Below are 57,671 nucleotides of genomic sequence, written 5' to 3'. Positions count from 1 at the left end.
AGCGTTCACACAAATCGATGGACTCAGATTTTCAGAAAATTCCCGGTTTTTCAAGCGGAAGTTTTGGTGGTCCAGCCGCGGCTCGTCTCGGTTCGCCTGCCGGGGGGTCGGGCGCGGACCGGTGAGATGACAGGGCAGCGAGTGCTGAAGCTCCGCTGTGGATCAGATCGCGGGCGGTGCCGTGCTCTGCCGGACCGTGAGGGTCGTGGCCAGCTCCAGCCCGAGCTGTGGCGTCCGCTCCCCGCGACCCAGCGCGAGCGCCAACTCGGTGGCGATGACTGCCATCTCGACGAGGGGCTGATGGACAGTGGTCAGCGGCGGATCGACCAGAGCAGCCAGTGGCAGATCGTCGAAGCCCGCCACGCTCACATCCGTCGGGATCCGCAGCCCCAATCGCCGTGCCGCCTGGTAGACGCCGAACGCCTGCAGGTCGTTGGCTGCGAAGATCGCAGTCGGACGATCCGGACGACTCAACAGCTCCAGCGCTGCCGCCTCGCCGCCCTCCAGGGTCAGTGCGGCACGGACGACGAGGTCGGGCCCCGCGGCCAGGCCGGCGGCATCGCACGCGGAGCGATAGCCATCCAGCCGGGCCCGGCAACACAGGATCCGTTCGGGGGCGGCGATCATCGCGATACGTCGGTGGCCCAGTTCGATCAGGTGCCGGGCCGCCGACCGGCCGCCGGCCCAGTTCGTCGCCCCGACGAAGGGGACATCATCCGGCAACTCGACGGTGGGGTCGAAGACCACGAACGGGATGCCCCGGGCACGTAGCTGGTTGCGTTGCTCCTCGTCCAACTGAGCCACTGTCACGAGGCAGTCCGGGCGACGGGAGAGGGTGTCGTCGATCCAGTAACGGATAGCGTTTCGCTGCGGGCCGAACTCCGTCAGGACAACTCCGACGCCTTGTTTCCGGGCCACCCGCTCGACACCGCGAATGATCTGCAGGCCCCACATGTCCTCGATCTCGTCGAAGACGAGTTCCAGCATGTTTGACCGGGTGACCGGCGACGACCTGCGGTAGCCGTACTGGTTGATCACCGCCTCGACGCGGGCCCGGGTCTCCGCCGCCACGCCCGACCGTCCATTTATGACCTTGGAGACGGTCGGTACCGACACCCCGGCGGACTCGGCGATGGCGGCGATCGTCACCGGTCTCGACGGATCACCGAGCTGTGGTGCCAGCTCGACGACCGGCTCGCTCGACTCGGCGCGCGTCAACCTGGCCCCCTTCTCCCCCGATCCCTCGTGCCCGCACGGCCCGTCGGCGCGACGTCGCTCAGGGCGCAAGGATAACTGCTCCGCACGGTACCGATAGCCCGCTGACGCCAAGCCTCCGGCAACGTCGCTGGACGGCACCAGCCCCCGGAGTGCATTGACGTGGATCGAAGATAGCTATAACGTCTCGCCCGGAAACTTTCTGTGCGGAGATTAGGAAAGTTTCCAAGCGGGAGCCCTTACAGCTCGTCGCGGAAGCCCGGGCAGCGTCCGCGTACCCCTCACCTTTCGTATGCGCGCGGCCAGACAGGCGTCCAGACGCCTTCGTGTGACCGCCGCGCATCCTCGTCGTGACGGACGCTGGAGGCCCCATGTCTTCGTTCGCCAAACCCCCCAATGCAAGCCCGAGTTCGCAGCACACCCGGAGAACCCCCTGGCGCGTCGGCGTGGTCGCCGGCGGGATAGCCGCGCTGATGGTGGCGGGAACGATGGTGACCGCCAACGCCCAGGCAGCCGCCGGCTGCCGGGTGACGTACGCGGTTCCGTCCCAGTGGCCGGGCGGCTTCACCGCCAATGTGAACGTGACCAACCTCGGCGACCCGATAAACGGCTGGAACCTGGCCTGGACGTTCCCGTCCGGCCAACGGGTCACCCAGGCCTGGAACGCGACGGTCACCTCGTCGGGCAGCCAGGTCACCGCCACGAACATGAGCTACAACGGCACCATAGGCACGAACGCGACGGTCTCCTTCGGCTTCAACGGATCCTGGACGGGCAGCAACACCGCACCGACCTCGTTCACTCTGAACGGCGTGGCGTGCACCGGGAACGTCGGCCCCACGACGACGCCGACGCCCAGCGTCTCCCCCACCGTGTCGCCCACGGCGTCACCGTCCGTCTCGCCGACGGTGACGCCACCGCCGGGGAACCGGATGGAGATGGTGGCGGCGATGCAGCCCGGCTGGAACCTGGGCAACACGCTCGACGCCATTCCCGACGAGACCGCGTGGGGCAATCCGCTGACGACCCGGGAGATGCTGCGCCACATCCGGTCGCAGGGGTACAACAGCATTCGGCTCCCGATCACCTGGAGCAACCACCACGGCCCGGCGCCGGACTACACCATCGACCCCACCTGGCTGAACCGCATCCGCGAGGTCGTCGACTGGTCCCTGGCCGAGGGCCTCTACGTGATGGTCAACCTGCATCACGACTCCTGGCAGTGGATCAACACTTACCCCACCGACCGCACCAACGTGACGAACCGGTACAGGGCACTGTGGAGCCAGCTCGCCACCACGTTCCGCAGCCACTCGCCGAAGCTGGTGTTCGAGAGCATCAACGAGCCACAGTTCGCCGGCACCTCTGGGGACGCGGAGAGCGACCAGCTGCTACACGAGCTCAACCTGGCGTTCGTCCGCCTGGTGCGGCAGTCCGGCGGGAACAACGCCACCCGACTGCTGGTCCTGCCCACCCTGCACACCAGCGGGGAGCAGGCCCGGATGGACGCGTTGATGACCACCTTCGACGAGTTGGACGACCCCAACCTCGTCGCGACCATCCACTTCTACGGATGGTGGCCGTTCAGCGTCAACATCGCGGGCGGCACCCGCTACGACAGCAACGTCGAGCAGGACATCGTCGGCACCTTCGACCGGGCGTACAACACCTTCGTGTCCCGGGACATCCCCGTGATCATCGGAGAGTGGGCCCTGCTCAGCTACGACTACACCCGCCCCGGCATCATCCAACGGGGTGAACTGCTCAAGTTCTTCGAAGCCGTCGGCCACCACGCCCGCACCCGAAAGCTCACCACCATGCTGTGGGACGCGGGCTCGTTCCTGCACCGCCCCGAACTGCGATGGCGGGACCAGGGCATCTACGAAATGATGAAGGCGAGCCTGACGACCCGCTCCGCCACCGCGTCCTCGGACCAGATCTACGTACCCCGCACCGGCGGCATCACCAGCAGGTCGCTCACCCTCAACCTCAACGGCGCCTCGTTCCGGAGTCTCTGGCACGGCAACACCCAACTGAGCAGCGGCACCGACTACACCGTCTCCGGCAACACGCTCACGCTGACCCAGGCGGCCATCACCCGACTGGTCGGCAACCGCGCCGCCGGCGTCAACGCCACCATCGAAGCCCGCTTCTCCCAGGGCGTGCCGTGGCAGATCAGCATCATCAGCTACGACCCACCCACTCAGGCCGCAGCCACCGGCACGACCAGCGGCTTCACCATTCCCACCCAGTTCCGCGGTGACCAGCTCGCCACCATGGAAGCCAAGTACGCCGACGGCAGCCCCGCCGGGCCGGCCAACTGGACCCCGTACAAGGAGTTCTGGACCCACTTCCGACCCGACTACAGCGCGAACACCATGCTCCTGACGCCCGAGTTCTTCGCCGAGGTCAACGACGGCGCCGTCACCCTCACGTTCCACTTCTGGAGCGGCACGCAGCTCACCTACCGCCTGACGAAGTCCGGTAGCTCGGTCACCGGCAGCCCGGCCTGAGACGATCCTGGGGTACGGCCGGTGCGGGGGTGGTGAACCCCGCACCGGCCACATCCAGATCTGGTCCACTACCGCCGATTCCAACCCATGCCCGCCGGCCGTCGACCTCTTGCGGACTGCCGGTTACGTGTCTCGTCCGAGGTAGCCACGGGTCCACGCCTGCATGAATCGGCCCCCGGTGATCGGCCCGGCCCGACGCAGGTAGGCCACCATCAGCGCCAGTCCCCCACCGCCCATCGTGAGGAGCAGCCAACGAGGCAACTCACGCGACACCGGGGCTGGGGCGCAGTGGGTGGGTGTGTGATCGACGGTCATCTGCGTATTCAGCCGGGGGAGGCGATCTCCGGGAAACGCCGTTCGGTCGATGCCACAAAAGACCGGCCCGTCGATCGCATCTACTCGTAGCAGTGCCGATGCAGGGCGGCCTGTGCCATCCGGCTCCACAGCGACCACGGTGCCTGGGGCCAACTCGCCGGCCGGCGGCGGCGGTCCCAAATCGGCAAACAGTCCCGCCAGGAAAAGCGCGGTCGAGATTACGACGCCACAAATCGCGAACCTGGGCCACAGCGGCAACTGAACTGCTCGCCGCCGATTGCGGCCAGAGATAGGCATGGCCGAGAGACTAGGCGTGCCCTACCGATCTTGTAGTGGTTGGTCGTTGACCTGCCCCAACCTTCGCACCATCGCCGCCGCCACTGGCGCCATTGATCGGCAGGACACGCACCTAGGCGGCCGGGCGCGACCCGTCCGGAGCGGGCGGATGCGGTGGTGTCCTCGTCTGGAGGTTTGGGTGGTCTTCGAGGTGCCCCCGGCAGGATTCGAACCTGCGACACACGGTTTAGGAAACCGATGCTCTATCCCCTGAGCTACGAGGGCGCGAGCGCCTAGTCTAGCGACCTGGGGTTCACCTGGGGTGGCAGGGAGTGGCCCACGTTCACCCACGTCACCCGGACCCCTGTTCTCCCAGCCCAGGACCACACCCGGAGCACACGAACCCCGGTTTGCGACCGGCGGGTCGGCTGCGGTGACCCGCGTTGGCACGCGTCGACCCCGGCTGGCATCCGCTGGAGAGCACACACCGCGCACATCATCGAAGATCGGCGACGTCGCGTCCGCCTACCGTCGGCGCCGTCACCGCAGAGCCATGGAGCACTCACCGAGGGGCGCTCGGGCCCGCCGCGATTCCGGTCATGACGGCCCCCATGTGTCCGCACATAGGTGATGGGAGCGCAATCGATCAATTCAAGGGGAGCGCAGTCGACCTTCTCCTTCTTGGCGCGAGACGGCCAAGTTCGGCACAACCCTGGTCAGCCCAGGCCCGCCGGAATGATCATGACGGAGCAAAGTCGCATGTGCGCGGTTGTTGGACTCACCACGCCGCTCGCTCCAACCGGTCGCCGCCGTGGGAATATTGAGCCTATAGTCCGTTTGCGCATAGTGCTATCGACAAGCCAGGGACGCCCTGACCAGGCGTTTGACCAGAGGTCGGCTAGAAACTGTCGTACGTCCGTGCGATGGTAAGACCCTCGGCGGAGGGAGGAGCACCGTGACGCCTACCGCGCACCGCGTGCGCCATGCCGTTCCGCCCCAGCCCAACTCCTGCCGTTGGTGTGGGGTACCTGAACGCGAACACGGGCAACGGTGGGCCCCTTCGAGGAAATGGCACACCTGGGAGGCTCCCACCGCCGCTCAGCGGCGCGCGCGAATGCTCGCGCGAAGCACGTTACGAATCAAGGGCGGCTAGCTTCTCCAGCTGCAGGAAGGCGTCGCGGAGTTCTGCAGGAACCTCCGCAGCCGCCTTGAGGCTTCGCGCCATCTCGTACATCATTGATGCCTTCGAGAGGGGACCGCTGTCGCTTCCCTCCTTGAACAAGTTCAGCAACAAGGTGCTGAACTTACCAGCGCGTAGCGATTCAACCGCTTCCGGTTCCCAAGGTTCTCCGTCGTTGCGGGGCCATGCCAGGTTTGCTACATCGCACCACTGCTCGTTCGTGAAGATAAACTCAAATTCCTTATCTGGCGTGCCCACGAATCGCACGTGGTTGACAATATCGATACCCTCCTTCGCCAGGTTCGCGTCGCTGAAGATTTTGTTGTTCTTCCGGCTATCTGCATCGATAACTAGCATCACCTGCCGTCCTGATCGGGCCAGATATCCAACGAACTTTAGCGCGCCCTCGTTGTTGTGGCATCCAACGATCACTATTCCTGCCGCGTGCACCGGTCGGCCTGTGCTGAGACGGAAAAGTAGCGGGAACGATAGCTGCTCCGTTACGCCTTCTACGCCTACGAAGCATCGCTCGTGAAGGAGTACCGTGTTGCGCAGCCCCAACGCGATGGCAATGTCGGCTAAGTACTGCCCGTTCGCGTCGTTGTCGAGGTCGGACAGCAGCCGATTTATCCGCGTGCGTTCACCTTCGAGTCTAAGATGGACGATGTCCTCGATAGCGGCACCGTCGATCAAATTCATGGAGTGGGTTGCTATCACCATCGAGACACCCGGCACTGAGCATTGCTCGCGTATGAGCGCCATGACCCGTCGCTGCTGAAGGTAGTCAAGGTGGGTATCGGGTTCGTCGTACGCCAGGACGACGTGCTGTTGGTCGTCGGGAGAGGGGTGGCTCTCAGCATCGCGTCTGAGGAGCTCGCTTGCCCACTCCCAGACGGCAAGGCTGATCCGGCGGTTGCGCCCCGCTCCCACAGTGCCGAGGCTAACGGTCTCACCGTTGGTGCGGGCCAGCAGCAGCTTGGTGGACCGAAGTCCGGAGGTGAAGGACACGTCTGGCTCGACGTCGACGCGGACCAGGTCCGGGCATCGCTGCTGAATGTGTTCGACGAGTCCCTGCGCGTCCTCGCGAACCCGCCGGCCGAGTTCCGTCTCCAAGTCCCGCACTCGCTGTTTGAGATCCTCGTCTTCAAGGTGGGATCTGTAGCGGCTGTTCAGCGCTGCCTTAATCGCGGCTTCGGCTGATTCGGCGTCGCCAAATAGCAGAAACTTTGGCAGTGCTGCCCTGACCTGCTTACTGGCCGAGATCCACGCCTGCGTTCGCGGCCGAGTGGCGGCGTACTGGTCAAGTGCGGTCACCCAACTACTTCTGGACCTGGCATCAGCGGTAGCCGTAACGCCGAACCCGCCTGCGATGCGTTTCAGGTCGGCGAGTGGCCGCGCCTCAAGATTGCGGAGGTTCTCGTCCTCCGGGGCGTCGACTAGCAGTTCCAGGCGAACCCCTGACTCCTGGTCGCGGATGCGGCGCATCCGGACCGTGCCGGGAAGCGCAAGGTCTACTTCCTCCTTCTTGGAGAGCCGAAACTCGCCCTCGACCCAGGTGGTCTCAACCCGCTCGACGAGATCGTGGTCGTCGACTTCGCGCCCTGCCGTGCCATCGCCGCCGGACGCCGTCGCGAAGGTCCGATCCTCATCAGTGAGCGGATGGGCTCCGAGCAGAAAAGCAAGGGCGCCGATCGTCGCGGACTTTCCGCTGTCGTTAGGACCCGTCAAGATCGTAGGGCGTCGCACTGGGATAGGGCCGACATCCTGCAAGCTGCGGAAACCGCACACCGAAATCGAAACGAGCTGCATGGACGTCCTTCCCGCTTCCGCCTCGCCTCCGCCATACGCGACAGCGCCGCGCGTGCAGCCCATATTGAGCGCAACGCGCGAGTAGACAGGCTATACCAGGCCAGTCTGCGCACGTGGTAGGTCCACAGGTTCCTGGGCGCCCAACCCTAGCCCCGCTCGCGTCGCGCCCTGACGGACGCGCGTCAGGCGTCCGCAGTCTCTGCATGGCCCGGCTACACATGGCAGTATTCGAGGTTACTTCGCATTTTGCCTCGACTCCGGACACCAGGTCCTCCTTCCGGTTATCGCGTTGGTCCACAGTCGGCGTCCTCAGTAGAATCCGACTCAAGCTCAAGATCAAGGATATGGTGTGGATCTTCATGATTTGAACGACGCGACGCGCGCAGCGATGATCGAGGAGGCTGAAGCAGACATCAAGGCGGGAGCGCTGTACATGAGTCGGCGCTTGAACGGCCGCGGCACGAGCCGGTGGCCCCAAGTTTTGCTCGATGCCATAAGAAGTGGCGATCCGGCGTCGCTAGCAATCTGCATACAGGCCGAGGCCTTGCTTGTCAGCCGAGAGATCTCTTACCGAAACGGCAAACCATACGAAAAGAAGGTTCCGATCAATGCAGCTGAGACTTTAGCCGAAGGAGAGTTCGTACGGTTCTACATGAGGGCAGTTTGCATCCAAGCTCTGGGCCTAGGCGCGAAGGTTCGCGTGTATCGCGCCAAGTTCGTCATGAATCCTCGCCGAGAGTCGGAAGCCAAGATCGGAAGTGTCATCGATCCGGCCGAGTTGCTTGAGGACCTCCGACGGAATATCGGAGTGGACACGTTTCTCGGACTGCCACCCGGACCCAATTCCGGCCTTTGTGTTCGCCTGATCTAACCGGGAGATGTAGCGGTTGCCCACGGTGCTGCGCATACGGAGAACTTCCGGTCACTGTTAGCCGGGGACGAGTGACTGTGGTGGCTCCAGCCGAAGACGCACGCCCGTCAGGGGTGAAAGATCCTATCGTAGTCTTCGTCGTACCACCCGTCGGTGTTGTGGTTCTGCATGGTCCCCGCGACCCGCGTCAGCATCAGCACGTCACCGTTGAGGGTCAGGGCCGCGTCCTCGGTCCTGCCGGCGAGGATCCTGGCCACGGTCGCCAGCATGTGGGGCTTGCCCTTGTCGACCAGAGTGTCCTTGCGCATGTAGAAGCTGACGTCGACGTAGGTCTCCGGCTCCCATTCCCACAGGGAACCCCCGTCGCCCTCGGCACTGTAGTAGCCGTGCCTTCCGCCGGTGATGTCCACGACGTACCCGTGCTCGTCGTTCAGGTCGGCGCTGAGCATCCTGCCGCCAGACGCCGTGGAAGTCTCGACCGCTGCGGGAGCAGCCAGCTCCGCCACCTGCTCGAGTGGGATGTCGCCCGCCAGCGTCAGCCGGTACTCGACAGCCATCTGCACCCCTCCATCAGTCTCGCCGGATGATCTGAATGATCGCACCGTCGCGCGTTACCGCCGCCAGTTCCTTCAGCCCTGCCATGGGCCAGTCGTGGAACTGCTTGTGCAAGGCCGCGAGGTCTCCTCGCCAGTCGTGGAGGTTCAACATCACGCGTTGGGTCTGCTCCGCGTCGACCTTCCTGGACACCGCGCTCCAGACGGCGCGGGCCGGCACAGGAGCAGTGGGCGCGTAGCAGTCGAAGACATGCCCCTCGATGAGGAAATCGGGTGCCTTCTCCGGCCTCCCAGAATCCCCAGTTTCGCGTCGCGCGTCCGCGATCTCCTGCCTCGTGGGGTTCTGGTGAACCCGGTACCCCTTGCCGGCGACCCTGTCGACACACTCGTTCTCCAACTCCAGGGCACGCCGCTCCCGTGGCTTCCCGTTCGCGGAGATCCGGGTTCGACGTCCGGTAGGTGACCCCCCGAGCACGCCGGTGGGACGCCTAGTCCACGGGGTTGCTGCGTCAGTGTCCCTGGAGACGGCGCCACCCGGGGTGGGGGTTGTCGGGGGTGGGACGGCGGTGGTAGCAGGGGTGGGGCTGGCCGGTGGGTGACCGCCAGCCCCCATCAGTTTCCCGACGACCCCAACTGCCGCGCCTCCGCGATCGCCGCTTCAATGGCCTGCCGGGCCCCGCCGGTGCGCGCAACGACCAGCACCAGGACCTGCTTGATGCTGTCCAGGGCCTGCAACAGCGGCCCGGGCTGCCCGCCCTGCAGAACCATGACGACGAGTTGCTGCGCCTCTCCGACTCCGGTGATGGCCCCGGCCGCCGCATCGCGCGCAGCGTCCACGGCGCTCTGCACAGGTGCCAGCCCGGCGATCGTCTCCTGCGCGGTGGCTTCGTTCGGCACCGCCGCAGTGGCCTTCGTCGCCTCCCCGATCGAACTGGCCAGACTCCTCAGGCCGCTCTGGATGCTCGTGATCGCGTTGCGTACCCGGGCCACGCCCGCCGCCACGGCGACGAAACCAGCGCCCGCGGCCCGCAATGCCACCTCCTGCGCCTGGCTGTCGGCGGCGGCTGCCAACCCTTGCGCGCGCTCGACCCCGGTCATCAACGCGCGGAGTTCACCGGTGATCTTCTCGATCTGCGACACGTAGCCGGCATCCCCAATCGATGACAGTAGAAGTGCTCGACAGCTGAAACTACCCGGCGTCCCTGCGAAGTCACCAGACAGCGGCGAGGCGGTCGGCACCGCAGACAGCCGCCGCGACACCCTCGCCGCCATCGACGACTTCGCCGCCCGCAGCGCCGCGCTGGACAACGCCGCCGCCATACACGGTGACCTAGCCAGTTGCATTCTGCAGACTGCCTGCGGATCCATTGCGGTCCAGGAAGTTCGTCCGAGCCCCGCCCTGCACCGCCATGACGTGGCCGGATCGATGGGCCGCGTCGGCGGTCGCTGTCCCGGTTGACCCCCGTGGAAGCCGAGACCGTCATGCACCCACCGGCCAGTCAGGCCGCGTGACTACACCGGTCAACTATCGGTGCAGCAGACCAGGTTCACGCGCGGCGGGGTGGTAACAAATGGCTGTCGCGTGGTCGCTGCGCGGAAAGGTAGCGTTCATCGATGGCAGTGATGTGGCTGCACGTGTCCAGTCGACCGACTCTCGGGGGTTGCGTGCCATGCCTGGGCGGCAAGCAATCGATCCAGCGTTCGGTGCATGCCTGAAGGCGCTGCGCACAAAGCGCCGGCTGTCTCTGCGCCGACTTGGTCAGCAGATCCACTGCTCTCACGGCTACCTGTGGGATTTGGAGGCCGGCCTGAAGCGTCCCAGCCCGTCTGTACTGACCCTTCTCGATGCGGCGTTGGACGCGGGCGGTGAGCTGCTCGCGTTGGCGTCCGTGGTGTCAGCCGACGTCGGTGAGGCGTCAGCAGGCGCGGTCAACGCCGGTGGCCCCACGGTCCCGGGGCTAGAGTTCGCAGCGGATTGGCAACGCGGTGTTGCCGTCGCGACCGAGCTGTGGCGGGACGATATGCAACGGCGGGATTTACTCCGAGGCGTCGGCTTCAGCGCGGCTGCGTATCTCTCACCAGCCGTGCGCTGGCTGACCGCGCCGCTGGACGAGTCGCCCGCGAGCGCTGGAGAGCGCCTCGTCGGGGAACCGGAGATCGAGGCGGTACGGCGCGTCACGGGCGTCTATCGGTCGCTGGACAACCAGTTCGGCGGGATGCGGGTCCGGGACAGTGTGGTGCGCTTCCTCGACACCGAGGTGGCTGGGCTGCTGCGCGGCCGGTATGACATGCGGACAGGCCGAGCCCTGATGTCCGCTGCTGCCGAGGCGACACAGCTGGCCGGTTGGTCGTCGTACGACGCCGGCCTACACGGGCTCGCGCAGCGGTACATGGTGCAGGCGTTACGGCTGGCTGCCGCAGCGGGCGACCGACCGCTGGGTGCGGAGATCATGGCGGCGATGAGCCACCAGGCTGCCTACCTGCGTGCCTCGACGGAGGCGGTTGATCTGGCTCGTGCGGCCGGTCTGATGGCGGCTCAGGCCGGGGTCGCGGCGATCGAGGCGGAAGCGGCGGTACTCGAAGCGCAGGGCCACGCGGTTGGCGGTGACGAGGCGGCGTGTGCCGCCGCGCTCGACCGGGCTGAGCGCGCGTTCGACCGTGCGGAGCGCAGCAGCGACCCGCAGTGGATCGGCTACTTCGACGAGGCATACCTGTCGGCGAAGTTCGGGCACTGCTTCACCGCCCTCGGGCAGGGCAAGACAGCCGCACGCTTCGCGGTCCGCTCGCTCGACATGGACGGCCAGGCGTACGCCCGCGGACGCCAGTTCAACCTGGCGCTCCTGGCGGTGGCTCACGTGCAGTGCGGCGATCCCGAGCAGGCGGCTGTTGTGGGTGTGCAGGCGGCCATGGCCGCAGAGCGGTTGAACTCGCGCCGCGCACGGGACTACCTTGCCGACCTGGCCGATCGGCTCGGCCCGTACCAGGGGCTGTCCGCCGTGGACGAGTTCAGCGAGCGGGTCCTGCCGCTTCTGCGGTCTGTCTAGATCCGCCCGGACGCCTTCGCCAGCAGCGTCGCGAGCAACCCCGTCACGGACCCCGCGCCGACGATCTCGCCGGCCTCGATGCGCTGCTGCACCTCCGCCAGCGGAATCCATCCGAGCCGTTCGGTCTCGTTGATGTCCGGCGCCGCGCCGGTCGGCTCGGCGCCCCGCGCGAGGTAGACGACGTTCGGTTGGTCGATCGTTCCCACCATCGGCTGGAACGCGATCAGCGGCTCCATGCTCTTGGGCCGCCAGCCCGTCTCCTCCTCAACCTCTCGGGCGGCGCACACGGCAGAGTCCTCATCCGGGTCGAGGTAGCCACCGGGAAGCTCCCACACCCAGCGGTCGATGATGAACCGGTGCCGCCACATCATCAGGACCCGGTCGGCATCGTCGAGAACAACCACCATCGCGGCAGACGGCACCCGGAGCACGTACTGCTCGAAGCGCACGCCGTCCGGTAGCTCCACGTCGGCGACGCTGAGTACCGCGCGTCGCGTGTCATCGATGACGCGTTCGCCGTGAATCGTCCACTCGCTGGCCCGTCGGGCGTCCGTGGTCATAGACCCCACCCTAATTCAGTCATCCGTGGGCCTCACATGTCTGGGCGACGGTGTCGGCTGACACCGGCTGACATCGACACCGTTCATCTCACGCTGCGTCGACGGAAGGCTACTGATCGACGGAGGTGGGGGTCAGGTTGATCCGTCCCCGGGCTGTCGCAGGCTGGCGCCGGGAGCCGGCCGCGCGGATCTCATCGTCTCCGTCAGTCCTGCCACCCCTCGACGGGAGATCGCAGATGACCAGCGCCACGGCGGCCAGATCCGCCCCTGAAACGAACAGCGGCCTCTCTAACTTCAGCCGGGAGGCTCTCCGCTCCTTCCTCCAGGACGGGTCACCGACCTCGAACGAGCGATGGCGTCGATGGTGCACCGGCCTGATCCGGGATGGTCACCTCAGCGCGTCGGACCTGCTCGATTGGTGGACCGAGGTTGTCGAGTTCGATCCGGTGCTTCGCAGACACGTCACCCGACCCGTCACCGTGCAGGACGGCACGGTGGTCGTCGCCGGCAGCGGCAAGGAACAGTTCAAGACGTTCAACGTCAGTACCGCCGCGGCGATCCTCGCCGCCGCAGCCGGCACCCCCGTCGTCAAGGGTGTCTCCCGTTCGGTGTCCGCCATCTCCGGCGCCGCGGACATCCTCGATGTCCTACGGATCAGGCCGGTCATCGATCCGGCGGGCATACCGGACGCGCTACAACGGCACAACATCGCCTTTGTCTCCTACCCGCTCTTCTGTCCCCGGTACGCGGACAGGTACGACGGCGTCTTCGACGCCATCAATCCGGCCAGCTTCTTCATGCCGGTGGCGACGCTGTGCGTAAAGGCGTCCCGCTTCCTGTTCGGTCTCGCCCACCCCGATGTGGAGCTGTCGGCACGCGCGCTCCGAGCCATCCGCCCCGATGTGGCCGCCGGGACGGTTGTCTCCACCGATCTCACCGACGGGGAGACAGTCGACGAGTACTGCGGTGTCGGCACCGTCCGCCTCGCGCGCGCCAACGCCGAGCTGGTCGATGCGACCACTCGCGCGAAGAGCGCCCCCGCAACGGGGTGGCGCACCGCCGTTGCCCATCGACCGACTCACGCGGCCAACGCCGCGCTCGCCGCCGAGGCACTCGCGCCGGGTGACGACTCGCCCGCCACCAGCCTTGTCGAGCTGAACGCCGCGCTCATCGTTGGCCCCGGCGCCCTTACCGATGACTCGCTCGATCGCGTACGGCATGCCCGACGTTCCGGCGGAGCCATACGCCTGCTCAGGGCGTTGTCCGAGAGCCGATAGCCCCACACCAAGGAGGACAGATGCCAGCCATCCCGATGGATCAGCAGACCACCGAGGCTGTCGCCGGGCACCTGGGACCGGCCGCGATCCGCTTCACCCACATCGACGGTGCCGTACCGGTGCTGGAGCCTGAAGTGCGCGACTCGATGGCCATCGTCACCGGGTTCGGCCCGACGAACGCACCGACCGCCGGCACCCTGTCGGTGATGCTCGGCGCGGTGGAACTCCAGCGGCGCCTCCACGCGCCGATGACGGTCATCGTCTCCGACCTCGGCGCGTGGAACTCCCGCAACGTCGCCTGGTCGACCCTGGTCGAGGTCCGCGACCAGATGATCGCCTTTCTTGTCGCGCTGGGGCTCGACCGCGAGGTCACCGAACTGCGCTCTCACCTTGACCACGCCAACCTCGTCCGCGCCGGCCGCATCGCCCGCTATCTGTCCCGAGCCGACTTTCAGGAGCACCGCGAGAGCCTGCTGGAGCTGTACGCCGACCACGGCCTGCTCGGCAGCGAGATCGGAGTGGTCACAGACTCGCTCTACACCGTGGCCGACGTGCTCGGACCCTTCGACAACGGCGCCAAGCATGTCCTCATGGTCTCCGGCATGGAGGAGGCGTACTTCACCGATCTCGCCCGTCTCGTTCTCAACCGCCAGGCGGACGCCGGAGAGCTGGGTCTTGGCTGGACCGGGAACATCGGTGCCCTCTACTTCCGGGTGCTGGAGGGCCTCGCGGGCTATCCCAAGATGTCCAAGAGCATTCCGGCGTCGAGCATCCACCTCAACATGACGCCGGACGAGGTAGCCGAGCGGGTGCTGAGCGATGACCGGGACAGCCAGCCGGCGCTGCTCTCGGCGATCGAACTGGCCAGCGGTTGGGACGCCGCCGGTACCGCTGCCGCGCGGGAGGCGTTCGCCGACCGAAACACCCAACAAGGCCGATGGCGCGAGGTCCGGGCCGAGTACTGCGACACCTTCAACCGGTACGCAACGCTGTGGAAGCAGTGCGCCTCGTGAAGCCGGCGGTGGTGGTCCTCGGCGCCTCCGGCCGCCTCGGGCGACGGTTGATGCCGCTCTTGTCGGCCGCCGGCGTCGACACGATCGCAGTGACGCGCTCACCGTGCACGCGCCAGTCATCCGCCGTCGAGTGGATCACCGGTGAGCTGAGCGATCGCGGGGATCAGACCAGAGTCGTCACCGCCGTCAGCGAGCGATGCGGCGGTCCGAAGCGCGTGGTCGTGGTCGACCTTCTTCTCGACCGCAGCGGCGTCGATGGCATGCGGCGTAGCGTCCAAGCCGCGACCGACACCGTGCTGCGGTTGCGCGACCGCCTCCGGGAGTGCTCCGCCCAGCCCCACCTGATCGCCGCCAGCACCACCGCCGTCCTCGCTCCCGGCCTCTACCAAACACCGTACGGGCTGGCCAAACGGCGCCAAGTCATCACCTACGCCCGCGCCGGCATACCCGGAATCGCGCTGCTCCTGCCCGTCCTGCGCCAAGCCGCAGACGACACAGCTCCGCGGCGCTGGCCGAGGTGGTCATTCGACCACGCCGCGAACAAGCTGTACTCGGCCGTAGAGGTGGCGCCCCACTCCGCGTTCATCGTCAAGGTGCCGAACCTCGGCGGTGACGCCCCGGTCGCCGCCGACGGCCAGATCGCTCCTCCGATCCCAGCCGTGCTGAGGGCTCATCTCCAGTGCCTGCTAACCGATCGGAACAGTTTGCGCGCTCACCGCAGCGCGGCCCGCTCCCGACTGGGTCTGTCTCCACCCCAGCTACGACGCCGCGTCGACCACCATCTCGCTCCGGCCGAGCTCGTCCGCCGCTTCGCCGACCGGTACCACGTCACGATCGTCCGCGACCACGCCGTCTCGACCCCAGACGGAGGAGGAACGCCGCCTCATGCCTGACCGGACGAAGAAGATTCTCGTCATCGGTGCCGGACTGTGTGGCCTCGCGATAGCCGTCACCGCCGCCCGGCGAGGGTTCGACGTCGCCTGTGCCGGCGACGGACGCCGGGGGGCCTCGCTGGCAAACTTCGGTCAGCTGCACTCCGGTGCAGTCCTGGCACCGGTTCTACCCGACGTCGCTCAGGCTTGCTGGCACCACCGGAACGAATGGCCAGACGAACTGCTCCGCCCCGCCCAGGTCGGCAAGCCGTGCGGCTACGCCCTGTTCAACACCGCCGAGGCTGTCGACAGGTACCGCACCGCCTGGCAGCACATTGGCATCGACGTCGAAGAGATCAACCCAGGCCACCCAGCCCTTGCGGCGACGCGCCCGCCTGCAGCCGCATTCCGCGTACCGGACTTCAGCGTCGATCTCGACATCTTGCACGCCCGCCTGACCGCGCTGGCGCGCGACTCTGGCGTGTCGTCGCTGCCGCGGCGTCAGGTCAGGCTGCATCGGGACCCGGAGACGGGGATGGTGACTGTCGGCGACGACGGCGGTAGGCGGGACCTGATCGTGCTGACGGCCGGTGCCGACATCCCCGACATGCTGGCCCAGGCGGGCGTCGCCCACACGCTTCGGCAGCGACGCATCGCCTGGGGCCGGCATGCCGAAATTCGTCCGACCGCCCTGACCTACTGGCTCGACGGTGACCTCCTAGCCATCAGCCCCGATCGCGCCGACGCGCGCATCGGCCTGCCGAGCATCAACGGCGAGTACGGGACGAACGAGGTCGAGTACGCGCGGATGCGGACGGCACTCGTCCGGCGCGGGCTGCACTCGTCCGACGCCGAGCTCCGCTTGCAGTGGGGAGTCGTCTGCGAACCCGCCACGGCCCTGGCGGACCTGACCAGCTTCGTGGCGGACCTTCGTGATCCCCCCACGGGGTGGAGCAGAGTGCTCAACCTTCTCGTCGCGGTGCCCGGCAAGTGGACCACAGCGTGGCACTGCGCCGAACGCGTCGTCAGCTACCTCGAAGAGGAGGATTAGCTCAGCTGATCCCGATGGCGTCGCGAACCCGCTCCAGCACCGGACGGGTCTGCTTGCGCGCCTTGTCCGCGCCGTGCGCCAGCAGGTCGTCGAGCTCGCTGCCCGACGCCATAAGCGCCTCGTATCGGTCGCGCATCGGCGCGAACCGTTCGTTCAGCGCCTCGGTCAGCTGCGCCTTGACCTCGCCCCAGCCCATTCCGCCCGCGAGCAGGCGAGCCCGGGTCTCGGCGACCACGGCGGGGTCGCCGAAGCGCTCCAACAGCGTGAACACGGACGAGGATTCCGGCTCCTTGGGCGCCTCCACCGGAACGCTGTCGGTCGTGATCCGACGGATCACCTTCTTCAAGGCAGCCTCGGGGGCGAACAGCGGGATCGTGTTGCCGTAGGACTTGCTCATCTTCCGGCCATCGGTGCCGGGCAGCGTGTGAGCGGTCCCTTCCTCGGGCACGACGGGCTTGGGGATCTTCAGCTTGTACCGGTCGCCATAGATGCTGTTGAACGAGCCCGCGATATCGGCGGCGTACTCGACGTGCTGAAGCTGATCGCGGCCGACTGGCACCACGTCAGCCTCCACGATCAGGATGTCGACGGCCATGAGTACTGGGTAGTTGAACAAGCCCATATTCACGCCCGCGTCGAGGTCTTCCCGACCGGCCTCTCGGTTGCGGTCGCGCGCCGCCTTGTAGGCATGCGCCCTGTTCATCAGTCCCTTGGCGCTCATGCAGGACAGCACCCACGACAGCTCGAAGATCTCGGGGATGTCGGACTGGCGGTAGAAAGTGGTCCGGTCTGGGTCCAACCCCGCGGCCAGCCACGTCGCGGCCACCGAGCGGGTGTAGTGCCGCAGCAGGGCGGGGTCACGGACCGTCGTGAGCGCGTGGTAGTCGGCGATGAAGTACATCGACTCGTAACTGTCCGCTAGGTCGAGCGCGGGCAGGATCGCACCGACGTAGTTGCCGAGGTGCGGCTCGCCCGTCGGCTTGATGCCCGTCAGCGAGACCTTACGCGCCGTAGAACCCATGCCCCGACATTACTATGCGGCCAAGCCTGGTCGATGTCCTTGTCGGCCTTGCCAAGTGGTGATGCCCGGCCTGTCAGCTCATCGGCAGACTGAGCAGGTCCGGCAACTCCGCCATGTCGGTGAAGAGCGCGTCAGCGCCGTCGAGCGTCTGATCGGCCGGCACGAAGCCGAGTACGCGCATGCCAGCCGCCCGGGCGGCGGCGATTCCGGACACGCTGTCCTCGACCACCACGCAGCGCCGCGGGTTGGCCCCGCAGCGCTCAGCGGCCATGAGGAATAGATCCGGGGCCGGTTTGCCGTGCGCGACGTCGGCGGCAGTGAAGACCCGGTGCTCGAAGTACCGTGCGAGCCCACTGGTCCGCAGCGTGAGGGCCACCTTCTCGGGGCGCCCGTTCGACGCCACGCAGAACGGAACATCGAGCAGGCGGATCACGTCCAGCACACCAGGCACCGGACGCACCCGAGCGCGAAGGGCCACGTCAACGGACCGAGTGAGCGAGTCGAACCATCCTGCCGGGGCGGACGTGCCCAGTAGCGCGAGCACGCGCTCGGTGGCCTTCTCCTGGGATAGGCCGGCGAACTCCCGCTCACACTCCTCGTCGGTGATCTCGACGTCGAACTGTCGTAGCTGTCCCGCCAGCACACCCGCCACGATCGACTCGCTGTCGACGAGCACTCCATCGCAGTCGAAGATCACAAGATCGGGGCGGCTGCCGGCGGCCACTTCGCTGTCCGCTTCACGCCCGCCTTTCACGAACTCGATTGTCTCCCATCGGGCGACCCGGGGCGAGATGCGGAAGGCTGCGCCAACGCGCCCCGAGACCGCCGGGCATGACGCACGGTGAGCCCTCTCGAGGGGTGTGAACAGGCATCAGGGAGGCGTCGGCTCGGTGCGGTGGGCGGCGAGTACGGACCCGACAACGATCGCCGCGAGCCCGAGGACCGCAGCCATGCTGATCTGCTCGCGCAGGAAGGCTACGCCGAAGACGACGGCGAACGCGGGTGAGAGATAGAAGGCGAGCGCGGCGCGGGCAGGTCCGATCTGGGTGATGAGCTTGTAGAACAGCGCGAGCGTCGCGCCCGTGCACGCGATCCCGAGCACGAGCAGGGCCGCTGTCGCTTCCAGTCCGGGCAATCTGGTCGGAACCGTCGCCGAGGCGGGCACGGCCACGGCCACGGTGGTCACGAGCATGGCGGAGGTGGCGACGCCGAGGGGCGGAGCCTCGGCGTACCTGCGATGTATCAGCATCGCGCCAGCGGCATAGCAGACCGCCGCGACGAGGATGAGCGCGCCGCCGAGCAGCGCCAGCCGGCCTCCACGCAGGTCGGCGCCGAAAAGCAGGACCAGGCCGACCAGGCCGAGGAGCACCCCGGTCAGGCCCCTCCAGCCTTGCGGACGCTCATCGGGTGCGAAGCGGAGGGCGAGGAGCGCGACGAACAGTGGCTGCGCACCGACGAGGATGCCGGCGAAGCTCGCCGACACGTACTGCTGGCCATAGGTGAGCAGCAGCAGCGGCGCCGTGGACTGCACCAGCACCGTCTCGATGATCGCCCGGAGGGCGACGTGAACGGCACCGCCTTCTACGACGCCGCAGCCGTGGCCGGCGGAGGCTGGCTGGCGACCCTCTGCGCGGTGGCGACCGCGATCGCGTGGGGGTTGCCGAACTCGATGGTCGCCCAGGTCGCCACGTCCCGGCTGCTATACGCGATGGCCAGGGACCGGCAACTGCCCGCCTTCTTGGCGAAGGTGTCGATCCGCCGCAACGTGCCGATCAACGCGACCCTGCTCACCGGCGCCGTGTCCCTGGTACTCGGCCTGTACATGGCGACCCGCGCCGACGGGATCACGCTGCTGTCGTCGCTGATCAACTTCGGGGCGATGGTCGCCTTCCTCGTCCTGCACGTCTCCGTGGTCGTCCATCACCTCATCCGCCAGCGCAGCAGCAACTGGTGGGCGCACCTGGTCATGCCCGGAATCGGGTTCGCGATCCTCGCCTACGTCGTGATCAACGCCAACATCGCCGCGCAGCGCCTCGGCCTGGCCTGGCTCGCCCTCGGCATGGTCGTTCTCGCCGGCCTCTACCTGACCGGCCGCCGGCCCGCCCTGTCGGGTCTGGCGCCCGCGCAGCCGCAGGCCCGCCACGTGGAGCGGGTGTGACCGGCATGGAAACGATCACCTACTGTCCCGCCCGCGACGAGCTGGCCTACACCTTCGGCGGCCGGATGCCGGTGGCCCACGTCCGCTCCGGCGACATCCTGCAGGTGCACACCGAGGACTGCTTCGGCGGCCTCGTCCGCAGCCCAGCGGACCTGCCCTCGCAGGTGTGCCAAATGCCGTACCTGAACCCGGTGTCCGGGCCGTTCTTCGTCGAGGACGCCGAACCGGGCGACACCCTCGCCGTCCATCTCGCCGCCATCACACCCGCCCACGACTGGGGCGTCTCCTCGACATTCCCGCACTTCGGGGCACTGACCTCCACTTCCCACACCGCCACCCTGCAGCCGCCGCTGCAGGAGCGGGTGTGGGTGTACGACATCGACCAGCACGCCGGCACGGGTCCGCTTCCACGCCACGGCCAGCGACCACACCGTCGACCTGCCCCTGGACCCGATGATCGGCACCATCGGGCTCGCTCCCGGCGGGTTCGAGGCCCGCTCCACGATCGTCCCCGACACCCATGGCGGGAACCTGGACACCCCGCAGCTGCGCGCCGGCACCACCCTCTACCTGGGTGTGAACGTGCACGGGGCGATGCTCGCCCTTGGCGACGGGCACGCCCGCCAGGGCGAGGGCGAGGCCTGCGGGGTCGGGGTGGAAATCGCCACGACCACCACTCTGGCCATCGAGGTCATCAAGGGTGCCCGGACGGTGTGGCCTCGCCTGGAGACCGACACGTCGATCATGTCGGTCGGCTGCGCTCGGCCCTTGGAGGACGCCTACCGGATCGCCCACCGCGACCTGGTCGGCTGGACGAGCGACCTCACTGGCCTGGAGACCCTGGACGCCTACCAGTTGGTGTCGCAGGCCGGCAGTGCGCCGATCGGCAACGTATGCAACCCGAACTACACGGTCCTCGCCGCCGTGGACAAGGCACTGCTCCCGGACCCGACCGCCGCCTACACGGGGGTGCACGCCCGGCTGCGGCAGCACGTGGCCGGGCTGTGGGAGGAGCCGCCGCGATGACCGCGTCGATTGCTCAGCTGCCGTTGCGGGACGAGTTGTTCCTGCTCGGCCACAACGACGACACCGGCCAACCCCACATCCACCGCCAGGCCCTCGCGCTCGGGATGGCCGGCGCGGTCCTGGCCGACCTGTTCCTGGCCGGGCGGATCGCCCTCCACGATGCCGAGGACACCTGCCCTGGCGGGCGACGGCTGTGGCTGCACCTTGACCGGCCCGTCGGCGACCTCATCGCCGACACCGCCATCACCTCGGTCCGCTACGCCAATCCCGCCCCGACGCTGCGGGGATGGCTGTCATGGTTCGCCGAGGACCTGTACGAACGCACCCGCGCCGGCCTGCACGCCGGGGGAATCCTGCACCGCACCAGCCGGCGCCGCCTCGGCGGGCTCGCCCGCACCGAGGTCTACCTCGCCACCGACAGCAAATGGGCGGTCGTGGCCCGGTCCCGGCTGCGGTATCTCGCCGCAGGCCGCGAGCCGCCCGACAACCACACCGCTGCCCTCGCCGGCTTCGTCGCCGTCCTCGGCCTCGCCGCTCACCTCTACCTCGACGACACCAACGCCGTCACCGCCCAGCTGCGGGCAATCGCCGAGCAGCACCACCGCCCCGTACGCGACATCACCGCCGCCGTCGACGCCGCCGTCGGTGACCTCGCCACCGCCGCATACCGCTGACCCACCACAGACTTCCGGAGCCATCAACCGTGATCCACCCACCTCACCCACCCTCAACGCCCACGGATCTGCCGGCCCGCTGGCGTCGGCGACCCGCCGTCAGGATCACTGCCGCGCTGTCCCCTGCTCGTCGTAGCCGCCCTCGTCCCCGCCTGGGCCGCCACGCGACCTCCCGCGCAGGACACCGGCGGCTGGCGGGTAACGCCGCCTGCCCGAACGAGCACCGCACCGTGTGAGATTCCCGCGCCACTGACCGCCGCCGAACTGCGCGCCCTCGCCGCGCGTACCGCCGCGGCGCCACCCACCGCTCTACCCGCACCGCGGCCAGCCGACCACGTGCTCCCCCAGGTCGCCGCCGAGGCCAGCTGTGACGTCCCGGGCCGGTTCTCGTTCGTGCTGATACGGCAATGGGCAGCCGACACCCGCATCGAGGCAGGACGCGCGACCAGCACCGTCGTGGTCTTCGAACAGCGGCACTGGCGCGCCGACAACGGCTCCGGACGGGCTATCAGCCTGCGCCATCCGCCCGGCCTACAGCCCACCATCGACGAGATCTACCCGCCGGGCACGCACGACGGAGCCATCGGCCCGATCGCCGTCGACTCCGCTGGCCTTAGGGCACAGATCACCAGCATCTCGCCGCCGTTCCTCGGCCCGCCGGCGGTCCTGGACGCCATCGCCGGCCTGACGTCGTGGCTCACACCCGACCGCGCCGGGCGCACCGCGATCCTCACTCTGTTGAGCCACACCAACGGGCTCACCTATCACCCAGCGGTGTGCGACCGCGCCGGGCGCACAGGCGCCGGCGTCAGCGCCACCGGCGACGACGGCACCACTCGCGGCCTGCTCATCCTGCACCCCAGCACCGGCGAGGTCCTCGCCTACGAACGCGCCCACTTCACGCCATCAAGGCGCGGCCACACCCGCACCGGCGACGTCGAGGACTACCTGCTGTTCAGCGTCCACACCCGCACGAGCACCACCAACACGCCCTGACACCGCGCCGCCAATCACGCGGCAACTCCCATCCGCTTCCGGACTGTTGAAGGGATCCTCATGGACGCCACTGCTCGCATCCGCGCCGGCCGCTGGGCCGAGAAGGACAAGGTCGCCGCGCTCATCGCCGACGCCCTGCACCCCGACCCGCTGGCCGCCTGGCTGGTGCCCGAGGCGACCCACCGGCGCCGCATCCTCACCGAGGTGGCGGCGATCTGGGTGGAACACGCCATGTTCTACGGCGACACCTACGTCACCGACGACCTGAACGCCGCTGCGGTCGGTTTCCACCGTTACCGCAGCATCCCGCCACCGGCGAACTATTGCAGCCGCCTCACCGACGCAGCCGGCCACCATGCTGAGCGCTTCGAGATCCTCGACGGGCTGCTCATCGCACGCCGGCCCACCGAACCGCACTACCACCTGGCGTTCCTCGCCGTCGCGCCCGTCGCCCAGCGGCAAGGTATCGGCGCGGCGATGCTCGCCCACCACCGCGACAGACTCGACCACGTCGACCTGCCCTCGTGGACCGACACCACCGGCGAATGCCAGGACGTCTACACCCGCTACGGCTACACCCCGCAGGAAGCCATCCGGGTGCCCGCGAGCCCGGCGATCACCCCGATGCGCCGCACCCCTACGTCGGGCCCCGATCCCCTGGACACCGTCAGCGCGGCCGGTGGCTCGCAGGCCAGCGGTCTGGGCATTTGATCCGCGCGATGGCCTCACGAACCGAACCGTGGCCGATCCTGCGCCATGTCACACGTGGTCCTGGACGAGACCGTGCCGGTCCCGGACGAACCCGGCGAGCGTCGCCTGCCCGCCGCGACGCCCTCGCGCCCCGCTGATCCCAGAACTCAAGCCCAGGACCGATCCGATATGCCGCACCCCCGCAAGTACCCGCAAGATCTCATCGACGCCGCGGTTTCCCGCGTACATCAGCAGCGCGCGGCGGGCGACCACCGTGCCGTCACCGCTGTGGCCCAAGAGCTGAACCTGCAGCGCCGGCTCGTGCAGACATGGGTCACCGGCGCCCGCCAGGCGGCCGAAGCGTCAACTGCCGCGCGGGAAGGACCCGCTCTCCAGCGGGCCGACGACGCCGACCCGTGGGAGGTGGTGCTGCCGCCGGGGCTGCTGTGGTGTCGCCTCTGCGCCCAGTCCATGACCGCGGTCATGGACTGCGACGAGAACCTCGTCTACGACTGCCCACCCGGGTGTTGCCGCTCCCGCCTACCCGCTGTGCTCGTAGTGGATGCCATAGGCCGGGCCGTGCTGCGTCACGCACCCCGCATCGTGCCCACGACTCTGGCCCACCCGCACAGCCCACTGACGGCCGCGGCCTGCGCCGGACGGGTCATCAGCCGCGTGACTGCCGGGCACACCTGCACCGACCTGCGCATCACCTGGCGACCCGTCGTCACCGGTCTCGTTCCGGTCAACGAATACGTCGAACTCGCCCGCAGCCTTGCCGCCAGCAATCCCGCTCACGCCCGGGAACTCCTGCACGCCGCGCTGGCCGCCGTCGACCCCACCACCGCGCCGGCCGACCCGCTGTACGCCGACGCCGCCTGCATCCTCGGCGAGGTGCTCATCCGTCTCGGCCACCCCAGTGCGGCGATCCGATGGGCCACCTACGCCCACCACGCTGGCACCCACCTGCACGGCCCCGCCGCCGGCACCACCCTGACGGCCCTGCACACTCTCGCCACCGCGCACCGCCTGGTCGGGCATCACCAGCGCGCCTATCACCTCTACCGCCACCTCGCCGAGCAACTCGCCACCACCGCCGGGCCCGAGGCGCACCGCACCCTCGCCGCGCAGGCTTCCCTTGCCGTCGTTCTGCACCAGCTCGGCCACTGCGCCCGCGCGCGGACGCTGCTCGCCGACACCATCACCGCCCACCGACACGCACATCCTGGGCACCCCGCCAGCGACCGGATGGTCGGGCACCTGGCCCGGATGTGGCAGCACTGCGCCGAGCAGCGACACCACCACCCGGACGCGGGATGACAGATAATCGGTACGCAGCCAGCCCAGGAGGGTCCGGACCAGCGAGCAGGCATTGGGGCCAGGTCACCGAGTGGCTCGGCGGTGGTGCCCCGCTCCAGCAGTCCCGGCTGGCCCGAGCCCTGTCGAAGGTGACTCCGCTGGCACTCTTCAGGCGTCCGCTGCCCAATTTGTCGACCGGCCAGAAGGGCAGAGTCGTTCCGGCGCGGCGCCGTGTACAACGCGACCACCGTCCCGCCGGGCTGGCTGGCGACCACCTCGGCGACGCCGTCCAGGAACGCCCCTCGCCGGTCAGCGCTCATCTCGCGCACGATCGGGAAGCCCGCGCGCACCCTGCGGGGTCAGCTGGTGCTCCCAGCGGATCATCTCGACCTGGACAGGGCCGAACCAGTCACCTGCCTCCAGCTCCGCTGTGCGTTCGGCGACCCGCAGGGGCGCTGGCACGCCCGCCGGGCCGCGCCCCTGCGCCGGTAGCCATCGTCGGTAGAGCGCGTCCCGGTCCGCGCGCCAGGGCGGGCTGCGGTCGGGGTCACCGAAGACGGTCCACCACACCGCCAGTCCTCCGCCCGACCGGACCAGGCTGGCCAGCCGCCGCCCCGCCGCAGCCGGTCCAGCCAGTGGAAGGCGGTGGCGCAGACCGCCAGGTCGAACGGGTGGGCGGGCAGCGGCACGGTGGCGGAGCCACCCTCGATGACGGTCACGTCGTAGCCCGCCAGGTTCGTCCGCAGCCGGGCTGCCAGGCGGCCCCCGAGTTCCACCGCCAGCACCGACGCGCCGGCGGCCACGAAGGGACGGGTGACCTGCCCGGTCCCGGGGCCCGATCTCTAAGACGCGGGCACCGGGCCCCACCCACCCACAGTCGGCAAGCACCTCGTACAACCGCCGCGGGTACCCCGGCCAAGCCGCCTGGTAGCTGTCCGGATCCTCGTCGAAGCTGCCCCGCCGGCTCAGCCGCTGGTCGTCACCGCCCACGTCGCGAGCGTATTCGCTCGGGTAACCGGCACCGGCCCGGCCGCACGCGGTCGTCCGCTGCCGCTTCGGTGAGGGCGGGTCTTACCCCGCCTTGCGACGTCTCTGGTTGATCTTCTTCGCGACGGCGTCGGCGGCGTCCTGGTGCAGCTGCTTGGTGACGCTCTGGTAGGTGTCGCGAGTCAGGGTCGTGGTGGAGTGACCGAGTTGGTCGGAGAGGACCTTGATGTCGACGCCGGCGTCGAGGGCGATGGTGGCGGCGCTGTGGCGCAGGTCGTGCAGCCGGATCGGCGGTAGGCCGGCTTTGCGGACGAGCCGGCGGAAGCGTTGGGTAACGGCGTTGGGGTGCCAGGGCTGCCCGTCGGGGCGGACGAAGAACAGGCCGGTGTCGGGCCACGCCGGGCCGGCGGCGAGTTGCCATTCGGCGCGGCGGGCCTTGTAGGCGGTGAGGACCTTGACGGTGTCGGCGTCGAGGGCGACGTCGCGGTTGCCGGCCCTGCTCTTCGGGGGTTTCTGCACGGGGGTGTAGCCGTGGGTGGCGATCTGGTTGTTGATGGTGGTCTCCCGGCGGTGCAGGCGGACCTCGCTGTCGCGCAGTCCGCAGGCCTCGCCGCGGCGGGGCCCCCGGTAGGCCATGTAGTGCCACATGGGGTGCAGGTCGGGGGCGTGCCGGGCGGCGTGGTCGAGGAAGTTGACGACCTGGGTGTCGGTCCACACCATCACCGGTCCGGGCACCTGGCCGGTGTCCTTCCAGCGCTGCACGCGTTCGTCCTCCCACACGATCGGCAGCGGCCGGTCACCCGGGGTTTTGACCAGCGCGGCCGGGTTGGAGCCGACGATCAGTTCGTCGGCGAGGGCATCGTTGATGGCCTTGCGCAGGCAGGCGCGGATGCGCTGCCGCGTCGTGGGCCCGGTGGGCCGCACCCCGGCGACGGACCTGCGCACCGCCGGGTCGGGGCTGGTCTTCGCGGCGCGGATGTCGTCGTTGCGGCGTTCGATCGCGGCGAACATGGCACGGACGTGGCTGGTGCGCAGCTTGTCCAGCGGGACCTCGCCGAGGTGCGGGATCAGGTGCACCCGCACGATGGACTCGTAGCCGTGCAGGGTGTTGTCGTCCACGCTGAGGTGGGTCAGCCAGCCGGTGAGGTAGTCGGCGACGGTGGGCGCGTCAGCGAGGGGGCCGTCGCCGCGCAGCCGCTGGCGGATCCGGTCGACCTCGGGCAGGGGCCGTTTGGCGCGTGCGGCGTTCTGGAGCAGGTCGCCGATCTCGGTGCGGCGGCGCCGGTCGCCCCTGGCGAGGGCGAGCAGTTCGCGGGCGTGGTCGAGTTCGTCGGCGGCGGCCCGGCGGGTGGGTAGGCCGGAGCGGCGTAGTTGCCGGCGCCCGCCGTCGGCGGTGGGTGGGAGTTCGAGCTGGTACGTCCAGTGCCCGTGCTCGGAACTCCAGGCGCGGTTGGGGCGGCGCAGCTTGGGACAGTCGTTTCCGAAGGGCTTGCCGGTTTCCGGGTGGCGGCAGCCGCAGCGTTTGAAGATGCTTCCGTCAGGCATGGCAGGTGGTACTCCTCGATCAGGTGGGGCGCATCGGTTTCGTCGATCGACATCCACGCGTGATCCGCGGACACGATCAAGTCGCCGGGACCGTCGTACGACGGTCCCGGCGCAAGGTCGGGGCTGGAGGAGAACCGCGCGCGTTGGCGCGGCGTGAGGGCTGGGGCGGGATGGGCTCCCGCCAGCGCGGAAGGCGCCTACGGTGGGGCACTCGTGGCACCGGCGGCGCGCTCCGGCGTGGTCCCCGCTTCGTGCAGGTGCAGGGCGGCGAGCAGCGGCGCCGTCGGTATCCGGTAGTGGGCGCCGACGCGGAAGTGCGGCACGGGGAACGCGTCGCGGCGGATCAGCTTGTAGGCGGCGGAGCGGGACATGCCGAGCACCGCCGCGGCGGTGGCCAGGTCCGTGCTGACGCCCAGGCCGTGGATTCGCTCGGCCGTCCACGCCGGCTCCCGCTCACCGGCAGCCGACCCTTCCACGGACCGCGGTGGCACGGTTCGATTGCGTCTGGACGATCTCATGGTCATCTCCTCGGCGGTGGGCACGGGCGTACAGATCAGGCCCGGGGCGCGGCGGTGAGGCTGGATGCCGGAGACAGGCTCAGCCGTGACCGCCGGATGGCTGGAGCAGATCCGATGGGTGCTGATCTGGTCCGGCGACATCCAGCACGGCCGGCCGGTACGACTCAAGCGGCGCTTACCTCGGTGCTCGCCCATGTCGATGTCGGCTCCGCGCCGCGTCGGTGGGGCGCTGACATCTGTAAACCGGCGTCTGTGTGCTCTGGCGAACGCCTGCCTGACTCACCGCCACTCACGAGGGCTCACAGGGCTGCCCGTCCAGCCGCTCGCCGGGCCAGCGCGCGGACGTGCCACCGCCTCGACGCCACCCCCGGGACAGTGACGAAAGTCGATGACACGGCGGGTGGTGTGACGGTCCACGGGCACTCCGACCTCGTGTCCGCCGACAGCTCGACAGCGGTGCCAACATGTCACACACCGCCTCGACGGCAGCCGGTCTGACACTCATGGGCGTCGATGACAAGTTGTCCGCGGACATGTCCGCGGCCGACGGGCGCCGACACAGCTTGCGGGCGGTTGACACACCCGTCCATGCGACGCGGTGATGTCATGCCGGTTTGGCCATCGCCGCCGCGGGACGGACTTCCGTCGTCGACGCCAGTGCCAGTTCAGGCCGGCGACAGGCGCGGGACTGTGTTGTCCCGGGGCTGCTCAACGATTCCGCCGGACACGTTGTCAACGACGGATATCGATGACATGCGCGGCGTCGCGGACACCGGGCCGGACACGGAGGACACGCTGTGCTCACCTCGATGTCATGGCCGCGCGCACGACACCGATCAGCACTTCTCGATTCCACTTGACCGCCGCCGAACGCTTGGCCGGACGAAGTGACACGGCGCTGATGCCGACGTTCCTGTCCTCGCGGACGCGGTCGCCGCCGCCCGCACGGACAACCTGTCAATCGACCGCCCTCGTTGACACCGGTTCGCGCGCTTCCCGGGCGAGGCAGCCGGAACCGAGGGTTCCCCACCACTGGTGCGCACACTCCGGCGACCGACATGGGTGAGGCGCCGGGCATGATGCCCGGGGACGAGGACGTGGCAGATGGTCGGGTTTCGCGCCACGCCGGCGTCGTCCGCAGGCCTACCGGGTGTGCCGGCAGCGATGCCATCCCGCTGCGAGTCGCTGTGAGTCTTTGTGAGCGGCTGTGAGTCGTTGTGAGTGCCAGGGTGTATGGGGCTCGGCAACTCTCTTGTCGGATACTTCTCGCACAGGCCCCTACGCTCACAGCCCTGCTTAGAACCCCTAGCGCGAGGTGACCATCGTCGGCGCGACCTCGGCGGCGAAAAGGCTGCGGCGCGCCTTCGATGGCACGAGGTTCACGGCGCTGTCAGTCCGACGCCAGCAAAGGTGGTTCAGTGCCAACGCAAGTGATCCGATCGCGGATGACGGGCGAGATTCGCTGACCAGAGGGGCGGGTCAGCGGCTGTGAGTGTCTGTGAGCCGCTGTGAGTGACCGTGAGCGGTGGCGCGACCTCGACGATCGCGACCTCTTCGCTGAGCCGTCTGGCGCCGCGCATGGCGTGCGACGGCGGCTCACAGCCCTGCTCAGCCGTACCGTGGCCCGTCCGCGTCGCCCGCCCGATGCCCGAGTTCGGGCAGGACGCAACGGCGGTCCGCTGGGGGAAAAGCGGGGCTGACCTGGGCTGTGAGCGGTTGTGAGTCGGTCGTGGCGTAATCGGCATTCCAGCGTCGCCAGAACACGGCGGCGACGCCCGATGGTCTCTCTGGCCTAGGAGTACTGATCATGAGTGTGTCCGACACGATCTTCCCTGCCGCGCCCCTGGACGCCGTCGATGTCGCGTTCGCGGCGCTGACCAGCGACCCGGCACCCCTGTCCCTCAACCTCGACATGTTCGGTCCGGATGACGGCCTGCCAAGGGGTGTCGTGGCGCTGCCGGCGCTGCGGGACTGGCTGCTGGCGAACCCGCGCGCCTACACCGCCCGCGACGCGGTGTGGCGGGAACTGATCCGTCGTGCCCGCCTGGACGGGCCGCAGTGGGTCATCGCCGCGGTCGGCATGGCGATGCCGGCGCTGCGCCGCTACGCGAGGCGGTTGTCCGACGGCTACCGCGGTGACCCCGACGACATGGGCGCGGAGATCCTCGCGGGTTTCCTGGCGGCGCTGCGTGACCACGTGGACGTGGCCCGCCGGGCGCCGTACGCGTCGTTGTGCCGGGCCGGATGGCGCGCCGGACACGCGCTGCGCCAGCAGGCCAGCGAGTTCACAGCGGTCGAGGACGTGGAGCGCGTCACGGGACCGCGGACCCCGCAGGTGCCCTACGGGCATCCCGACGTGCTGGTACGCCGCGCGGTGCGCCTGGGGATCCTCGACGCCGACGACGAGCAGCCCTACATCGACGTGCGGCTGGGACGGCGGGCCATGGATCCGATCGCGGCCCGGATGGGCATCAGCACCGACGCCCTGCGCATGCGGCTGGGTCGCATCGACACCCGCCTCGCCGACGCCCTCGCCAGCGGCATGCTGACCGGCGCGGCGTCCCCGCAGGCCGCCGAGGCGTTGACGGCGCGAGCCGAGCGCCGGGCCAGCCTGCGCGCCGCCAGCCGCCGCCGCCTCTCCACCACTGCCGACACGTCGACGGCAGTCGCGTAGGTCGGCTGTCCCGGGAGCCCCTTCTCGCGGCGCCGTCACCTTCCCCCGATGAGGCTCCTGAGACGGATCACCTCAACTGAGAAAACCCCTCGTTGTGAGTGGCTGTGAGTGGCTGTGAGTGGGGCAGGCGTTCGCCAGAGCACACAAGCGGCGGTTTCTTGATGACGGCGCCAGAAGCCGCGCTCGGATTCTCGCCGTACCGCATTACCGGCCGGTGATCCGGCCGCGCGGACCAGCCGGTTCCGTGCCCGGGCCGCCGTCCGGGCACGGCACCGGCGAGCCGTCGCCCTGTCACCCGCCGCGACGCAGGATCGCGGTGGCCTGATCCGCCCGTGGTGTGCCGCACCGACGCGGTCGCACGGGCATTCATCCGCCCCTGCCACCCCCTACCGGGATGGCGTCACGTTGGAGGTACCGGTCATGGCGACCACCTACCATCCCCAGTTCACTGTCCCGTCCACCCGACCGATCCCGGCGGAGCTGATCCTGGCCGAAGCCAGCCGCCTGCGCCTGCCCGACTGGTGGGCCGTCGAGATGCTCGCCGAGCACCGCGTCCTGACCACCGCGCAGCTCACCGCACTCGGTTTCGCCACCACCACGGCGTCGGCGACCCGACGTCTGGCGATCCTGGCCCGCCGCGGCTGGATCGACCGCCTCTGGAACACCGGCGCCGCGGGCACCGCCGACACCTCGTGGTGCCGCGGCCCGATCGGCGCCCAACTCACCCCACTCGGCGAAGACCGCGATGTCACACCGGCGCAGGTGTACCGGGCCCGCGACCGGCTCCGCGAGCATCCTGGCCTGCCCGGCCTGCTGCGGGCCAACGACTTCTTCGTCGACCTGGCCACCCAAGCGCTCACCGAGCCGGGGAGTGACCTACGCACCTGGTGGTCACCGCGCACCTGCCGGTACGTCACCGGAGCGCGGCATGCCGCCTGGCACGGCGAGTACATCCACGACCGCGACCGCCACGCGTTCTGGTACCAGCCCGACACCGACGACTTCCGTCCCGCCGACCGCGTCCACGGCTACCGGCGGTTGGCCGAACAAACCGGCCTGGCGACCCTGCTGTTCCACGCCGCCGACCCGCAGCGGGAGCAGGAACTGCGCCGCTACCTCGAGCGCCGCAACACGCGGCACCTCACCGTCGTCACCAGCAACGCCGAGCACGGCCGCGCGGCCGACCCGGTCTGGCAGCCGATCGGCGAGACACACCGCCTCGCCCTGACCGACCTTCCCCACACCCCCGAGCAGTGGCCGCCCGACACCGTGACCTTCAAGGAGGTACGGCCCCGAGCCCCACACCCCATCTACGACCCCGAGCGCCCCGGCGACGAATCCGTCGCCGACGGCGAGTACCACTACCCGCCGCGCCCCTGACCAACCGACCGCTGCTCCTCGACCGGCCCACCCGGGCCGGTCGAGGAGCAGACCGGCGCGGCCTAACGAAGCGCTTACCCGGTCACTGTCAGAAGGACTACCGGAGGCTGACGTTCGCTGCGAATCCGAACGGCAACGCCTGCGGCTCTCACACCGCAGGTCGCAGCCGCTGCGACCAGCCTCGATCGACAGGCGACTGCCTGCCCGCGTCACCGGAAGTTCGGCACACGCGCGAGACCAGGCAGGTTGGCATGTCCAACCAGGCTTCCGTACAGCGACCGCGGACCTCCGGTTGCTCCCGCCCGCTGCAGCCGCGGGGCGCACCAACCTCACACCCACTGACCGTGGAGCAACAACGATGATTACCCCGCACCGCGAACCTCACCAGCGTCACCGGCCCGACTCACGCCCACCCTCACCGCACCGTCACGCCGAAGCCGCTGTGCCCGGCCCTTCAGCGGTCAGTGCCGACCTCCGTTCTACCGTCCGTCTTGATCCTGACCCCCAACCTGACCCCCCACAGCCGCTCACAGCCCAGGTCAGCCCCGCTGTCAGCAGTCTGAGAGCGCTCCAGACAGACCCTCCAGTCTCGGGTCTCCCCCCAAGGGCTTGTGCCCATGGGTAAACACCTACCGACCGCGGACCCGCTGCTGCGCCTGCAGGCCAGCATCACCGCCCGCGACGACCGGCTCCTGGGCTGGCTCTACGACCACGGCGTGCTCACCACCGACCAGATCGCCGCCGCCCTGTTCCCATCCCTGGACTTCACCCAACGCCGCCTGCGCCGCCTCACCGCCCTGCGGGCGGTCGACCGGTTCCGACCCAACAAAGCCGACGGCGGCTCCTACCCCTACCACTACGTCCTGGACCAACTCGGCTACGACCACGTCCACGCCCAACGCGGACTCCCACGAGGCCGCCGCGACCAAGCCCGCCGCCGCAAACACTCCCTGACCAACCGACCGGACCTGCCGCACCTGCTCGGCGGCAACCAGGTCTTCATCGACCTCGCCGCCCACGCCCGCACCCACCCCCACGCCGAACTGGCCCGCTGGCAACCCGCATCGGCCTACCACGAACCCGGCACCCTCTACCGCAAAGGCGCCAACCCGCACATCATCATCGCCGGAGCGACCGGCCTCCCCCGCCCGGACGGCGCCGGGGTGTGGACCGAGGACGGACGGTCCGTGCCGTTCTTCCTCGAGTACGACACCAGCGGTGAGAACCTGCAGGTCCTCATCGACAAAATCATCAAGTACGAGCGGCTTTACCTCCTGAGCACTTGGGCGTGGCCGGTGCTGTTGCACTTACCCTCCGCACGAAGGGAGGCGAACCTGCACCACCGCCTCGCCGGCACCGGCCTGGAGACGGTCATCGCCACCACCACCGCCGAACTACGCACCGCCCTCGCCGCCACCCCCGCCCACCAGATCTGGCAACTACCCGGCCGTACCGGCCGTCACCGCCTCATCGACCTGCCCTACATCGACACCCACCACGACAACGAGTTCCCCACCCCCACCGCCCCCGACGAGGAAGGGCAGGCCGCCTGATGGGGACGAGACGGAGCACACGGCGCGCTCGGCGGCTCGGTGGCCCCACACACCGCCGAACCCGCCCGCGTCCGCCCCCAACCCCGAGGCTGCGCCGTCGCCCCACCTACGGCACGTACCGAGACGACGGTCCCGGACCGCGCCTTAGGCAGCGCGGGCAGCAGGGCTCGCGAGCCGTCAACGTCTATCAGCGGCACTGCTCGGCGGCAGACAGACCCCGACCGCCCGCCACTCACACCAGCGGCGCGCCGTTGTGAGTGGCTGTGAGTGACAGACGTCTTCAGTTCCACGGCCACCGGAGCTACAGTCCGCGGCCCTTTACCGAAGCAGACCCGCCGCCGCCCCTGACCGGCGCGATCCGACGATCGATCCTCAAGCGAATTCCTACCACCGATGAGATGCCCATGGCGGGAATCCACGTCGTCACGCCACGAGCCGTCCTGGGAGGGACATGGCCACACGCCGTGACCAGACATCACGCGCGAACACACCACACCCGTCGCCGCCGACCCCGCCCACGCGGACAACCAGCGGCGAGGCTCCGACCGCACACCCGGGCACGCAGCCCGCAGTCCTACCGGGCGCTCTGTCGATGGCCCGCTACCTGACCGACACCGACACCGACACCGGGATCCAAGCACTGGCCACCGAAGCCGGCCTCCGAGAGCGACTAGGCGGGTGCGGCGCCCTCGGCCTGGCCGCCGCCTTCACGCTGGCCGCGACGGCCGCGCTGAACACCCTTGTCGCTCTCGCGACGTTCCTGCTCGTGCAGGTCGAGTTCGAGGACCCCCGCCTCGCCGGGCTGGATTCGGTTGGGCCGTTTCAAACCCTCGGCGCCGTGACCTGGCTGGGCTGGCTGTTCGTCGGCCTCACCGCCACGGCGCTGCCCGGTTCCTGGACCCGCTCCGCCGCCGCCGGCGGCCTCCTGCTGACCATTGCCCTACCACCCGTGGCCGCCGTCGCCGGATAACCTCGGCCGCCGCTGTTCGTGTTGCTCCCCGCCGTCGCGCTGGGCCTGGGCATACTCCCGCTGCCCTCTCAACCAGGCTGGGTAGGACGTGGCCTGCCGCCGCTCGCGGCCGGCTTCGGTGCGGCCGTGTCCCTGTCTTTCAGCTCCGCCGAGAACGGCGGGAACTGGTTTACCTCGTACTGCTCGACTCCCGAGCTCCTGGCAATGGCCGGTGGACTGATGTTCGCTCTGGTCCTTCTCATCGGTCTCGGCCGCGCCCTACGGGCCGACGACACCGGTCTCTGGGCGGCCCTGCTCCTCGCCACCCCGGCAGCCTTGTTCGGCGCCGACCAGCAGCCAAGGGATCTGGGGCAGCCAAGGAGGCGGACCCAGCCCGACAGCCCTCGCCGCCACGACCGGGCTATCATCGCGGGCTCGGCGCTGCTGGCAGTTGGCCTCGCCGGTCAAGCCGCACGACACCGGACCGTACGCCGACGAGTACTCGACGCCGCCTGCCCGGCCTGCGGACACCGACCGGAGGCGACAGCATAGGCGTGACCCTCTCCCAGCGACCTCGGACCCCAGGCCGCAGGCACCACACCTATCGCCACGGCGACACGCATTCTGGCGTAACCGACGGTCTCGGTGGCACCAGCGAAATCCCGCCGGCACCACCGAGACCGTGTCCGTCGACCGTCAGCCGACGAGAAACCCAGCAACCATCACCAGGAACGTGACCACGGTGATGAAGCAGCCGCCACCTGCGACGATGGCGGCCGACGGCTTGTTCCCAGCCAACCACCACAGCACCCCAGCGGCCGTGCCCGCCAACGTGCCGACGATCACGAAGATCGCGAGCCATACACTCCGGTCCGACAACGAGACTCCCTGTCCGCAGGAACAACCGGCGGGCGAGGAGCATGTCGGCTAAGCCATGCCCAGCAACCGGCCGGCAGGAAAAAGCTCCCTGTGCACAGGGGCAGCGGTTGGCCCGCGCGGCACCCTGGGACGTGACCGCACGATCTCCCCGGGCGGCCGGGTTGGCGGAGGCGCCGCAGGCAGACCGCAACGAGAGCGGGCCTTCATCGCCAGCCCGTACAAGACCCGGCCGAGTTCGACAACGACAGCCTGCGCCGCAACCCACAGCGCCGCCTGATAGAACTCTCGCGGCCGGTCGACCGTCATCTCGATGCGACCGCCCGCCCGGACAGCATCAGTTGCGACGCTGAAGGTGTCGGTCACCGTCAACAAACACCCCGTAGCATGCCCGGCTGGGCTCCAGCTGTCGGCACGGCTGTGGTCAGCGACCAGTGCTCTATCCGTCGGCGGCAGAGCTTGCCGAAGTGCGACGTACAGACGACCAGAGCCGATGGTTTCCTGCGCAGCGACGTAGTACCGCAGCATCTCGGTATGCACTCCGGCGCGGCTCAGCGCTCGAACCGAGACCGAGAACCCCTTGGACACACCCATTGCCTGAGCTATGAGCGCCAAGGTCATGCTCTTGCCGGATTCGCTGGGTAACGAGATCACTGCTTGACCAGGGCTGTCTCCGCCCCTGAACTGACGGAGATAGGCCCCGCCATCACCCTGCGTCGGTGCCGGTCGCAGCTGCGCGGTGAGGAACTCGCGGAACGAGGCCGCGAAGCCCTCGAACTCGCTCCTGCCGCTGCTACGCATGCCTACGACTGTACCGAGCAGTCTCCACGTCAGCTGCTATGCCCGACCCTCCGACTTGGATGGACCACCTTCAGTTCTTGAAGAGCGTGCTCGAAGCCTCCGAGCTACCGGGAGATCCTCACTCCACGACGACCGCTGTAACCCCTACGGCTGCGGCGCCGGGGGACCGCTGATCGGCCGTTCGGTGTCCTGATGCCTCGTGCAGCTTCCGCTACGCTGACGGACGCCACTCCGGCTCTTGTTCCACGACAGCGTCCGACCGGCCGTACTGCCCCGGCGCGTGGAGCCGCGACCGGTGGCGAGGCGGAGCAGGATAGAGGGGTGGCGTTGGCCAGCAGGCGTTTCGAGGAGCGACGTGCCGAAAATCTTGAACGCGCCCGTCGAAATCATCTGTCGGATTCAGTAGCTCGCCTGCTCGCTGTCGTGCAAGAACCAAGATGTGATGGAGAGCCATCATCCACAGAGTTCGACCTTTGCCTGGCGGCCGAAGTGGATCGCTTGCGTGCCCGCCTGTACGAGATGCAGGACCAGCTCGCAGGTGGCCCCGGCAAGAGCGGTGGAGTCGTAGAGGCGGAGGCGACCAAGGCTGCGCGGACCCTACTCGCCGCTGCCGAGGCGGCCGGGATGACCGCAGCAGCCGAGTTGCTGCGCTCGGCTCTCGGCCGGTGCGCGGTCATCCCGCAGCAGTCGTCGCAGCCAACCTCGGAGCCTGAGTTCCCTCAGCCAGTGCGAGTTCTCGACCCGGATACAGGCCGGCCGATCGGCCTGTGGCGTTAGCGGATCAGTCGCGTACCACCGGAAATCCGCTGGAAGCCGGGCATGAAACGCGCGATCCAAGCCGCGAGAGTCTCCCACAGCAGACCTGGGTCCTCGATGGTGATGCCTCTTGCCATGCAGAGTTCAGTCAGACGTTGTACCGCTTTGATGGTGGACAGGTTGCTGCATTCCTGCGCGATGCGGCCGGTGAAGCCCTGTCGCAGGATCGCCCCGACGTAGGCGTTGAACGCCGGTTCACTCTGGATACCGTTGGGAACCCCTAGCGCTCGGAGCTCGGGCTGAACGAAGTCCGTGAGCTCCTTTTCGCGCTGTCCGTCGTAGACGAGCCAGAGCACTTCCGGCATCCGGTAGGAAGGCAGCCAATCTGTGCGGTCCACCGGCTCGACGGCCTGTAGTGGCGCTGCGGGGAGCGCCGCTGCAGCCGCTAGAACAGCGTCGCGGTCCGCTTCCGTGGCCGTTGATGACATCGCCCGCAGCACAGACATCAGCGCCACCAGGGCCGGGTCGCTCGGTGAGGTTTCGACAAGGATCTCGACGGCGCCGGGGCGGCCCCATCCGAGGCCGTTCCCAGTGACGTTGGCCGAGCCCACCAGAGCGGATGAACCAGTCAAGTATCCCTTGGCGTGGACGATTGGGTGCAGCGACACTGTTCCGCCGCGGTTGCCCACCAGATCGAAGATGTGCGGGTCACTCACCCCGGCGGCGACCTCATCCGGCCGCCACCGGGTGTATATCTCGAGCTCGGCGTCCTGCGGCAGCTCCGTGAGGATCGGCCTGATGCCGGCCGAGGTGATGAACGGCGCGACGATCGTCAAAGCGGCTGCGGTGGAAACGAGTTCGAGGACTCGAAATCCGCACCGCTGAGGATCAACGTTCGCCTGCGTCATACACCGCTCTCGCTGTCGTCCTCGGCGCTGTCGCCGAAGAGCTCGGCAGCTTTGAAGGCAGAGTCCTGCACTGTCTCGGCGAGGCGTTGACCCCACTGGTCGCGAATCTGCTTCCATGTGCCCGCGAGGGGATGTCCCTGGTACTCGTTCTCGCAGCGAGCGTAGGCCAGCAGAAGCCAGGTGATGGCATCGGCACTCTTGGTGAGGAGCCTCTTGGCTTCCTCTTCGCTCATCGCGGCAATGTCATCGCCCGAGGCGCGCAACGGATCGATGATGGCCTGGTAAGCGGGGTGAGCGTTGTTCAAGCACAGCAGCTCCAGGTTCATGGCCTCGTCGGGCCGGAAGAACGCTGGGACGTGCTTCTCGGCGTGCGTCAGGATCTGGACGGTCACGCCACGCCTGTAGTTCTCGATGATTATCCGGCGGGTCTGGTCGGGGACGTCATCCGCCTTGAGCTTCGTCTCGATAGCGCCGGCGGCCTTCTCAGGGTCCGGATCATCCGCGAACTTCTTCTCACCGGGCGTGGGGATGACGGTGGAGCGTGTCTTTTTGATGTTGGAGGCGACTCCCGCGATGTTCGGAGGGGCGGAGCGGCCTCGCGATGCCGCGTCTCGACCTTCTCGGCCTTCCTGCCGCAGGGAACGGACGAGTATCAGCAGCTGGTGGGCCATCCCGTATAGCTCGGCGATCTCGTGCTCTTCGTCAAAAAGGCCCTCTTCCAGGGCTTGTTCCTTCGGCAGATCGTAGGTACGCGCTAGTTGCAGTGCCTGCGTCAGGTTGGGCACGTCCTGCTTATTGTTCGTCACCCCGAAGATCTCGTCGAGGTCGGGGCTGAAGGAAAGCTCGACGCCCCACCACCGGTCGGTGGCTTCCTCGTTCAGGGTCTGTTCGAGGACGAGTTCGCGGCCGGCGCGCACAACCGAGATCCCGGCGTTGTCTCGGGCATGGCGTCCCTGGTGAGTGTCTTTGCCGGGATTTCTCCCCGGTCGAGCCTCGGGCCGGGCCAGGGACAGACGCGCGTGGACCAGGGAGTTGCCTTTGCCGTCCGCACGCGCGATCTCAAAGGTCCGAGAGTTGTGGTGGGCTGTGAAGGGCGCGCTGTCGGTGACCGGAACGTACTTCTCCTTCTCGCCATCCGGTCCGGCCTGCTCCCAGTACTCGAGGGTGCTCTGGTCCGCCGGCAGCAGGTACAGGGGATCGTTGGGGCGTACGTCGTAGAACTCGATGAGGCCGCCGATCATGTCTGCGTCGACAATGGCGATCTTGATGTGGCGCGGCTCGGACTCGGTGGTCAGGAAGTTCCGGTAGATCCGCCCAAGTAGGTACTCAGCGTGCTTGAGGATGGTGCTGGCAGTTGTCCAGCGGACCTTATCGAGCGCGGACCATCGGATGGCCGTGCCGCCGTAGAGCGGCTGTCCCATCGACGTGTCCGCGGTGGCGTGCTGCTTGAAGACGTCAAGGACCCAATCGGGCATGGCTTCGTAGCCCGACTGACCAGGGCGCGACGGCCACGGGACGGTAAGCGTGGATCCCTTGCCGGAGCGTGAGAGTTTTTTCAGATCAAGATATGTATGGGAGGCGTTCTCCGGTTGTGATCTCTGCCAGGTCCAGACATCGGTCCGCTCGCACTGTGAGACGCTGGCCTGCGGCAGGCCCATACCGAAGCGGCCGATGCCCGATCGGTCGTCGTACTTGCCGGATCCGCCGAACGATAGGGCGAGGTTCACGGCCTGATCCGTCATGCCGGTGCCGTCGTCGATGACCCAGATCTCGTCGGCGCGTTTGGTGGCGCGCCGCTTACCCTGCACCATGCGCTGCACGATGACCAGCAGGACCGTACGGGCCTGACCCCACTGAAAAGAGTTGTCGATCAGCTCAGCGAGGGCATAGTCGGTGCCCTTGTAGCCGGTGTCCCGGATGGACTTGACGGTCTGTTCACCGGAGAGAAGGGGAGCTTCCTGATGGGTGTCGGGTGTTACCACAAGTCCTCCCAGTGGGTGAAGGCGGCGGCGATGGAACCGAACGCGGGGACTGCGGGGTCGACTACGGTGACGACGACGGCCTTCCTGTTGCCGCCGGCCTTCGGGCCCCGGATGCCCCGGCCGACCATCTGGCTGTACAGCACGAGGGAACGCGTCGGGCGTGCGATCACGACGGCGCTGGTCTGCGGGGCGTCGAATCCGGTCGTCAGCACGCCGTAGTTGACCAGGACGCGAGGGATGGGTGCCGGGCTCTTGTACATCCGGATTGCGGTATCGCGGAGCTCGGGTGCCGTCGTTCCGTCCACCGCATCCGCCAGGACACCGACCGATCGCAGCGACGCTGCCAGCGAGTGAGCCAGTTCCACCGAGGCGGCGAACACGATGATGCGGCGGTGTGACTCACTGACTAGCTGCAAGGTGGCGCCGAGAACCTCCTGCATGTAGTCATCCTGATTGAGGCCGATGTCATCCAGCTCGTCATCACCGCCGCTATCCGGTTCATCGTCCTCTGGGAGGTCTCCAAGGAGCCGGAATTCGGGCTCAGCGAGATAACCCTGACGGATCAGGTAAGCGACCGGGTTGTCCGCCCCTTCAGCAGCGGTATCCAGCTCCACCTTCGTGTGTTCGAAGAACTCAGCGAGGTCTTCATCCGATCGTCCTCCGAGGAAGGTCCGCCCCGGGGTCGCACTGAGCCCGATGATGGGAGTGACCGGTTGGCCGGCGGCGGAGAGTTGCTCGACTACGTACCGGTAGGTGCGGGCGACCGCTTGATGCGCTTCGTCGAACACGATGAGCCCAACACGGCGACCGAGGTCAGGAATGAAACCGGGGTCGCTGCGACGTGCATGGACGGTCTGCAGACTGGCCACGATGAGGCCATCGGTAAGGTCGGTGAAGTCGGCGTCCTGACCGCCCCAGGCCGAAACGATGGGGACGGGCCGGTCGCCCAGCAGAGACCACGCCTTGTGGAACTCGCGCGCCGCTTGGTCCAGCAGCTCTCGCGTGGATGCGAACCAGAGGACCACGCGACCTTCGTTCTCGCGCAGGTAGTCGGCCACCATGCTCATCGTGGTGCGGGTCTTGCCGGACCCGGTGGGCATGTGCAGCAACAGCCGGGTACGGCCGAGCCGCAGAAGTTTACGGGCGCGGACCACGGCGCGGCGTTGATGCGGAAACAGCCCGTAGGCCGGCGTTGCGTCAATCGGTGTCTGCGCCCCAGTGCTGCTGCGCACCTCGGGGAGACCGAGAAATACCGCCACGGCGCTCGGGTTCGCCAGAACGGCCTTGCTGTCGAGCTGATCCGGGCCGAGCGACAGGCGGGCAGACAGATCGCGTCGTTGTTCATCTGGGAGCTCACCGGGCAGCACACCGGCCTCGGCGAGGCGACGGACCGCGCTGATCGGATCGCCGAGGCACGCAGCCGCGATCACAGCATCACCGGGCGCCTGCCGAACATGCCCGCCGTCGACGAGGCGCCCGATCGCTCGAAGGACCCGTTCGTCTATGAAGCTCGACGTCCGGCCCGACGTCCGCAACAAGTCAAAGATCGTGTATGTCATCGGCACGCTCGAGCAGCGGGGATTAGGAGAAGGAAGGTGAGCGCGGCGCCCACCCGGCGACCGGCTGCGAAGTGCCGGGCACCTGCCATCATGACAGCGGTGTGGATCATCTCGACGGCATCCTCCGCGCGACTCGCCTCGGGTCGCTAGTCACGTGGGTTATTGAACAAGATGCCTACGACATCGATTCAGGCGCTCACTCTATCGCGCCACCACGCTCGAAGGGGACCGCGGCTCACGGGCGTCCTCGTGCAGCTGCGCCTTCCTCTGAGGGCGTCCGGGAGTGGCGTTGAACTTCGATGCGGCGAGCCGTCGCGAGCCGGCCTACGGGGCAACGGAACAGAACACGCGTACGGTAATCTTGCCACCCATGATCACGGCTGGTGGCACGCGTCGCGGTTCCCCTGCAGCCCACCAGCCCATAAGGTGGGTACCGCGACGGAGGGGGAGAAGGATGGGTCGTACCGGTGTTGATCCCCTCATCTACCTCGACTACAACGCCACTGCGCCCGTTCGCCCCGAAGCGTTGGCCGCAACCACCAAGGCGCTGACGGCAGTCGGTAACGCCTCGAGCGTGCACGCGGCAGGCCGGGACGCGGCCCTCGCGGTGAATCAGGCACGCGAGCGGGTTGCGGCCCTGTTGGCATGCTCACCGAATGAGTTGATCTTTACCTCGGGTGCGACCGAGGCCAACAATTTGGCTCTCCGCTCGGCCGCAAGGCCTGGCCAGAGCCTAGTGATCAGCGCGGTGGAGCACCCGGCGGTGACCGAAGCGGCAGTTGCGGTCGCCGACGCTGCGGGGAGCAAGGTTCACACGGTCGGGGTCCACCGGGACGGCACACTACGTCTCGAAGAGCTGGAAGAAGCACTCGCAACTTCACCTGCCCTAGTTTCGATCATGGCTGCCAACAACGAGACCGGCGTCCTGAGTGATCTCGACCTAGTGGTGAAAATCGCGCACGAAGCCGGTGCGCTAGTGCACTCGGACGCGACGCAACTCGTTGGTCGGCTACCGATCGATCTCCGTAGGCTGCAGCTTGACCTGCTGTCCCTGTCAGGGCACAAATTTGGGGCCCCGCAAGGGGTAGGAATACTGTACGTGCGGCGCGGCACAATGCCGGCGATCCGGCCGCTGGTGCACGGCGGCGGTCATGAGCGCGGACGGCGGCCGGGAACCCTGAATGTGCCCGGCATCGTCGGCCTGGGGGCCGCTGCGGAGGCTGCCGCCCGGTGCCTCGATCAAGAAGCGGCACGTATCCGATCGCTGCGTGACCGCTTCGAGACTGCTGTCATGACAGCCCTACCCGGCACCCGTCGCAACGGCCATCCTGACCTGCGGCTACCCGGCGTAGCGAGTCTGACCTTCGACGGCCTGCCAGCCGACGCGATGCTCGCCGCCATGCCCGCCATCGCGGCGTCCGAGGGCAGTGCCTGCGCGGCGGGTGCCATGGAGCCGAGCCGAGTCCTGCTCGCCATGGGCCTGAGCCGTGATGAAGCCGAATGCACCATCCGTTTCTCTCTCGGCTACGCCACTACCGCCGATGACATCGATAGCGCCATTCGCCACGTGATCGACGCTGCGCGCCGGGTTCACGCTGCTCTGTACCCAAACACCACCACGACTGCCTCTGGAACCGCCCGGGGGCAGGAAGGACCGCGGAGACACGATGCTTGAAACCAAGCTCAAGGACGTCGCCGAGCCGTCGTTCTCCCGCCATGAGACCTTTCACCCTCGGTTCGGCTGGTTACACAAGGCGTACAGCGCCCTGACCGACGCCAACATCGGCAGCGACGTGTTTCTGCGCGACAACGCGACGGTGACGCTCGGCGTGGGTAAGAACATGGTCAACGCAATCCGGTTCTGGTCATACGCCTTCAAGCTCACCGTCGAGTACCCGAAGGACCCCACGTCCCGGGCGAACGTCGCCTCACCGACCTGGGAGGCACGATGGCTGCTCGACGAGAACGGTGCCGACCCCTACCTTGAGGACACTGCGAGTCTGTGGCTGCTGCACTGGTGGCTCCTGGCAAAACCCTGCCACACTCCCACCTGGTGGGTGGCCTTCCACGCCCAGTCGACGTCCCGATTCACCACAAGCGAGCTCACCGAGACCACCCTGCGACACGTACGGTTGGCTGGCTGGGAGCCCCCGGTAGAGGCATCGGTAGCCAAGGACGCGGATTGCCTCACCAAGATGTACGCGCGCCGGCGTGAACCCACCGCGGGTTCTGGCGGAAGTTTCGAGGACCTGCTCGATTCCCCCTTCCGGGAACTCGGGCTACTGGAGCCCACCGGGTTCGGACGCAACAACGCAGCGAGCCGCTGGCATTTCACCAGCAACGCTCGCACCTCTCTGCCGCCAGCCTTGGTCGCCTACGCATGTCTGGACTACGCGGCGCGCAGCGAGCCTCTGCAGAGTGGTTCCATCGCTCTGGCCCGTCTCACCAATGAGCCGGGTGGCCCAGGGCGGGCCTTCCGGCTTCGGGAGCCGGAGATCGCGCATGCACTCGAGGAGGTCGCCGGCGAGTACCCGCAGATGGCCCTGGTGGAGGGCATCGGGCAACGCAGCCTGCGGTTCGAGGTCAATCCTAAGGACCTGGCCTGGGACGTGCTGGACGGCTACTACGGCAACGTTCGCGCCCGCGCAAGCTTCCCAGATCGGGAAGCTTGGTATGCCACGCAACCACCCGGGATGCTGCGAGAGATGCGGCGACGTGGCCGCACCGACCTGCTCGACCAGCCGACTCTCGATCGACTCGCAGGAGCCCTGGTATGACCGCCAATGGTGCACCGTCGGGCATCAGTCCGCAGACGCCGGCCGGGATCAACATCGTCAGCAGCCGACTGCGGTCGACGAACATCGAACGCGACGTCCGCGACGAGCATCTCGGCCCGGTGCATATCGGCATCCGGGCACAGGACATGCTGGAACGGGTCACCGCCGCCCTGGAGGACCAAGCAACCACCCGCGCCTGGTCCCTGACGGGGCCCTACGGCTCAGGCAAGTCGACACTGGCTCTGGTCGTCGTGTCGCTGCTCGGCCGTGCGGGGAACCGCCGGACGGAGGCCGAAGAGGTACTCGCCGAGACGAGTCCGATCCTGGCTCGCCGGTTGGCAACAGCTCGTGACCGCACCGCACCCAACGGATTCATCACCTGCGTCGCCACGGCACGGCGAGAACCTCTGCTCGACAGCATCACGCGAGCGCTGCTCGATGGTGCCGCCCGCGCCTGGCCTGACAACGACATGCCCACACCCGTGCAGGAAGCGCTCGCGCCCCTCAAGGCTCCGGGTTTCAGCAATCAGGAGCTCGTGTCCGCCGTAAAGGTTCTCTGCGAGCAGGCACCGGTCATGTTGGTCATTGACGAGTTCGGCAAGTCGCTAGAGCATCTCGCCTCCCGTGGTGAATTCAGCGATGCCGGTAGCGACGTGTTCCTGTTGCAGGAACTCGCTGAGCTCGGTGCAGGCTCCCGCGGCGTGCCGCTCTACCTCCTTACGCTGCAGCACCTGTCTTTCGCCGACTACGCCTCCCGCGCGAGCACGCTGCAGAGCCGGGAGTGGGCGAAGGTTCAGGGCCGGTTCGAGGACATCCTCATGACGATCCACCTCGGCGACACCGTCGAGCTGATCCGCCGAACCCTCGACCACGACGGCGTGTCGCCCAAGGGACGCAAGCTCATAGCCCAGCATGCCGCCGCGTCTGCTCGGGCCTGGACCGAACGCGGTCTCCAAGGCATCCTCGCCGCAGGCCACGACACGTTCACCCACGTGTACCCCCTGCACCCGTTGACAACGGTGGTCGCGCCGCTGCTCGCCGCGCAGATCGGGCAGCACGATCGCAGCATGACCGGGTTCATCGCGAACGACGAACCCCACACGGTGCGACGCTTCCTGCAGAGCTACGCATCGAATCGCCCCTCCTCGGCATCCACCGTCCGCATCGCCGACGCCTTCGACTACTTCTTCACCGCTGGCCGCACCACCATCCTGGCCTCGGCCAATGCGAGCCGGTGGATGGAGATCGACAACCGCATCGCCGAGGCCAACGGGCTCCCTGAGCAAGACCAGGTCATCCTCAAGACCATTGGCATGCTCAACCTCGTCGACGCCTCTGGCGCCCTGCGCGCCAGCATGGACACCATCTTGTTCGCCTTGAGCGACCCCATCACGCTCAACGACGCCACGGCCCGACAACTACTCGCCGACCAAGTCACGAACCTCGTCGACCGCGGCTTCCTCGTGTACCGACAGTTCAGCGACGAGTACCGGGTATGGCGGGGCAGCGACGTCGATCTCACTAGCCACATCGAGCAGCTGATCAACGCCTGCGACGACCACGCCGCGGTCAAGGCGATCTCGACCTACCTGCCGACGGCCGTTGTGGCGGGCAAGCACAGCCAACGCACCGGTATGCTGCGCCACTTCGTCACCAAGGCCACCGACGCAGGCTCGCCCGAGCTCATCGGGCCGTCCGCCACTGACGCCGAAGACGGACTCCTGCTGTTCCACTTCGGGGACGAATACACCATCCCCACGGTTCGAACCGACCGCCCTGTCATCGCCGGCGTGACCGCCCACGCCGAGAAAGTACTCAGTACCGCCCGCTACCTGCACGCTCTCCACGAGCTACCGGCCAACATCGAGCTCGACGCCGTGGCCAGTACCGAGGTCAGCGAACGTATCGCGCAGGCCAGCGCCGAACTGGCCACCCGGGTCGCAGAAGCCTTCTTGCCAAGCCAGCTAGCCCCCACCTGGTACCTGCTGCCGGCTAGGGCCGGGGCCGCCGTCTTCACAGCTGATGCCGAGACCATCAAGGGCCGAAGCCTCGCAGAGCTCGTCTCCAAGGCGTGCGAGAGCGTGTTCCCCCACGCTCCACACATCCGTAACGAGATGCTGGGCCGGCATAAGCTGACCAGCCAAGCAGCCAAGGCACGCCGTGAGCTGATCATCGCCATGATCACGGCACCCACCCATCAGTACCTCGGCATCGAGGGCTACGGGCCGGAACGCGCGATGTACAGCGGAGTCCTGGAATACCTCCAGCTGCACCGCCCCACCGATCAGCGCACCGACGACGACACCGAGCTGCTTCCATTCGGCTTCTGCGAACCGGAGCCCGGCAACTCGCTATACCCGGCCTGGACCGCCATGCAGCAGCAGATGCGGGCAGCCACCGCACAGCCGCTGAGGCTCGACGCCGTCTACGAACTGCTCGAAGCGCCTCCTTTCGGGATACGGCCAGGCGTCATCCCGGTCATCGTGCTGACCGCGCTCATCATCGGGAGCCAAGAACTCGCCCTCTTCGAGGAGGGCACCTACCAGACACGACTAACCGCTGCCCTCGCTGAGCGCATGATCAAGAGCCCGGAGCGGTTCGCGGTCAAAGCCATGGGCGTTCAAGCAGGTCCGCGCAAGACCGCAGTAACCGAGATCGCCCAGGTGATCGGTGCGCGGATGCCGGCAGCACCACCGATCAACGTCCGCAACGTCGCGCCTCTGACGCTCACGCGTGAGTTGCTCGACCGCGCCCGGAGCCTGTCCGCGTACGCCGATCACACCCAACAACTCCCCAAGCAGGCACGGGCCGTACGTCAAGCGCTCAAGACCGCTCGCGAACCCGACACGCTCCTGTTCACCGACCTGCCGTCCGCCCTCGACCTCGAGCCGATCCCAGCGAACGGTGAAATCGACGAGCAAGTCGCGCGCCGCTACGCCGAGTCGCTGAGCAAGGCGCTTACCGAACTCGGCCGGGCGGACGAACGTCTCCGCACACAAGTTGTCAAGGCCATCGCCGAGGCGTTCCACATGCCCACGAATCTCGGCAAGCTACGTCAGCGCCTTGCGGTCTACACCCGACACCTCGCCGATGTGAACCTGGTCGAGGCAAAACTCCGTGGTGTCATCACTCTCGCTCAAGAGACCACGCTCAGCGATGAGGAATGGCTCGACCCGTTCGTCGTCCGGATCGTTGGCCGCGGGCTCTCCGACTGGCGTGATGGTGACATCAGCACCTTCACCAACGAGGTCCGGGCGGCCGCTCGCGCTATCGAGCGGCTGGCTAACCTGCACCAGCCCACGACGGCCGAACCGACCGACGCTACTTTTGTCTCCCAGGCGATCACCGTTACCCAGGCCGACGGACACGAGCTCCACACCGTCGTCCACCTCTCCAACGACGAACGTGCCAGCGCGCAGGCCCTGCTGCCGGAGGTGATCGCCCTAGCTCGCAGGAAGATCAGCGAGAACGGCGAGCGGGCACTGCTCGCCCTGCTGGCCGAAAGTGTCATAGTCGAGAGGGACGCTGGCAGCGACGACGCACCATCCACGCGAAGGAAGTCGACCCGATGACTGCACCCCGGCAACGTACGCCCGGCGACACCCGCCACGTCCTCGGCATCTCGGGAGGTAAAGACTCCTCCGCCCTCGCGATCTACATGCGCACGAAGGTGCCGCAGATGGAGTACTTCTTCTGCGACACCGGTGCCGAGCTCCCCGAGACGTACGACTACCTCAACCAGCTCGAAGCGGCCCTCGGTAAGCAGATCGTCCGACTGAACGCCACCCGCGACTTCGACCACTGGCTGCAGGTCTACCAAGGCACCCTTCCAAGCGCGTCCATGCGGTGGTGCACCAAGAACCTCAAGATCAAACCGCTTGAGGAATGGCTAGGCGACAGCCCCGCCATCTCGTACGTCGCCATCCGCGCCGACGAGAACCGTCTCGGCTACGTCAGCACCAAGCCCAACATCAAGGCTGTATTCCCGTTCCGGGAAGACGGCATCGACCGTGACGGAGTCAACCGAATCTTGGAGGAGTCCGGAATCGGCCTGCCGGCCTACTACGAGTGGCGCACCCGTTCCGGCTGCTACTTCTGCTTCTTCCAGCGCAAACACGAATGGGTTGGCCTCGCCGACCGACACCCGGAGCTGTTCGAACGCGCCGTTGAATACGAGGACAAGGTCAACTACCAAGCCACGGCGATGCGCGGCCGTCAGTACACGTGGTCACAGGGTGAGTCGCTGCGCGACCTTCTCGAACGGCGCGATGTGATCGAAGAGCGACATGCCGCCGCTCTTGCTCGCGCGGCAGCCAAGCCCCGCCCCAATCTGCCCCTCATCGAGGTGCTCACCGACGCCCTCGACGAGGACAACGACGAGGCGGGCTGCGCCGTCTGCCACCTCTAAACGTCGGCCTCCACTGGCACCGTCAGGAACAGCACGTCTGGGTCCCGCGCCAACCTGTTATACGGCTGCTGCCACCAGGCCTTAGCCACTGCCGTGTCCGCAAATGCCCCAACCGCAGCCCCACGCCGACTTTCCGCATTTACGATTAGCGCTATCACCATGCCATCCCCCTTAGGCTCCGATGGACCCAACAGCGCGGACACCAACTTCGGTGGCAAATGGACCAGCAGATCTGGATTCCGGAAGGTGCCGGTCGACCGCTGAACCTCCGAGGGCGGGATCATGGCTGCAACGAGTTCAGCTTCTCCGCCATCGGAGTGCTTGACCAGAAAGGAAACATGGCCTGCATCAGTTATACGTGCTTTCAGAATCACTTCATCTCCAGTGGGCTAGCCCTCTTGCTGGACAGTGACCCCTGAATATGCAACTCAGTCAAGTCAGCCTACTGATGTTGGACGTTTAAACTAGCGCTAAGTGAGCGTACCGAGCCCTACGCGTGGCGTGGCCGGATGAGTAGAACAGGGGGCGGATGCTTCCTGCTGCGTGTACTCTTCGGTCCTCGGCTACGAACCGGCAGAATCGTGAGCTATGGACAGCGCCCAGGTGATTCCCCGCCACCAGACAGCGATCGCCCGTCAGCACCTGTCCAAACCTATCGCGCTGGCAATGGCGGATGGCGTCCTGAGCGCTAACTCCACGCTGTTCGACTATGGCTGCGGACGCGGCGGAGACGTCGCGCGCCTCCAGGCCATGGGCTACACCGCCCACGGCTGGGACCCAGGACACAGCCCCAACGCCGAACGGCATGCAGCGGACGTGGTCAACCTCGGGTACGTCATCAACGTCATTGAAGACCCCACCGAACGGGCTCAAACGTTGGCATCAGCCTGGGCTTTGGCCCGGCAGGTACTCGTCGTCGCAGCCCGACCCGACTGGGAAGCACGAACCGTCACCGGCCGCCGTCACGGCGACGGGATCATCACCAAGCGCGGCACCTTCCAGAAGTTCTACAGTCAGGCGGAACTACGCGACTGGATCAACGTTCAGCTGCGCACCGACTGCATCGCCGCCGCGCCTGGCGTCTTCTACGTCTTCCGTCAGGACTCTGACGCCCAAACCTTTCTAGCGTCGCGTACTCGGCACCGACCCGCACCCGCGAGCCGGCCACGCCGTCGGCAAGCCCTCTACGACGTCCACCGCGAAGACATGGACGCGCTGGCGGCCTTCATCGCCCGTCGTGGCCGAGTCCCCGATCCAGAGGAGATTGCCGGAACAGCAAGTCGGCTTCTGGGCGCCTTCCCTTCGCTGAAACAAGCTGCAGCGCTGTTACGGGATGTTACCGGCAGCCAAGACTGGGACAGGGACCTTACGCGAGCTCGCCATCAAGCAGAACGAGATCTCCTGGCTTACCTCGCACTCGCCGCGTTCCGAGGCCGACCCAAGGCGTCGGATCTACCCAAGGGCGTAGCGCTCGACGTACGAACGCTATTCGGATCCTACCGAGCTGCCTGCTCCCAGGCGGACGAACTGCTACACGCCATCGCCGATCAAAAGGCATTGAACAATGCATGCAGTCGGTCCGATATCGGAAAGTTAACGGCCGACGCCCTGTATGTGCACGCTACGGCAATTCAGTTGCTTGATCCGCTCCTCCGTGTTTATGAAGGATGCGCCCGGACGCTCACCGGGACAGTAACGGAGTGCACAATCATCAAGTTCTCGCGGATAATGGCCAAGGTATCCTACCTCTCGTATCCAAACTTCGACAAGGCACCACACCCCGTATTGGCAACGTCCTTGAGAGCAGATCTTAGGAAGCTGTCCGTCAAATACACTGACTTCCGCAGCTCAACCAACCCGCCCGTTCTTCATCGTAAAGAAGCGTTCGTCCCCCTTGACTACCCCGGCCGCGACAAGTTCGCCCGGCTGACCAAGCAGGAAGAGCGCGCCGGACTGCTGCAAGAGCCCGTGACCATTGGCACTCAAACCGGGTGGGAGCAGCGGCTACAGGAACGGGGCTACCGGCTAGCCGGGCACCGCATCGTCCGCATCACGACGGCGCCCGCTCCTGAGGTATTCCAGTAACGTTGTTCAGCACCCAGTTGGTGAACGACCAACAGCGACGGCGGCGTCGTTTTTCCCCATTGTCGAGGCTCCCCTGTTTCGCCGTAAGGCCAAACAACGGCGGCAGACGCCGCCCTCTATCTGTTATTCCTAACGAGCCTTCACCGCATGCCACGTCGCGGCGAGGCCCACGGTACCATCGAACATGATGTGGACCTCGATTAGGTCAAGGTACTCGTCCCCGCCTTACTCGGATGCCCTTCATGCCAACATTGGCCACAACCGCTCGACCGCAAGCTCAGCTAGGCGCTGTCCTCGCTGTGCCACATACGAGTGGGGCAGGGGCGACACTGCCTGCTTGTCGAGAAATTCACAGAACGGAAGGTATGAGGCCGACTGTAGAACATTCTTTGTCTTCGGCGCGAGCCCTGGTAATTGCTGCTGCATGTGCGTCAGCCGTGCATTTGGATCGGTCTCGGATAGGACTGCATAGATGCATCTTTTGTATGGCCACGTCTTATTTCCGATGAGCTCATTGAGGTCAACCGGCATTAGCGTGAGGTTCCCGAGACGGTCCGTGAGGCCCTGGTCGTAGATTGCCTGGTCGTAGGAGGTGTCACCCTGGGCGAGATTCTGCGGTGCGATGTGCTCGACCGAGTAGTGGGAGTCCCAGGCCTCGGAGGTCAGAGCTCGGAAGGACCCGGGAACGCCGCGCCGAACCAAGCCGGGCGCCGAATAATCTTCGATCCGGTCGTCATGGGCGCACAGCAAGATGAACTTCGCGAGTTGCTTGCTGGTCTGGTAAAGCGGTTGCACTGTCACCTTTACGACCCAGTCCGCCTCGGCACTTATGTTCCCCCGCGTCGACAGGAGGCTCTTCAAGGCTGCACGGACCTCCGTGGCTGCGGGCAGGGTCGCCGAAGCACCAGCGCGCCTCGCCATGGCCGGAAGCCCCGTCGCGGGGTGGCCGGTGACCATTAGCTTGCGGTGGACATCGTCGATCCCCCTCGTCGTCGCCCGCGACGTCCGCCAGAGCACCCAGAAGGCAGTCACGGCTCGCAAGACGCTCATGAACTCACTTCGGCTAGCGGAACTCGGGCAAGCGGCCCACTCCGAGTAATAACGCGCAAGCAGCGCAAGGACGACTGTATGGTTAGTCGATCGCAATACCTCCAAGCACAAGCGGTCCAAGTCGGTGCCGGATGACATAAGCGGGGATGTGCCGTTACGAGGCCAAACCTCGAAGAGGAAGGCCGAAACGTCGGCAAGCTGATCCGCGAAAGCCCGGGCCCCTTCGACGCTTCCATTCGGGGGCGCCACGGACTGGAACTGGAGGCGGAGGTACCGCCGTTGATCAAGAAGAGTACGCGGCAGTTTTCGCCCCGTGTCCGCCAGCGCGAACGCGGTGAGCATGTCGGCTGACAACTTCCATCGGTCGTCCGCACGCATGGAGGGTGGGAAATAGGACTCGACGCGACCGAACGCCGCCGCCGAAGGCGAGGTGCTGTAGTTCGTGATTCCGCCTTCGCTGCGAACGACCAACGGCTTTAGCGTCTCCAAGGCAGTCAGGGGCTGTCCGGTGGTGTTGAGGGGTTCGAACAGCGCGAAAGCGTAATCCTCGTCGGGTGCCTTGACGTCGATGACTAGCACCCCGTTTAAGAGGAATGACGCAAGGACTAGGAGACGTGCGGCTGATTTCCGATGGTCATCTAGCGCGTCTGGGTCGACCACAGGAGCCGAATTGGACCCGATGAGGGCTTTCGCCATGCCGATGTCCGAAAGAAATTGAAGCTCTGTAAGGACATCACAATCAACCTCATCCGCACCAATTCTTAGGTCATCGATGTGACCGGCGATCACCCGGAGCACCAGGTCCAGATGCAGCCGATCAGAGGGCACCGGTATCGCGGCATGTTGCTGATTCTGGATCCGGTAGCGCGCCGCCTCCATCAGTAGCCAGGCCATGTCGCTCTCATAGATAGCATGAGTAGCGTCATTACCCCATACGTCACTCACTTGGCGAATCAGCCGGGGCTTCATGTTGAACTCGCCGGCGCCTGAGTAGGTCTTGAAAGCGATTGCGTCGAGGAGTTCGTCGCGCCGCTCGCCCAGCGTGTTTAGCAACCAGATGTCGAGTGGGTTCTTAGACCCGGCGTCAATCTGCTGCTGGAGCCAACGCATGTCGTCAGAGACGGACCTCGATAGAACCACGAACACGGTGAGTAGCGTCGAAAGCCGCTGCTGGCCGTCTACGACCTGGAGCACCGTCGTCGGAAGCGCATCCACATGCTTTGGCATCACGCTGTCTCTGTCACTGACGAGGATCACCGAGCCCAGGAATGTCGAGGGCGTCTTCCCCTGCGCGGCCCTTGTGATCCCTTGCTCTAGATCCTCGAACAGCCGACTGATCTCGTCCTTACCCCAGGTGAAGTCGCGCTGGTAGGCAGGAACATAGAATCCCTGCCCCGGCTGCAGGATCAGCTGGCGAAGCGTCGATGGATCGGCGGTGAAGTTGCTTGGCATGCGAGAACCTACCTCGATGATGGACCGTGCTCGGCGCGATCGTCGTCCTCGATCTTACGGACCAGAGGGTGACGGGATCGAGTACCTTCGAGCACGCAAGATCAAAAGGGTTTGAGCTGCGGGAACGCGCGTATGGACCCTCGTCTGTCGTCGGGCCTGTGTGGATCGTGGGTGTATTGCGAAGGTCATGGAGGCATCGACTCTCGGCGCATTCCGGCCGGCTGGCGCTTACGATGGTGCTCCGATGTGCGGCGCGGAGCCCACACGAACCTGGCAAGGTGAGCAGACCGGCACCGCCGTTGCCTCTGCCGGCGCTCTTCTGCACACGCCCTGGCGTCCCTGGCCGCGGGTCGCTTACGGACGCGGGCACAGTGCCTCCGGCGCTACGTAGTGGCGAATTCGTTTGCCGATACAGCGAGCTGTCCGGATGATGCGAATGCCATCCCGTCGGAAGTGCAGGAGGCATGGTGCGCGCCACGTTGATGGATCGTGCGGACGACGATCAGATCGACCTCATCCTGGCGCATCCGGCGCACCAGGAGACCCTGCGCGCCCTGATGGATCTGATCCGGGCATTGCGCGCCTGCCGCTCTGCCGAGGACATGTACCACTTCCAGAGTCGGCTCCGCGGCATGGTCCTTGACATCGAGCGGCACCGCGCCGCGATCAGCCAGCAGATCAAGCGACTGGATAGGCGCCGCAACCTCAGCGTTGACGCGCCCGAGCTCGGCACAGCCCTCGACCGCACCGACCGGGAATCCTGGGTGTTGGAAGGCGACGTCTACGAGCGGATCTGGCGCCAGCTCAAGTCGATCGCGGACGCACTCGCCTGGAAAGTCTTCGGCTACCAGCGCAACATCATCGTGGCGCTGTCGCGCGCCGATGCTCCCGGCCCGATGTACGGCAAGACCGGCCTGGCCGCAGAGCTGGAGGTCATCGAGACCGCGTGGCGCGAGAACCGGGAGTTCGTGCTGCACCACGACCTGACCAACGTCATCCGTGTCGGCGACGTCACCGTCCTCGGCCGTGACGGCTGGGCCTGGCTCCGCGAGATCAAGACCAACCAGCGGTACCGAGTTCCTGCCCAGGAGCGGCTGCTGGCCGACACCTCGCAGGTCCTCGCCGACGAGACCGGCGAGTTGCCCAGCGGCTACGCACCGGTGCGCACCGCCATCGACTACCGCACCGACTTGGCGGGCCTGCGTGACATCCTCGGCTTGGCGCACGCGCGGACGGGTATCGCCGGAGGCGTGGTCTCGTCCGGCCGCGCGGTCGTCGCGGCCAGTCAGTTCACCGCCGCCGGCCGGTACACCGCTGATGAGTTCGGCACTCGGTTCAGCGCCGAACTCGACCGGGTCCGCCGACGCATCGGCGCCGACGACCCTGGGCACACGCTGACGCTGCTGAGCATCGACCAGGCCGGTCGTACTCTCGTGCGCCCACCCTGGGCGATTTACCCGATCGAAGCCGAGGTCGCGGCCAGCCTCATCGCCGACGGCATGTTCTTCGCCGTCTGCATGAACCCGAACAAGATCATCGACTCGCTGGCCAAGGCTGGTGTCGAAGCGTCCTGGCTGCAACGTCTCGACGGCACCGAGGACCCCTCGAAGCCGTTGTTGAACGTCGCCGTACGGTCGGGCAACCGGCTCTGGTCGACATCCCTGAACTTCGCCGCGATCGCGGAGCTGATGCTCGAGCTGATCGATCTCCGCACCTGGAGCCAGCAGGTCGCCGCGATGCTCAGTGGCGAGTTCGCTGCCGGCACGCGGCCCTGGCCGTGCTTCGCCAGGGAGGCCAGAGTCTGGGCCTGATTGCCCGGACGCCGGCTGTTTCGCTCAGTGCCATCGCCCGGCGGATCGGATCGGCTCGCGAAGTGGCGATGGCGCCGTCAGACAGGGATAGGCCGTTGTGATCAACGCTGAGCGTGTGTTCTCGGCGCTGCCGGTCAGCAGGGTGAAGCCGGTGCACCTCCGCCGCCCGGGTAAAGGAGGTCATGACAGGGTTCCGGGCTGGGCGGGGCCGGTGATCCAAAGGGTGTGGAGGGAGCGGGCAGCGGCGGCGCAGGCGGCGACGTATTCGTCGTCGGTGAGCAGGGGGCGGAGGAGAGGGCGCAGGATGTTGGAGACGTAGTAGCGGGGTTGGCGGGTTTCGGGGTCGGTGCCAGCTTCGAGGAGGCCGAGTTGGGTGGCGCGTTGCATGTGCCGGGCAGTGTCGGGGTGGTCGTGGATGGCGTGGACGGTCTCGCCAGGGACGGGCAGTTCAACCACGTTGAGTTTGGCGAGCATCCGCTGAAGCTCGGGGTCTTGGGCGCCGAGGAGTTTGGTGGCGAGGATGGTTTCGCGGAATCGGTCGGATTCGTGTTCGATCGCGGCGATGAGGCCGCCGATGTCGAGGGTGGGGTCGGCGACGATCCGGTCGAGCCAGTCGAGCAGGCGCGGGTTGCCGGCTGCGGCCGCAATCGCGCGGTCCCGGGTACCAGGGTCGAGGAGCGAGCCGTAGCGCAGGTTCGGCAGATTGGCGATCTTCTTCGCCTGCTCGACGTCGATGAGGGTTTCCAGTGCCTCGGCGGCGATGCGGATGCCGGCGGGGGTGGGGAACCGGTAGCGGCTGGTGATGATGACCCGGCTCGGGCTGTCGGTCTCGCGGATGGCGGTGAGCAGGGCCGGAAGGATCTCGGCCATCGCGGCGGAGAGGATGTGGCCGCCCTCGCGTTCGTCGAGGTTGCCGTCCTCAAAGTCGTCGAACACGAACAAGCACGGGGTCTGGCCGAGCGGTCCGTCGACGTCGAGCAGGAATCGCAGTCGGACGGCCAAGGGAACCTGATCGTTGCCCAGGACATGGTCGGCCTCGGCCTGCTGCTCCAGCGCCGGAAAGCGGACCTTGGTGGTGAGCTCCCGGAACTTGGTGAGGTCAACGCGGCCGAACCACACGGCGCGCTGGTGGGTGGGCATGCGCTCCAGCAGTCGGGAGGCGAGACTGCTCTTGCCCAACCCTCCCATGCCGGACAGGACCAAGGCCTCGGCCCCGCCGGGCTCGTGCAGGGGCTGTCTCAGGGTCCGCAGGCAGCGTTGGATGACGCGACGGCGGCCGACGAACGCGGCGCGGGCGGCGACCCGGGACAACTGGGTCTGCGGATCCAGGAATTCTTGGTCGGCAGCCCGGACCTGAATCCGTGTCCGCCCTTTGGTGTTGAGGGGTGTGACCATCGGGGCGAGCGGGGAGCGGTCGGCGTAGACGCGCAGCAGGTGCCAGCTGCCGCGCTGGTTCGTGTAAAGGTGCTGGCGGGCCTCGATGACAGCCTGGTCAAGCGCCTGGCCGCCGGCGAGGGCCCGGTAGAGTTCGGCGGCGAAATCGGTCGCGGAGACGTCGCCGACGGGCAGCGCCCAGCCGAGCACCGCGGGCGCCCCGGCGCGGACCAGGCTTTCGCTCATCGAGGGAAACGCGCCCCGGTCGGGGGCGTCGCCGGTGAGGCAGCCGGAGACGAAGACCAGCCGGGGCCAGTACCCGGCCATCGCCTGGGCGATCTGATCGGCGGTGGCGGTGGCGGACCCGCCGAACTCGTTCTCCACCACAAAGGTGGGCTGTCCCGTAGCGGTGGTCGCGTGGCCACTCAGATGCACCACGTCGAAATAGCCCTTACCGTAGTCGCGGGCGAGGAACCGCAATCCTTCTAAAGTCCCGCTCTCCTCAACGACCAGATCGGTGCCGGTCCGCGAGGTCGCGGCCAGGATGGCCGCCTCCTCCGCCTCATAGTTGAGCACCGGCTCGACACCCTCCGGGGAGGTCGCCATGAACAGCACACGCAGCGGCCGATTCCCCGGCGTGACAGGAGCCTGCAGGGCCGCACCAGTGCCGACGGCCCGGACCGGCAGCAGCGGCGCGGGTCCAGCGACAGTCAGGAACGAGCCGTCCTGGCACAACAGCTCCCAGGGCAGGTGCCGCAGTCGCTGCTCCGCGGTGATACGCAGGATGGCTCCGGGCGGCCGGTCCAGGATTGGGGTCAGCCATCGCTGATCACCGTCGACGAACGCGGCCAGCTTCGCGCCGAGATCACGCAACCGCGGCGAGCCGTACACCCGCTGCGCGACCGCGTCCTGGCTGTAGTCACGCTCCACTAGGTCGATCAGCTGGTCGACGGCCGCCCGGTCCAGGCCACGGGTTCGCGGCACGTCCCCCTCCGCGGACAGGCGCACCTCGCAGTAGCTGGAGGTCTGCTCGAAGATCTCCAGCTCGAACGGGTTCAACTGGCTCACCGATCGTCTCGGCCGTCAGCGCTGCGGCGTTTCAGCCTGCTGGAAGACAATCTCCAACCGCTGCTGACTGACGTCGGACAGGGTCAGCTGGGTACCGTCACCGAACAATATCTTCACGGTCCCACCCTCCTGACGCTTGGAATGCCACCACTCCCAGATGGTCTTGGCCGTGCCGACGCCGGAGAACACCAGCCCGATCACGGCGATCGCGGTCGCAGCCGACCGGTCCACCTCGACCGGCGACACACGCTCACCGGGTTCAGCGTTCGCGGCCAGCACGGCGTGCAGATCCTCGGCCCACCGCGCGGCCTGCGCCCCTGAAACCTCAAGTGTGGCAGTACCCATTGCCTAGCCCTTCTGTTCCTGGAGGTGCATGAGAAACGCCCGCATCGCTTGCAGCGATGAATGTTCTGTCACCTCGGCCAGCGCGACCGCTTGGCGCTGGATTTCGATGGCATCATCGGTGCGCGCCATCTGCGCAAGCAGCACCGCCATGTTGTAGCTCACCGTCGCTTCTTTGCTGCGGTCGCCTACGGCGCGCACAAGGCCAAGGACCCCATGCAGCGCGTCCATCGCCCCCGTCAGATCACCCTGCTGAGCCCTAATGCTCGTGATGTTGTTGAGGGTGCTGGCTTCGCCGTCGCGGTCTCCTGTCTCCCTCTGCATGGGCAGGGCCTGCTGGAGGTACGCCAGGGCTTGCTGGCCGTACCCGAGCCCGGCGTACACGGCGCCGATGTTGTTGAG

Annotated in this window: 44 protein-coding genes, 1 tRNA gene and 2 pseudogenes; 24 read left to right on the top strand and 23 right to left on the bottom strand. The window is 67.3% G+C overall.

Going from position 1 to position 57,671, the window contains the following annotated elements; genetic code table 11:
* Window positions 1–162: 162 nt before the first annotated feature.
* The gene (locus BMY89_RS14470; protein WP_232521339.1) at window positions 163–1,218 is read right to left on the bottom strand and encodes a LacI family DNA-binding transcriptional regulator; all 1,056 of its coding nucleotides are present in this window, start codon (window positions 1,216–1,218) and stop codon (window positions 163–165) included.
* Between the two features lie 368 nt (window positions 1,219–1,586).
* Between BMY89_RS14470 and BMY89_RS14465 the strand changes: the two genes are divergently transcribed.
* Window positions 1,587–3,728, top strand: a complete 2,142-nt coding sequence (locus BMY89_RS14465) for a cellulase family glycosylhydrolase (RefSeq protein WP_092380491.1) — start codon at window positions 1,587–1,589, stop codon at window positions 3,726–3,728.
* 123 nt (window positions 3,729–3,851) lie between these two features.
* Here BMY89_RS14465 and BMY89_RS29890 read toward each other — a convergent pair whose 3' ends face one another.
* The 3 genes from BMY89_RS29890 to BMY89_RS14450 form a co-directional block, all read right to left on the bottom strand.
* A complete protein-coding gene (locus BMY89_RS29890; protein ID WP_139217951.1) occupies window positions 3,852–4,043 on the bottom strand; it encodes a hypothetical protein in 192 nt (63 codons plus the stop codon).
* Window positions 4,044–4,531: 488 nt separating this feature from the next.
* A tRNA-Arg gene (locus BMY89_RS14460) sits at window positions 4,532–4,604 on the bottom strand.
* 847 nt (window positions 4,605–5,451) lie between these two features.
* Window positions 5,452–7,227 (bottom strand): ATP-dependent nuclease, encoded by a 1,776-nt coding sequence (locus tag BMY89_RS14450; RefSeq protein WP_139217950.1) that lies wholly within the window; start codon window positions 7,225–7,227, stop codon window positions 5,452–5,454.
* A 430-nt stretch (window positions 7,228–7,657) separates the two neighbouring features.
* On the opposite strand from BMY89_RS14450, the gene BMY89_RS29885 reads away from it, so the two are divergent.
* Window positions 7,658–8,179 carry a hypothetical protein gene (locus BMY89_RS29885; RefSeq protein WP_139217949.1) on the top strand — a complete coding sequence of 174 codons (522 nt, stop codon included), beginning with the start codon at window positions 7,658–7,660 and terminating at the stop codon, window positions 8,177–8,179.
* A gap of 107 nt (window positions 8,180–8,286) precedes the next feature.
* On the opposite strand, the gene BMY89_RS14445 is transcribed toward BMY89_RS29885, so the two are convergent.
* The 3 genes from BMY89_RS14445 to BMY89_RS14435 form a co-directional block, all read right to left on the bottom strand.
* Complete coding sequence (locus BMY89_RS14445) at window positions 8,287–8,736, bottom strand: SitI3 family protein (RefSeq protein ID WP_092380811.1); 450 nt, start codon at window positions 8,734–8,736, stop codon at window positions 8,287–8,289.
* 13 nt (window positions 8,737–8,749) lie between these two features.
* Entirely contained in the window at window positions 8,750–9,172 is a 423-nt protein-coding gene (locus BMY89_RS14440; protein ID WP_092380810.1) for a CdiA C-terminal domain-containing protein, read from the bottom strand.
* A gap of 173 nt (window positions 9,173–9,345) precedes the next feature.
* Window positions 9,346–9,873, bottom strand: a complete 528-nt coding sequence (locus BMY89_RS14435; protein WP_092380486.1) for a DUF6244 family protein — start codon at window positions 9,871–9,873, stop codon at window positions 9,346–9,348.
* Between the two features lie 431 nt (window positions 9,874–10,304).
* On the opposite strand from BMY89_RS14435, the gene BMY89_RS14430 reads away from it, so the two are divergent.
* Window positions 10,305–11,777: a helix-turn-helix domain-containing protein gene (locus tag BMY89_RS14430; protein WP_092380485.1), complete on the top strand. Its 1,473-nt coding sequence runs from the start codon at window positions 10,305–10,307 to the stop codon at window positions 11,775–11,777.
* On the opposite strand, the gene BMY89_RS14425 is transcribed toward BMY89_RS14430, so the two are convergent.
* Window positions 11,774–12,337, bottom strand: coding sequence for an NUDIX hydrolase (locus BMY89_RS14425; RefSeq protein WP_092380483.1), 564 nt, complete (start codon window positions 12,335–12,337; stop codon window positions 11,774–11,776). The two genes, BMY89_RS14430 and BMY89_RS14425, sit on opposite strands and share 4 nt — an antisense overlap.
* A gap of 236 nt (window positions 12,338–12,573) precedes the next feature.
* On the opposite strand from BMY89_RS14425, the gene BMY89_RS14420 reads away from it, so the two are divergent.
* The 4 genes from BMY89_RS14420 to BMY89_RS14405 are packed head-to-tail and all read left to right on the top strand — an operon-like array spanning window position 12,574 to window position 16,550.
* Window positions 12,574–13,614, top strand: a complete 1,041-nt coding sequence (locus BMY89_RS14420) for a hypothetical protein (RefSeq protein ID WP_092380482.1) — start codon at window positions 12,574–12,576, stop codon at window positions 13,612–13,614.
* 20 nt (window positions 13,615–13,634) lie between these two features.
* On the top strand, window positions 13,635–14,627 hold the full coding sequence (locus BMY89_RS14415) for a nucleotidyl transferase family protein (RefSeq protein ID WP_092380480.1): 993 nt from the start codon (window positions 13,635–13,637) through the stop codon (window positions 14,625–14,627).
* Window positions 14,624–15,520 (top strand): NAD-dependent epimerase/dehydratase family protein, encoded by an 897-nt coding sequence (locus BMY89_RS14410; protein ID WP_139217948.1) that lies wholly within the window; start codon window positions 14,624–14,626, stop codon window positions 15,518–15,520. The genes BMY89_RS14415 and BMY89_RS14410 overlap by 4 nt, the downstream gene beginning before the upstream one ends.
* Window positions 15,513–16,550, top strand: a complete 1,038-nt coding sequence (locus BMY89_RS14405; RefSeq protein WP_092380477.1) for an FAD-dependent oxidoreductase — start codon at window positions 15,513–15,515, stop codon at window positions 16,548–16,550. The genes BMY89_RS14410 and BMY89_RS14405 overlap by 8 nt, the downstream gene beginning before the upstream one ends.
* A gap of 1 nt (window position 16,551) precedes the next feature.
* On the opposite strand, the gene BMY89_RS14400 is transcribed toward BMY89_RS14405, so the two are convergent.
* The 3 genes from BMY89_RS14400 to BMY89_RS14390 form a co-directional block, all read right to left on the bottom strand.
* Window positions 16,552–17,571, bottom strand: coding sequence for a tryptophan--tRNA ligase (locus BMY89_RS14400; RefSeq protein ID WP_092380476.1), 1,020 nt, complete (start codon window positions 17,569–17,571; stop codon window positions 16,552–16,554).
* 73 nt (window positions 17,572–17,644) lie between these two features.
* Window positions 17,645–18,325: an HAD family hydrolase gene (locus BMY89_RS14395; RefSeq protein ID WP_232521338.1), complete on the bottom strand. Its 681-nt coding sequence runs from the start codon at window positions 18,323–18,325 to the stop codon at window positions 17,645–17,647.
* Window positions 18,326–18,442: 117 nt separating this feature from the next.
* Entirely contained in the window at window positions 18,443–19,108 is a 666-nt protein-coding gene (locus BMY89_RS14390; protein WP_170147696.1) for a DMT family transporter, read from the bottom strand.
* Window positions 19,109–19,120: 12 nt separating this feature from the next.
* Between BMY89_RS14390 and BMY89_RS14385 the strand changes: the two are divergent.
* The 6 genes and pseudogenes from BMY89_RS14385 to BMY89_RS29880 all read left to right on the top strand — a co-directional run.
* A pseudogene (locus BMY89_RS14385) lies at window positions 19,121–19,729 on the top strand (amino acid permease); the annotation flags it as partial.
* Window positions 19,726–20,755: pseudogene (locus BMY89_RS14380) on the top strand (acetamidase/formamidase family protein). The pseudogenes BMY89_RS14385 and BMY89_RS14380, both read left to right, overlap by 4 nt.
* A complete protein-coding gene (locus BMY89_RS14375; protein WP_092380807.1) occupies window positions 20,752–21,429 on the top strand; it encodes a GOLPH3/VPS74 family protein in 678 nt (225 codons plus the stop codon). The pseudogene BMY89_RS14380 and the gene BMY89_RS14375 overlap by 4 nt, the downstream one beginning before the upstream one ends.
* A 336-nt stretch (window positions 21,430–21,765) precedes the next feature.
* Window positions 21,766–22,425 (top strand): hypothetical protein, encoded by a 660-nt coding sequence (locus BMY89_RS14370; protein ID WP_092380474.1) that lies wholly within the window; start codon window positions 21,766–21,768, stop codon window positions 22,423–22,425.
* A gap of 60 nt (window positions 22,426–22,485) precedes the next feature.
* Window positions 22,486–23,136 (top strand): GNAT family N-acetyltransferase, encoded by a 651-nt coding sequence (locus BMY89_RS14365; protein ID WP_092380473.1) that lies wholly within the window; start codon window positions 22,486–22,488, stop codon window positions 23,134–23,136.
* A 267-nt stretch (window positions 23,137–23,403) separates the two neighbouring features.
* The gene (locus BMY89_RS29880; RefSeq protein WP_139217946.1) at window positions 23,404–24,435 is read left to right on the top strand and encodes a tetratricopeptide repeat protein; all 1,032 of its coding nucleotides are present in this window, start codon (window positions 23,404–23,406) and stop codon (window positions 24,433–24,435) included.
* A gap of 359 nt (window positions 24,436–24,794) precedes the next feature.
* Here the strand turns inward: BMY89_RS29880 and BMY89_RS30910 are convergent, their stop codons facing one another.
* The 3 genes from BMY89_RS30910 to BMY89_RS14340 all read right to left on the bottom strand — a co-directional run bounded on the left by BMY89_RS30910 (window position 24,795) and on the right by BMY89_RS14340 (window position 27,464).
* The gene (locus BMY89_RS30910) at window positions 24,795–25,217 is read right to left on the bottom strand and encodes a methyltransferase domain-containing protein (protein ID WP_232521334.1); all 423 of its coding nucleotides are present in this window, start codon (window positions 25,215–25,217) and stop codon (window positions 24,795–24,797) included.
* Between the two features lie 268 nt (window positions 25,218–25,485).
* Complete coding sequence (locus tag BMY89_RS14345) at window positions 25,486–26,946, bottom strand: tyrosine-type recombinase/integrase (RefSeq protein ID WP_092380469.1); 1,461 nt, start codon at window positions 26,944–26,946, stop codon at window positions 25,486–25,488.
* 197 nt (window positions 26,947–27,143) lie between these two features.
* Window positions 27,144–27,464, bottom strand: a complete 321-nt coding sequence (locus BMY89_RS14340) for a helix-turn-helix domain-containing protein (protein ID WP_232521332.1) — start codon at window positions 27,462–27,464, stop codon at window positions 27,144–27,146.
* Window positions 27,465–29,271: 1,807 nt separating this feature from the next.
* Between BMY89_RS14340 and BMY89_RS14335 the strand changes: the two genes are divergently transcribed.
* From BMY89_RS14335 to BMY89_RS30905, 4 genes are all read left to right on the top strand, one after another.
* The gene (locus BMY89_RS14335) at window positions 29,272–30,138 is read left to right on the top strand and encodes a hypothetical protein (RefSeq protein ID WP_092380467.1); all 867 of its coding nucleotides are present in this window, start codon (window positions 29,272–29,274) and stop codon (window positions 30,136–30,138) included.
* A 420-nt stretch (window positions 30,139–30,558) separates the two neighbouring features.
* On the top strand, window positions 30,559–31,518 hold the full coding sequence (locus BMY89_RS14330) for a replication-relaxation family protein (protein WP_092380466.1): 960 nt from the start codon (window positions 30,559–30,561) through the stop codon (window positions 31,516–31,518).
* Between the two features lie 617 nt (window positions 31,519–32,135).
* Window positions 32,136–33,071, top strand: coding sequence for a replication-relaxation family protein (locus tag BMY89_RS14325; protein WP_092380465.1), 936 nt, complete (start codon window positions 32,136–32,138; stop codon window positions 33,069–33,071).
* A gap of 592 nt (window positions 33,072–33,663) precedes the next feature.
* Window positions 33,664–34,041, top strand: coding sequence for a hypothetical protein (locus tag BMY89_RS30905; RefSeq protein ID WP_232521331.1), 378 nt, complete (start codon window positions 33,664–33,666; stop codon window positions 34,039–34,041).
* A 675-nt stretch (window positions 34,042–34,716) separates the two neighbouring features.
* Here the strand turns inward: BMY89_RS30905 and BMY89_RS14315 are convergent.
* A complete protein-coding gene (locus BMY89_RS14315) occupies window positions 34,717–34,899 on the bottom strand; it encodes a flagellar basal body-associated FliL family protein (protein ID WP_092380463.1) in 183 nt (60 codons plus the stop codon).
* Between the two features lie 48 nt (window positions 34,900–34,947).
* Complete coding sequence (locus BMY89_RS14310; protein WP_092380462.1) at window positions 34,948–35,697, bottom strand: hypothetical protein; 750 nt, start codon at window positions 35,695–35,697, stop codon at window positions 34,948–34,950.
* Window positions 35,698–36,018: 321 nt separating this feature from the next.
* Here BMY89_RS14310 and BMY89_RS29875 point away from each other — a divergent pair, with 321 nt between their 5' ends.
* On the top strand, window positions 36,019–36,474 hold the full coding sequence (locus tag BMY89_RS29875; RefSeq protein WP_139217945.1) for a hypothetical protein: 456 nt from the start codon (window positions 36,019–36,021) through the stop codon (window positions 36,472–36,474).
* Here the strand turns inward: BMY89_RS29875 and BMY89_RS14300 are convergent.
* Genes BMY89_RS14300 through BMY89_RS14290 form a run of 3 tightly spaced genes read right to left on the bottom strand, consistent with a single transcriptional unit; the run spans window position 36,471 to window position 40,902 of the window.
* Complete coding sequence (locus tag BMY89_RS14300; protein WP_092380458.1) at window positions 36,471–37,361, bottom strand: phospholipase D-like domain-containing protein; 891 nt, start codon at window positions 37,359–37,361, stop codon at window positions 36,471–36,473. The genes BMY89_RS29875 and BMY89_RS14300 overlap by 4 nt on opposite strands.
* On the bottom strand, window positions 37,358–39,343 hold the full coding sequence (locus BMY89_RS14295) for an ATP-binding protein (protein ID WP_170147697.1): 1,986 nt from the start codon (window positions 39,341–39,343) through the stop codon (window positions 37,358–37,360). The genes BMY89_RS14300 and BMY89_RS14295 overlap by 4 nt, the downstream gene beginning before the upstream one ends.
* On the bottom strand, window positions 39,337–40,902 hold the full coding sequence (locus BMY89_RS14290) for a DEAD/DEAH box helicase (protein WP_092380454.1): 1,566 nt from the start codon (window positions 40,900–40,902) through the stop codon (window positions 39,337–39,339). The genes BMY89_RS14295 and BMY89_RS14290 overlap by 7 nt, the downstream gene beginning before the upstream one ends.
* A 454-nt stretch (window positions 40,903–41,356) precedes the next feature.
* On the opposite strand from BMY89_RS14290, the gene BMY89_RS14285 reads away from it, so the two are divergent.
* The 5 genes from BMY89_RS14285 (at window position 41,357) to BMY89_RS14265 (ending at window position 50,172) form a co-directional block, all read left to right on the top strand.
* On the top strand, window positions 41,357–42,577 hold the full coding sequence (locus tag BMY89_RS14285) for a cysteine desulfurase family protein (protein ID WP_092380452.1): 1,221 nt from the start codon (window positions 41,357–41,359) through the stop codon (window positions 42,575–42,577).
* A complete protein-coding gene (locus BMY89_RS14280; protein ID WP_092380451.1) occupies window positions 42,570–43,679 on the top strand; it encodes a DUF4007 family protein in 1,110 nt (369 codons plus the stop codon). The genes BMY89_RS14285 and BMY89_RS14280 overlap by 8 nt, the downstream gene beginning before the upstream one ends.
* Window positions 43,676–47,251, top strand: a complete 3,576-nt coding sequence (locus BMY89_RS14275) for a hypothetical protein (protein WP_092380449.1) — start codon at window positions 43,676–43,678, stop codon at window positions 47,249–47,251. The genes BMY89_RS14280 and BMY89_RS14275 overlap by 4 nt, the downstream gene beginning before the upstream one ends.
* Window positions 47,248–48,087 carry a phosphoadenosine phosphosulfate reductase domain-containing protein gene (locus BMY89_RS14270; protein ID WP_092380447.1) on the top strand — a complete coding sequence of 280 codons (840 nt, stop codon included), beginning with the start codon at window positions 47,248–47,250 and terminating at the stop codon, window positions 48,085–48,087. The genes BMY89_RS14275 and BMY89_RS14270 overlap by 4 nt, the downstream gene beginning before the upstream one ends.
* A 588-nt stretch (window positions 48,088–48,675) precedes the next feature.
* Complete coding sequence (locus BMY89_RS14265; protein WP_092380446.1) at window positions 48,676–50,172, top strand: DNA phosphorothioation-associated putative methyltransferase; 1,497 nt, start codon at window positions 48,676–48,678, stop codon at window positions 50,170–50,172.
* 240 nt (window positions 50,173–50,412) lie between these two features.
* Here BMY89_RS14265 and BMY89_RS14260 read toward each other — a convergent pair whose 3' ends face one another.
* A complete protein-coding gene (locus tag BMY89_RS14260) occupies window positions 50,413–52,674 on the bottom strand; it encodes a DUF262 domain-containing protein (protein ID WP_092380444.1) in 2,262 nt (753 codons plus the stop codon).
* Between the two features lie 467 nt (window positions 52,675–53,141).
* On the opposite strand from BMY89_RS14260, the gene BMY89_RS14255 reads away from it, so the two are divergent.
* Window positions 53,142–54,485: a hypothetical protein gene (locus BMY89_RS14255; protein ID WP_139217944.1), complete on the top strand. Its 1,344-nt coding sequence runs from the start codon at window positions 53,142–53,144 to the stop codon at window positions 54,483–54,485.
* A gap of 180 nt (window positions 54,486–54,665) precedes the next feature.
* On the opposite strand, the gene BMY89_RS14250 is transcribed toward BMY89_RS14255, so the two are convergent.
* The 3 genes from BMY89_RS14250 to BMY89_RS30380 form a co-directional block, all read right to left on the bottom strand.
* Window positions 54,666–56,927, bottom strand: a complete 2,262-nt coding sequence (locus BMY89_RS14250) for a CHAT domain-containing protein (RefSeq protein WP_092380441.1) — start codon at window positions 56,925–56,927, stop codon at window positions 54,666–54,668.
* A 15-nt stretch (window positions 56,928–56,942) separates the two neighbouring features.
* Entirely contained in the window at window positions 56,943–57,272 is a 330-nt protein-coding gene (locus tag BMY89_RS14245; protein ID WP_092380439.1) for a hypothetical protein, read from the bottom strand.
* 3 nt (window positions 57,273–57,275) lie between these two features.
* Window positions 57,276–57,671, bottom strand: a 396-nt coding sequence (locus BMY89_RS30380; RefSeq protein ID WP_175510369.1) for a tetratricopeptide repeat protein, incomplete at its 5' end; no start/stop codon positions are given.

The sequence above is a fragment of the Micromonospora phaseoli genome (assembly GCF_900109115.1).
GTDB lineage: Bacteria > Actinomycetota > Actinomycetes > Mycobacteriales > Micromonosporaceae > Micromonospora > Micromonospora phaseoli.
Note: the sequence above shows the minus strand (reverse complement) of the source record. Positions and strands in the feature narration are given on the sequence as shown.

Coding starts and splice junctions, on each gene's coding strand:
- BMY89_RS14465 (WP_092380491.1), top strand. CDS start 1,587: ATGTCTTCGTTCGCCAAACCCCCCAATGCAAGCCCGAGTTCGCAGCAC.
- BMY89_RS29890 (WP_139217951.1), bottom strand. CDS start 4,043: ATGACCGTCGATCACACACCCACCCACTGCGCCCCAGCCCCGGTGTCG.
- BMY89_RS14445 (WP_092380811.1), bottom strand. CDS start 8,736: ATGGCTGTCGAGTACCGGCTGACGCTGGCGGGCGACATCCCACTCGAG.
- BMY89_RS14430 (WP_092380485.1), top strand. CDS start 10,305: ATGGCTGTCGCGTGGTCGCTGCGCGGAAAGGTAGCGTTCATCGATGGC.
- BMY89_RS14425 (WP_092380483.1), bottom strand. CDS start 12,337: ATGACCACGGACGCCCGACGGGCCAGCGAGTGGACGATTCACGGCGAA.
- BMY89_RS14420 (WP_092380482.1), top strand. CDS start 12,574: ATGACCAGCGCCACGGCGGCCAGATCCGCCCCTGAAACGAACAGCGGC.
- BMY89_RS14415 (WP_092380480.1), top strand. CDS start 13,635: ATGCCAGCCATCCCGATGGATCAGCAGACCACCGAGGCTGTCGCCGGG.
- BMY89_RS14405 (WP_092380477.1), top strand. CDS start 15,513: ATGCCTGACCGGACGAAGAAGATTCTCGTCATCGGTGCCGGACTGTGT.
- BMY89_RS14400 (WP_092380476.1), bottom strand. CDS start 17,571: ATGGGTTCTACGGCGCGTAAGGTCTCGCTGACGGGCATCAAGCCGACG.
- BMY89_RS14375 (WP_092380807.1), top strand. CDS start 20,752: ATGACCGCGTCGATTGCTCAGCTGCCGTTGCGGGACGAGTTGTTCCTG.
- BMY89_RS14365 (WP_092380473.1), top strand. CDS start 22,486: ATGGACGCCACTGCTCGCATCCGCGCCGGCCGCTGGGCCGAGAAGGAC.
- BMY89_RS14345 (WP_092380469.1), bottom strand. CDS start 26,946: ATGCCTGACGGAAGCATCTTCAAACGCTGCGGCTGCCGCCACCCGGAA.
- BMY89_RS14340 (WP_232521332.1), bottom strand. CDS start 27,464: ATGAGATCGTCCAGACGCAATCGAACCGTGCCACCGCGGTCCGTGGAA.
- BMY89_RS14335 (WP_092380467.1), top strand. CDS start 29,272: ATGAGTGTGTCCGACACGATCTTCCCTGCCGCGCCCCTGGACGCCGTC.
- BMY89_RS14330 (WP_092380466.1), top strand. CDS start 30,559: ATGGCGACCACCTACCATCCCCAGTTCACTGTCCCGTCCACCCGACCG.
- BMY89_RS14325 (WP_092380465.1), top strand. CDS start 32,136: ATGGGTAAACACCTACCGACCGCGGACCCGCTGCTGCGCCTGCAGGCC.
- BMY89_RS30905 (WP_232521331.1), top strand. CDS start 33,664: ATGGCCCGCTACCTGACCGACACCGACACCGACACCGGGATCCAAGCA.
- BMY89_RS14310 (WP_092380462.1), bottom strand. CDS start 35,697: ATGCGTAGCAGCGGCAGGAGCGAGTTCGAGGGCTTCGCGGCCTCGTTC.
- BMY89_RS14300 (WP_092380458.1), bottom strand. CDS start 37,361: ATGACGCAGGCGAACGTTGATCCTCAGCGGTGCGGATTTCGAGTCCTC.
- BMY89_RS14290 (WP_092380454.1), bottom strand. CDS start 40,902: ATGACATACACGATCTTTGACTTGTTGCGGACGTCGGGCCGGACGTCG.
- BMY89_RS14285 (WP_092380452.1), top strand. CDS start 41,357: ATGGGTCGTACCGGTGTTGATCCCCTCATCTACCTCGACTACAACGCC.
- BMY89_RS14280 (WP_092380451.1), top strand. CDS start 42,570: ATGCTTGAAACCAAGCTCAAGGACGTCGCCGAGCCGTCGTTCTCCCGC.
- BMY89_RS14275 (WP_092380449.1), top strand. CDS start 43,676: ATGACCGCCAATGGTGCACCGTCGGGCATCAGTCCGCAGACGCCGGCC.
- BMY89_RS14270 (WP_092380447.1), top strand. CDS start 47,248: ATGACTGCACCCCGGCAACGTACGCCCGGCGACACCCGCCACGTCCTC.
- BMY89_RS14265 (WP_092380446.1), top strand. CDS start 48,676: ATGGACAGCGCCCAGGTGATTCCCCGCCACCAGACAGCGATCGCCCGT.
- BMY89_RS14260 (WP_092380444.1), bottom strand. CDS start 52,674: ATGCCAAGCAACTTCACCGCCGATCCATCGACGCTTCGCCAGCTGATC.
- BMY89_RS14245 (WP_092380439.1), bottom strand. CDS start 57,272: ATGGGTACTGCCACACTTGAGGTTTCAGGGGCGCAGGCCGCGCGGTGG.